The sequence below is a fragment of the Pseudomonas cavernicola genome (genome assembly GCF_003596405.1).
GTDB classification, from domain to species: domain Bacteria; phylum Pseudomonadota; class Gammaproteobacteria; order Pseudomonadales; family Pseudomonadaceae; genus Aquipseudomonas; species Aquipseudomonas cavernicola.
Genome location: NZ_QYUR01000008.1, coordinates 570,366 through 628,036, shown reverse-complemented (window position 1 = coordinate 628,036; position 57,671 = coordinate 570,366). Strand labels below are relative to the sequence as shown.

37 protein-coding genes and 5 pseudogenes (1 of these 42 only partly in view) are annotated in these 57,671 nt (G+C 55.3%); 17 read left to right on the top strand and 25 right to left on the bottom strand.

What is annotated here, in order from left to right:
• Positions 1-402: 402 nt before the first annotated feature.
• Positions 403-1,194 (top strand): sulfite exporter TauE/SafE family protein, encoded by a 792-nt coding sequence (locus tag D3879_RS24865; protein WP_119956842.1) that lies wholly within the window; start codon positions 403-405, stop codon positions 1,192-1,194.
• A 420-nt stretch (positions 1,195-1,614) separates the two neighbouring features.
• Here the strand turns inward: D3879_RS24865 and D3879_RS24855 are convergent, their stop codons facing one another.
• The gene (locus tag D3879_RS24855) at positions 1,615-2,628 is read right to left on the bottom strand and encodes an FAD:protein FMN transferase (protein WP_119956840.1); all 1,014 of its coding nucleotides are present in this window, start codon (positions 2,626-2,628) and stop codon (positions 1,615-1,617) included.
• A gap of 365 nt (positions 2,629-2,993) precedes the next feature.
• Here D3879_RS24855 and rsxC point away from each other — a divergent pair, with 365 nt between their 5' ends.
• The 8 genes and pseudogenes from rsxC to D3879_RS24815 all read left to right on the top strand — a co-directional run bounded on the left by rsxC (position 2,994) and on the right by D3879_RS24815 (position 15,229).
• Positions 2,994-4,394: an electron transport complex subunit RsxC gene (gene rsxC, locus D3879_RS24850; protein WP_119956839.1), complete on the top strand. Its 1,401-nt coding sequence runs from the start codon at positions 2,994-2,996 to the stop codon at positions 4,392-4,394.
• Positions 4,391-5,344, top strand: a complete 954-nt coding sequence (locus tag D3879_RS24845) for an RnfABCDGE type electron transport complex subunit D (protein WP_119956838.1) — start codon at positions 4,391-4,393, stop codon at positions 5,342-5,344. Before rsxC ends, D3879_RS24845 begins: the two co-directional genes overlap by 4 nt.
• A gap of 58 nt (positions 5,345-5,402) precedes the next feature.
• A pseudogene (locus D3879_RS24840) lies at positions 5,403-5,582 on the top strand (tyrosine-type recombinase/integrase); the annotation flags it as partial.
• Between the two features lie 418 nt (positions 5,583-6,000).
• Positions 6,001-7,134 (top strand): nucleoid-associated protein, encoded by a 1,134-nt coding sequence (locus D3879_RS24835; RefSeq protein WP_119956837.1) that lies wholly within the window; start codon positions 6,001-6,003, stop codon positions 7,132-7,134.
• A 10-nt stretch (positions 7,135-7,144) separates the two neighbouring features.
• Entirely contained in the window at positions 7,145-8,272 is a 1,128-nt protein-coding gene (locus tag D3879_RS24830; protein WP_119956836.1) for a hypothetical protein, read from the top strand.
• 375 nt (positions 8,273-8,647) lie between these two features.
• Positions 8,648-9,814, top strand: coding sequence for a hypothetical protein (locus D3879_RS24825; RefSeq protein WP_119956835.1), 1,167 nt, complete (start codon positions 8,648-8,650; stop codon positions 9,812-9,814).
• Between the two features lie 307 nt (positions 9,815-10,121).
• A complete protein-coding gene (locus D3879_RS24820) occupies positions 10,122-10,550 on the top strand; it encodes a HEPN/Toprim-associated domain-containing protein (RefSeq protein WP_119956834.1) in 429 nt (142 codons plus the stop codon).
• A gap of 143 nt (positions 10,551-10,693) precedes the next feature.
• A complete protein-coding gene (locus tag D3879_RS24815; protein ID WP_119956833.1) occupies positions 10,694-15,229 on the top strand; it encodes a tetratricopeptide repeat protein in 4,536 nt (1,511 codons plus the stop codon).
• A 423-nt stretch (positions 15,230-15,652) separates the two neighbouring features.
• On the opposite strand, the gene D3879_RS26750 is transcribed toward D3879_RS24815, so the two are convergent.
• The 7 genes and pseudogenes from D3879_RS26750 to D3879_RS24785 form a co-directional block, all read right to left on the bottom strand.
• Entirely contained in the window at positions 15,653-15,823 is a 171-nt protein-coding gene (locus tag D3879_RS26750) for a hypothetical protein (protein ID WP_177412488.1), read from the bottom strand.
• A 362-nt stretch (positions 15,824-16,185) separates the two neighbouring features.
• Positions 16,186-17,802 carry a hypothetical protein gene (locus D3879_RS24810; RefSeq protein ID WP_147411236.1) on the bottom strand — a complete coding sequence of 539 codons (1,617 nt, stop codon included), beginning with the start codon at positions 17,800-17,802 and terminating at the stop codon, positions 16,186-16,188.
• 514 nt (positions 17,803-18,316) lie between these two features.
• Positions 18,317-19,333, bottom strand: a pseudogene (locus D3879_RS24805) (IS110 family RNA-guided transposase).
• A 236-nt stretch (positions 19,334-19,569) separates the two neighbouring features.
• Positions 19,570-21,381, bottom strand: coding sequence for a hypothetical protein (locus tag D3879_RS24800; protein WP_119956831.1), 1,812 nt, complete (start codon positions 21,379-21,381; stop codon positions 19,570-19,572).
• Positions 21,368-22,402, bottom strand: coding sequence for a caspase family protein (locus tag D3879_RS24795; RefSeq protein ID WP_119956830.1), 1,035 nt, complete (start codon positions 22,400-22,402; stop codon positions 21,368-21,370). Before D3879_RS24795 ends, D3879_RS24800 begins: the two co-directional genes overlap by 14 nt.
• Positions 22,403-22,405: 3 nt before the next feature.
• Positions 22,406-23,824, bottom strand: a complete 1,419-nt coding sequence (locus D3879_RS24790) for a hypothetical protein (protein WP_119956829.1) — start codon at positions 23,822-23,824, stop codon at positions 22,406-22,408.
• 2,390 nt (positions 23,825-26,214) lie between these two features.
• Positions 26,215-27,270, bottom strand: coding sequence for a hypothetical protein (locus D3879_RS24785; protein ID WP_119956828.1), 1,056 nt, complete (start codon positions 27,268-27,270; stop codon positions 26,215-26,217).
• 467 nt (positions 27,271-27,737) lie between these two features.
• On the opposite strand from D3879_RS24785, the pseudogene D3879_RS24780 reads away from it, so the two are divergent.
• A pseudogene (locus tag D3879_RS24780) lies at positions 27,738-28,442 on the top strand (tyrosine-type recombinase/integrase); the annotation flags it as partial.
• A gap of 97 nt (positions 28,443-28,539) precedes the next feature.
• Here the strand turns inward: D3879_RS24780 and acs are convergent.
• The 7 genes and pseudogenes from acs to D3879_RS24745 all read right to left on the bottom strand — a co-directional run bounded on the left by acs (position 28,540) and on the right by D3879_RS24745 (position 38,000).
• On the bottom strand, positions 28,540-30,477 hold the full coding sequence (gene acs, locus D3879_RS24775; RefSeq protein ID WP_119956827.1) for an acetate--CoA ligase: 1,938 nt from the start codon (positions 30,475-30,477) through the stop codon (positions 28,540-28,542).
• Positions 30,478-30,604: 127 nt separating this feature from the next.
• Positions 30,605-30,817 (bottom strand): annotated as a pseudogene (locus tag D3879_RS24770) (ethanolamine permease); the annotation flags it as partial.
• 229 nt (positions 30,818-31,046) lie between these two features.
• The gene (locus tag D3879_RS24765; protein WP_119956826.1) at positions 31,047-32,120 is read right to left on the bottom strand and encodes a glutaminase; all 1,074 of its coding nucleotides are present in this window, start codon (positions 32,118-32,120) and stop codon (positions 31,047-31,049) included.
• A 259-nt stretch (positions 32,121-32,379) separates the two neighbouring features.
• Positions 32,380-33,636, bottom strand: coding sequence for a YlbE family protein (locus D3879_RS24760; protein ID WP_119956825.1), 1,257 nt, complete (start codon positions 33,634-33,636; stop codon positions 32,380-32,382).
• A gap of 230 nt (positions 33,637-33,866) precedes the next feature.
• Entirely contained in the window at positions 33,867-35,324 is a 1,458-nt protein-coding gene (locus tag D3879_RS24755; protein WP_119956824.1) for an APC family permease, read from the bottom strand.
• Between the two features lie 459 nt (positions 35,325-35,783).
• Positions 35,784-36,548, bottom strand: coding sequence for an SDR family NAD(P)-dependent oxidoreductase (locus D3879_RS24750; protein WP_119957085.1), 765 nt, complete (start codon positions 36,546-36,548; stop codon positions 35,784-35,786).
• A gap of 78 nt (positions 36,549-36,626) precedes the next feature.
• Positions 36,627-38,000 (bottom strand): glutamine synthetase family protein, encoded by a 1,374-nt coding sequence (locus D3879_RS24745; RefSeq protein ID WP_119956823.1) that lies wholly within the window; start codon positions 37,998-38,000, stop codon positions 36,627-36,629.
• Positions 38,001-38,868: 868 nt separating this feature from the next.
• Here D3879_RS24745 and D3879_RS24735 point away from each other — a divergent pair.
• Genes D3879_RS24735 through D3879_RS24725 form a run of 3 tightly spaced genes read left to right on the top strand, consistent with a single transcriptional unit; the run spans position 38,869 to position 39,997 of the window.
• Positions 38,869-39,168 carry a transposase gene (locus D3879_RS24735; protein ID WP_238474321.1) on the top strand — a complete coding sequence of 100 codons (300 nt, stop codon included), beginning with the start codon at positions 38,869-38,871 and terminating at the stop codon, positions 39,166-39,168.
• A gap of 19 nt (positions 39,169-39,187) precedes the next feature.
• Positions 39,188-39,580, top strand: coding sequence for a DUF6957 family protein (locus D3879_RS24730; RefSeq protein WP_238474320.1), 393 nt, complete (start codon positions 39,188-39,190; stop codon positions 39,578-39,580).
• A gap of 60 nt (positions 39,581-39,640) precedes the next feature.
• Positions 39,641-39,997 carry a hypothetical protein gene (locus D3879_RS24725; RefSeq protein ID WP_119956822.1) on the top strand — a complete coding sequence of 119 codons (357 nt, stop codon included), beginning with the start codon at positions 39,641-39,643 and terminating at the stop codon, positions 39,995-39,997.
• A 432-nt stretch (positions 39,998-40,429) separates the two neighbouring features.
• Here the strand turns inward: D3879_RS24725 and D3879_RS24720 are convergent, their stop codons facing one another.
• Positions 40,430-41,251, bottom strand: coding sequence for a carbon-nitrogen hydrolase family protein (locus tag D3879_RS24720; protein ID WP_119956821.1), 822 nt, complete (start codon positions 41,249-41,251; stop codon positions 40,430-40,432).
• A gap of 585 nt (positions 41,252-41,836) precedes the next feature.
• Here D3879_RS24720 and D3879_RS26625 point away from each other — a divergent pair.
• On the top strand, positions 41,837-41,992 hold the full coding sequence (locus tag D3879_RS26625) for a hypothetical protein (protein ID WP_158592120.1): 156 nt from the start codon (positions 41,837-41,839) through the stop codon (positions 41,990-41,992).
• Positions 41,993-42,282: 290 nt separating this feature from the next.
• Here the strand turns inward: D3879_RS26625 and D3879_RS24715 are convergent, their stop codons facing one another.
• The 9 genes and pseudogenes from D3879_RS24715 to D3879_RS24675 all read right to left on the bottom strand — a co-directional run bounded on the left by D3879_RS24715 (position 42,283) and on the right by D3879_RS24675 (position 54,324).
• Positions 42,283-44,424 carry a methyl-accepting chemotaxis protein gene (locus D3879_RS24715; RefSeq protein ID WP_119956820.1) on the bottom strand — a complete coding sequence of 714 codons (2,142 nt, stop codon included), beginning with the start codon at positions 44,422-44,424 and terminating at the stop codon, positions 42,283-42,285.
• 546 nt (positions 44,425-44,970) lie between these two features.
• Entirely contained in the window at positions 44,971-46,407 is a 1,437-nt protein-coding gene (locus D3879_RS24710) for an NAD(P)(+) transhydrogenase (Re/Si-specific) subunit beta (RefSeq protein WP_119956819.1), read from the bottom strand.
• Positions 46,404-46,760: an NAD(P) transhydrogenase subunit alpha part 2 gene (locus D3879_RS24705; RefSeq protein WP_119956818.1), complete on the bottom strand. Its 357-nt coding sequence runs from the start codon at positions 46,758-46,760 to the stop codon at positions 46,404-46,406. The genes D3879_RS24710 and D3879_RS24705 overlap by 4 nt, the downstream gene beginning before the upstream one ends.
• Positions 46,761-46,771: 11 nt before the next feature.
• A complete protein-coding gene (locus tag D3879_RS24700; RefSeq protein ID WP_119956817.1) occupies positions 46,772-47,893 on the bottom strand; it encodes a Re/Si-specific NAD(P)(+) transhydrogenase subunit alpha in 1,122 nt (373 codons plus the stop codon).
• Positions 47,894-48,378: 485 nt separating this feature from the next.
• Positions 48,379-48,495: pseudogene (locus tag D3879_RS24695) on the bottom strand (IS5/IS1182 family transposase); the annotation flags it as partial.
• 108 nt (positions 48,496-48,603) lie between these two features.
• On the bottom strand, positions 48,604-49,959 hold the full coding sequence (locus D3879_RS24690) for a glutamine synthetase family protein (RefSeq protein ID WP_147411234.1): 1,356 nt from the start codon (positions 49,957-49,959) through the stop codon (positions 48,604-48,606).
• A 77-nt stretch (positions 49,960-50,036) separates the two neighbouring features.
• Entirely contained in the window at positions 50,037-51,131 is a 1,095-nt protein-coding gene (locus D3879_RS24685; protein ID WP_119956815.1) for a hypothetical protein, read from the bottom strand.
• 704 nt (positions 51,132-51,835) lie between these two features.
• Positions 51,836-52,690, bottom strand: a complete 855-nt coding sequence (locus D3879_RS24680; RefSeq protein ID WP_218567868.1) for an SDR family NAD(P)-dependent oxidoreductase — start codon at positions 52,688-52,690, stop codon at positions 51,836-51,838.
• Positions 52,691-52,707: 17 nt separating this feature from the next.
• Positions 52,708-54,324, bottom strand: a complete 1,617-nt coding sequence (locus tag D3879_RS24675) for a flavin-containing monooxygenase (RefSeq protein WP_119956813.1) — start codon at positions 54,322-54,324, stop codon at positions 52,708-52,710.
• Between the two features lie 1,033 nt (positions 54,325-55,357).
• Between D3879_RS24675 and fabG the strand changes: the two genes are divergently transcribed.
• From fabG to D3879_RS26845, 3 genes are all read left to right on the top strand, one after another.
• Positions 55,358-56,137 carry a 3-oxoacyl-ACP reductase FabG gene (fabG, locus tag D3879_RS24670; protein WP_119956812.1) on the top strand — a complete coding sequence of 260 codons (780 nt, stop codon included), beginning with the start codon at positions 55,358-55,360 and terminating at the stop codon, positions 56,135-56,137.
• A gap of 47 nt (positions 56,138-56,184) precedes the next feature.
• A complete protein-coding gene (locus D3879_RS24665; protein WP_158592119.1) occupies positions 56,185-56,946 on the top strand; it encodes an SDR family NAD(P)-dependent oxidoreductase in 762 nt (253 codons plus the stop codon).
• 323 nt (positions 56,947-57,269) lie between these two features.
• A protein-coding gene (locus D3879_RS26845) for an FAD-dependent oxidoreductase (RefSeq protein ID WP_218567867.1) crosses the window boundary here: on the top strand, positions 57,270-57,671 show its 5' portion. The gene runs 84 nt beyond the window's last position; only the first 402 of its 486 coding nucleotides appear in the window; the start codon lies at positions 57,270-57,272; the stop codon falls past the right edge of the window.

The following is a 57,671-nucleotide window of genomic DNA, read 5'->3' as shown; positions in this document are numbered from 1 at the left end:
AGTGACTGGCGAGTGAGGATCCGTCACTTTTGCCGCTTTGGATACGCCGTTGAAGACTATGATGGGAACATCGTTCGGCACGTCGAGTCCGAGTACGACTCAAGACGCTGTCGTTGCGGCGGCTCCTCCAGTCTGATGACTCGCCTGGCAAGGGAAATGGCCTCGATAAAATGAACTCGATTCGGAAGGTCCTATTTCGGCCAGTAGCAGGCATTCCGCAAACCATATTCTCTTCTCGATGGTCTGCACCTATACAACGCTTTTCGTTACCGTCCTGGAGTCATCGCACAAGGCTGGACGATGGCATACAAGAATGCGAATAATCGCCGCCTCCATGCCGACCAAAAAGTCAGCTTTTGATTATGCATACGGAGCCCTGAATGTGAGCACCCACGAAGCGAGTTGAAGCGGGCGGAAAGCCCTCCGTTGGTGTCTGGCGCGGGAGCGGCTATCGGGACCTTGGGCGGGTTAATAGGACTGGGTGGTGCGGAGTTCCGGCTACCTTTGCTGATCAGTCTGTTCGGTTTCGGCGCGCTTGAGGCGGTGATCCTGAACAAAGCTATGAGCCTGATCGTCGTGGCTTCGGCGCTGCCGTTCCGAGCGGCGAGCGTGCCTTTCGCGAGCGTTTTCGGCCATTGGGACATCATTCTGACCCTGCTAGGCGGAAGCCTGGCGGGAGCCTGGTTCGGTGCAGGCGGGGCGACCCGCCTGAAAAGCAGGACGTTGTATCGCATCCTGGCGGTACTGCTGGTGCTCATCGCCGGAGCGCTGCTGTTTGGTCACGACGTTGCCTCATCGGGGCGGCCGTTGTTCGATGGAGCGCTGCTGGTCGTAGCCGGGGTAGTGGCTGGGTTCGGGATTGGCGTTGTCGCTTCGCTGATGGGGGTGGCAGGCGGAGAGCTGCTGATTCCAACCATCGCGCTGCTCTTCGGGGCCGATCTGAAACTGGTGGGGAGCCTGTCTCTCGCGGTCAGCCTGCCGACCATGATTGTCGGCTTCACTCGCTACAGTCGTGACCAGAGCTTCAAGGTGATTCGCGAGCAACGTCGCTTCATTTTGCTGATGGCGCTGGGGTCGATATGCGGCACGTTCATTGGTGGACAGTTGCTTGGCCTGATCCCGACGGCTGTGCTGCTACCGCTCCTGGCCATGATCCTGCTGATCTCCTCGGTAAAGGTCTGGCGGCATAGCTGACCTCCACGCTAGGCGAGGCTCTGAATGAGCTTCGCCCATGCCCTATCCACCACCGCTTCGCCGTTGGTTAGTCCTGGTGTAGAAGAGCTCCAGGGACAGCAGTGCAATGCTGTTCGGGTTGAGGATCGACGTTGTGGCAGCTTTGCGTCGGATAGCGCCCGTTCACCGAGACAGTCCCATCCTTGTCCTCCCTCAACATGGAGGACAAGCCATGCACACCATAGCCACCAGTAGCCATCAGCCTTGGAACAAGGGAAAGCTTGTCGGGCAGAAAGCCCGTAACCGTCCGGGCATCCCGTCTGGATTAACCCCGCCACGCTAAGAGATGGTGTCCGCCTATTTAAGTGGACACCATCCTAGTCGCTCCGCGAAGCGCTGCACATTAGCGCTTGGTCGACCGGTAGGCGAGTTTTCCTTCAACTACCGCATCGTCTTGCCCTGCCCGGGAAACAGCGACTCGAATCGCGGCGTCGCCCGGGCAACGAAATCCGACCCCTGGCGCATGATGAAATAGGCGGCGAGGTCATGCCGCTCGGCGAAGGCATAACCCTCCTCCGGGCCGAGTACCATCAACAGCGTAGACAAGCCATCGGCATGCAGCGCCGAAGGGTCGACCACCGTCACTGCCGCCAGCGCGTGCTTCACCGGCCTGCCGACACGTGGATCGAAGGTGTGCGAATAGCGCTGGCCACCTTCCTCGAAATAGTTGCGGTAATCGCCGGAGGTGGAAACGCCGTAGCCATCCAGTGCAATGGCGCGCTCCACGTGCTGCTCGCGCCCGCCGCTCGGCACCTCGAGGGCGATGCGCCAGGGCGAGCCATCCGGCTTGCGGCCGACCCCCTTGAGTTCGCCGGTGATCTCGACCAGATAGGCCTGGATACCCAGAGCCGAAAGCCTATCGCCGACCCGATCCACCGCATAGCCGGCGACCATGCTGTCGAAATCCAGTTGCGCCGCCACATCCTTGCACAGCTTTTCGCCATCCAGGCGCAAGTGCTGCTGCCCTACCCGTGCCCGCTCCCGTGCCAGCGCGCTCGCATCCGGCACCTGCTCCCCCCGTGACTGCGGACCGAAGCCCCAGAGGTTCATCAATGGCTGCACCGTCAGGTCGAAAGCCCCGCCACTCTCGCGGAACAGGAACTCCCCGTACGCCAGCAAGCGGCGCATATCTTCCGGCAACGCCTGGCAGGCGCCGGCCGGCAGATCGTTGAAGCGGGAAACCACGGAGTCGCCGCGCCAGGTAGAGAACTGCTGGTCGAGCGCCCCGAGTATCGCCTCGACTTCGGCCTTTACTCGTTGCGAGTCAGGCGTCTGCGTGGTGGGTACGTACTGGATCGAGTAAGTGCTCCCCATGGTCGACCCGGAAAAGCGCTCAATCCGTTCGCCGCAGCCATACAGCAACGTCAACAGCATCACCAGTAGGCTTGCGCGCATCAATCGACACCTCGCTGATCCCGGCCGCCCCTTCGCGGCGCGCGGTATTTTACCCGAACTGCAGGCACCAACTGTTTACCGGAGGGTAAAGCTGCATTGCCGGAAATGGCACCCAGCACGCCCCACAAGTTGGCGCAACCCGCCCCAATCACGGCCTAACATCGTTCCCACGCTCCCGCGTGGGATGGCCTACCGTTCATCAGCAAACCCGATCAAAAACTGAACAAATCACCCATTCGGCGCTCTGAGTCCCGGGAGTGATCGAGTGTCCCCCCTCCCTTTTCGCTCAACGTCCCGGAAGCAAAAAACCATTATGTGCATTAGCGCATAGGGGTGTTTTATACCCAAAAATTGGAGGACAGAACATGTCTAGCCATTCGTTGCAGAGCGTCGAGCGCATGCAGAACCACGTCCGCGCCCAGCGTCAGCCGCAACAGAAACCCTTCTGGCGCCGCCTGCTGGCCATCGCCTCACCCTCACAGCGCAGCTGGCACGGAGGGCTCAAGCTCAAAGGCTACAAGCAATTATCCAACGCCAAGCCGATTGCCCCGGTCGCAGTCGGAAACATACAGCTGGCGATCCCGCTTGAGCGGGGTCGCCGATGTGTCGAGCCTTGCGTGCAGCCGGGACAGCATGTGCGCAAGGGCGAGGTGATCGGTATCGGCGATGACAACACCCCTTGGGTGCATGCCAGCACCTCCGGCATCGTGGAACAGATTGGTCTCGCCTTCGCGGCCGACTCGGCCGAGCCGGTCATGGCCGTCATTCTGAACGCAGATGGTTTGGATGAGTGGATCGAACGCCCGGTGCTGGGGCTACCGCAAACGCCCGAGGCGCTGGTCGAACGGGCATTGCAGATGGGTATAGTTGGCCTGGGTGGGGCGGGTTTCCCGACGGCCCTCAAGCTGGCCGGCGCCCAGCACCCCGACCTGCTGCTGATCAACGGTGCCGAATGCGAACCCTTCCTGACCTGCGATGACCGTCTCATGCGCGAACGCGCCGAGGCGCTGATCGAGGCCGCCGACTATCTCGCCGATCTGCTGGGAATAACGCTGACCCGCTTCGGTATCGAAACCAACAAACCCGAGGCGATGGCCTCGTTACGTGCCGCCTCTCGCCAGGCGCGCACCCGGGTCGAGATATGTCCGCTACCGGAGCGTTATCCGGCAGGGGGACAGCCGTTGATGATCAAGAGCCTTAGTGGCCGCAACCTGGCGCCAGGGGCCCGGCCCGCCGATATCGGCGTACTGGCGCTGAATGTCGCGACGCTCTACGCACTGGGACAGGCCATCTTCCACGCCGAACCACTGATATCACGCGTGCTGACGCTGACCGGGGCCTGCGAGCGCCCCGGGAATGTCGAGGTGCCGGTGGGCTACCCGGTCAGCGCACTGCGCGCGATTGCTGGCGCGGCCCCCGAAGGCCAGTTGACCCAGGTCGGCGGCCCGATGATGGGACAGCCGCTACCGGACCCCACTGCCGTCATCAGCAAGACCAGTAGTTGCCTGATATTCGGCGCCGAGCGCTACCTGCCGGCAACCCAACCCGCAGGCAGTTGCATTCGCTGTACGCGCTGCGTGGATGTCTGCCCGATGGCGCTCAGACCGCTGGATCTCTACGCTGCCGCCGAACGCTATGACAAGGCCAGCCTCCAGGAGCTGCGATTGGATGCCTGTATCGAATGCGGCAGCTGCAGCAGCACCTGTCCGAGCAATCTGCCGCTGCGCGAACGCTTCCGCCAGAGCAAGACGGAGCTACGTCCATGAGCCTGATACGCCGTCCTACCCCGCACCGACTCCGCACGGTGATGCTGCTGGTCAGCTTGTGTCTCCTGCCGGGCACCGCCCTGTACGCCTGGCAGTTTGGCAGCGTGGTCTGGTTGCAGACCTTCTGGTGTGTGCTGCTCGCCTTGGGCTTCGAAGCCGGCCTGCTGCGCCTGCGCGGACGTAATGTACGCGAGGGTTTGAGCGACCTGAGCTGGCTGGTGCTAGGCCTGATACTGGCTCGGGCATTGCCGCTGCTGGTGCCGCTGTGGATGATCGCCCTGGCCAGTTTTGCCGCTCTCGCACTGTGTAAACACGGCAGTGGAGGCCTTGGTCGCAACCGTCTCAACCCCGCCATGGTTGGCCTGGGGATCATCGCCATCTGCTTCTACCAGCAGTTGTACCCCGCGCCATCGAACTATGCCCCCTGGACCCTCACCCTGGACGCTAAGGCGGTTCTTTTACAACAGCTACAGCTGGCGCCACGCCTTAACCTCGATGCGTTCGCCGGCGCCACTCAGTTGGCTCAGAACCAGTTCACACTGATCACCCCCAATCTGTCGGGGTACGGCTATATTGCCGGCGGTTTAATACTGGCTGTCCTACGGGTGATCCGAATCGAGATTCCGCTGGCGATGCTCGCTAGCACGGTATTGCTGTGCCTGGCAGCCGGCCATAGCCCACTGGAAAGCCTGTACAGCCTCAGTCTCGGCGGCTTTCTCTTTACCGCCTTTTTCATTGCCACCGATCCGGTCACCAGTCCCGATACACGCGCCGGTCGCATCCTCTTCGGCGTGGCCATTGGCGCGCTGACTGAATTGATTCGCGAATTCGGGCTTTATGCCGATGGTCTCTGCTTCGCCGTGCTAGCCGCCAACCTGCTGGTGCCGCAGATCGACCGGTTGGTGCTGCGCATACAGCGCCCCTGGTACACAGCGAACACCTGGCACTGAGAGCGTGCGCAGCACCGTAGGCGGGCGCGAAGGGTGAGCGCAGCGAGTAGCCCGCGTCCCGGCGATGTACGGCACTCATACGCTACGCCGCACCAAGGCCTCGTTGATCTATCGCCGGACGAAGAACCTAAGAGCGGTGCAGCTCCTGCTCGGTCATACGAAGCTTGAAAGCACCGTCAGATACCTGGGGATCGAGGTCGATGATGCCCTGGAACTGGCAGAGCAGACAGAGGTGTAACTAACTATAGCGACGGTCGCATCTAGACCGTCGCTATCCGGCCAGAAGCAGCCACTCACCGCCATCGAAACCTGACCGACCACTTTGGGGAAGCACTCGCATGCTAGTACCCCGACCTCGCTGCTTGTGGCCTAAGTCGCAGTTCTGTCGAGGATCCAGTTCTGCAAGAGAACCGCGCTGTATTCAAGTCCTCGCTGCGCGGAATGGGGCTAGGGCTCGTTGCTGCTCTTGAAGCTCAGTCGCGTGCTCAGCTAGATCAAAAGCGTGGCCGTTTGCATTATTGTCTACTTGACCCACACTCCGATTGCTCGCGGGCAAGGTGACGTGTGTGTGAGATCAAGGTGCTATCATCGAACACACACAAACTCATGGCTCTCTCACCCCGGCATTTCCGGTGGGTTTCACGGATGGATTTGGCATGGATGATCTGAACAAAAACGTAGCTGGTGCTGAAGCGGCCAGTGAAGAAGTAGAGAAAAAATCACTCGTGGTGGTGAGTGCCTGCGCTGCGAGGTTTTTCAAAACCTCCCTCGGAGGGCTCACTTTCTATGACAGTAAGAAAGGCAAGGATTGGAATCTGAAATCCAGCGTTTGCGTGGATTTCGTCAATTTGATCGGTAAGAAATTTTCACGCAGCGGTCGAATTTACGGTTATGTCGATCCAGGCATCGTTTCGGCGGCTGAAAACTTCTCTAATTACTGCACCAACGCCGATTTTAATGCTTTCGTCACCGGAGTAATGGATAGGCTTTGCCATGAAGCGAACGATCCTGCGCGCCGTTCCCTCAGTGAGGGCTATGTCGTGTTTGCCCACTATCAGGACTTCCAAGAGCGTGATCATGTCCTGGTTGTAATGTTGGGTAAGAAGGGTGGCTATGATTTTGACGACAACGACAATCTCACCCCTAAAGGCACGGAAAGCTTAAACCTCCAGGACTTCAGGCAGGCTGCATGCATGGATCTGACCGCCTTTGCGTCTAGCTTTCCCGAAAATAAAGGGGAGGCATATCTCTACTTCATCAAGGGAAATTCCAAGAGCGAGTTTTTCAACGCTGCCCTAGGCTGCTCCGACTCCATCCCAGGCAAGGTATGCGTCGACAACCTAAAGAGCGCGCTGGCAGCATATTTTGTTGAGGAGGCGAAAGACCTATCGGCAGCCGATAGGCGAAAAATCCACACCCGCGTGGTCAATTACATTGAAAACAGAGCGGGGGAAAGGGTGCACCTTTCGGAAATTCAGCGTGAAATCGATAAGTGCTTGCCATCGAAATCCCCACACCATGGCGGGCTCACCAAGTTTATTTCTGAAAACTCAGAGCGTTTCAAGGTCAGTGAAGAATTCCAGCCCTCCAGTGTGACCGCGAAAAATATGGGCTTCGTCGACGTCAAACTGCCGTCTGGAGATTTTGACGGGCGCATCAAGCTTGATGCTGTGGCCATTGGTGACAAGGGCGCTGACTTGAGCGTTGATAAGGATTTCGTTTATCTGACGATAAAGCTGCCAAGCGATGTCTCGGAAAAGCTAAAAGGCATAGGTGCAGAGAACATTTGAGGGTGCACGGATGCTAGACCGGATCTCACTGGATGACGATCAACTGGTGCTCAATGCTGAGTCGCTGGACGACGCAGAAATCAATGATTTTCTGACTCGACACGGTTGCGAAAGCCCTCAAAGTCTGGAGCGCATTGGCAATCATATTTACCTTTTGACGAGCGCTGCGTGGACTGACCGCTATATCCCTTTCTTCGCTGATGCCGAGGCTCTATGGCATGCGGTACGGACTAAGGCGACAAAGCCCGAGCACCACTATGTGATCGGGATGGATGCACAAGGGATGGCGTCATTCAACCTCCGGCTGGGTGTGTATTTCTCATTGCGTTCAATGCTCAAGTCCCTTTGTCATCACGAAGGTGATGAGGCCCAGCCGATGAAATACGTGTTTTTCAGCTCTAAGGAATCGTTCCTCACGAAGCTGGAAGTCCGGTACGCAATGAGCTACAGCGAACTGATGTCGATTGATGTCGACGAGGCTTGGGCTAAGCGCGCCAAGACGTTAGAGTCGGCTGTCGGCGAGGAAGATGATGTCCACTGCGATGAGCGGCGGCACGTCATGCGAGAAGCTTTGATCGACTTCTTCAAGGAAGAAGACAGCCGAAACATCAAATTCTTGATGTCCTCGCTGGGCAAGTTTTATCAAGGCTACACCGAGCGCTACAAGGTTTATGTAAGCAAGTTTTCGGTGAACAAAATCTTGGCCGGGATTGAGAGTGAACGCGTTGGATTTTTATGCAAGGTCCAAGACGCGATCATGGCTCAGCAGACCAAGGCATTTGCGATACCAGGAGGAGTGGTTGCCGTAGGCGCGATACTGAAGTCTACGACTACCGGCTGGGATTTTTTTGTGGTCTTTGTTGGCCTGTTGATTTCGACATGGATGATCGCGTCCCTCAACAGCAACGTTATTGGTCATATCGATTTGCTGGGCGAAGAGTTTGAGCAGTCAGTATCCAAATACGATGACGTGGTCGTGGGCATTGACGAGATCAAGGAAGAGATAAATCGCTCCAGATCCAAGCTTTCAGGTTCATCATCTGCGGCGAAATCCAGGTTGCGCACATTGACCCGAATATCTTGGCTGATTCTAGTGTTGGTGAGCCTCGTGCTATTTGAACGCGCCAATCTGGTTTGATGTCGGAATCGAAGCTCAGGTTTGTAACGTACCGCGTTGTTACTAGGCTTAGAAAATATTCAGTGGATCCATCCTTGGCATTGATGAGAGCGAGATCACGACGCTCATGTTCACTGAGTCGCTACCTGGTTTCGTAGGAGTCACGACCGACTGCTGTGGGTCGATCCGTGCCGGTCGTGACCGGCGCAGCCCGGCCAGAAGCGGACAGTTACCAAGGTTAAGATGGTGACGGTTGATAGCAGGTATCTTGGCACTACTCTCCGCCAAGCCAAAACACTACGCAGCAGGGGACCTGCAGAAGAGGCAACCCTGCGCTTAACCGGACCGACGAGAAAATCCGCACCGGCCGATTAGCTCCACGTAAGCAGTCAGAGCATGCTATTCACCAACTATCAGCGCAACGACTCAAGTGCGAAAACAAATCGAGAGAGTGAATTCGGCTTTTTGGATCGCTCGGCTCGGCCAGAAATTGAACGAGTCCGCCAGTTCTTGGAAACACTCGCGATGGGTTATCCGGAAGAGGAACTTGCGGAGTTAGTCACTCGGGTTCGAAGCGGAAATGACACGCACTTCAAGTCGTCGATATTTGAACTTGTGCTCCACGCATTTCTTGTCCGGCTTGGCTACACCTTGCGTCCGCACCCCGAGCTCCCGAACGGTTCGAAAGCGCGCCCAGACTTTCATGTGATAGCTCCGAGTGGCGAAGAATTCTATCTCGAAGCCGTTCTGGCTTCTGCTGATGACGATACTGATCCAGCAGCAGAGGCAAGGATTGGCTCAACGCTCGATGCCTTGGCTAAGGCAAGTCACGCCAATTTCATGGTTGCTGTTGAGCACGAAGGCGTGCCCGACACTCAGCCAAGTGGTAAGCGACTGCTCACTGCCGCGCTAAGGTGGCTAGATTCGCTCGACCCTGATGAAGTTCAAGCCGAAATCGATCGTGATGGATTGTATTCCGCCCCCACATTCAGCTGGGGGCATGAAGAGTGGCAAGTCCTCCTCCGTGCCATTCCGCTGAAGCCCGAGAGACGCGGCAACGCGCGTACATTGATTGGACTACTTGATGGCGGTGCAGGACTCATCGACGAGTGGACCCCGATTCGGGACGCCATCAAGTTCAAAGGCTCAAAGTACGGCCATCTAGACAAGCCACTCTTGGTGGCTGTGAACTTCGGCTCGTTTCATCTCGACAGAATTGACGAGCTTCAAGCACTTTTCGGGCAGGAACAGTACGTGTTGGCCGTTGGAAAACCGGAGAAGGAGCCTAGGCTTAAACGTGCACCAAATGGAGCTTGGTTTGGTAAGTCGGGCCCCCAAGCGAGGTGTGTTAGTGGTGCATGGCTATTTAACGATCTCACGGCATACTCGCTCGCTTCGCGCCGTCACACGATTTACTTCAATCCGTGGGCTACAAACCCGCTCCCTGAAGCACTGAAAACGATGCCACACGCGGTCGCTAACGAACGAGAGATGCAATGGCATCCAGGCTCGACACTAAGCGACGTGCTGGGGCTACCTGGGGACTGGCCCGAGGACGGCTAACACCTCCATCGAGTGGGAGTCTCAAAGGCTGAGCCTTGGGGCGCCGCTCATATCGAACGTTAGTGTCCATTTTGACTCGCCAGCCGCCGGCCACGGATGGCTGCAACTGAAGAGCAATGGTTAGTCGACCCTAAGCTGCCAGTCAGGAGCAACTGATTAGAGTAGGAAAAGTAAATCCGTCCCCTTTTACTCGGGGGCTGAAGTCGACCAGAAATACATGACTTCTTCAGACTATCCTTAGAAATAACTGCCCACGGCTCTTCCCTCGCGCTCTTGAGCCCTCCCTGATCGCACAAAAGGATTTGAAATGTCTAGTTGGACTGATATTCGATTGGGCGGCATGAGCCTCATCGAGACGCAGAACCACTTCAACATCTGGTACTTCCGAAAATCGGAACGGGTCCTTGAGAAGGAACCGGTCACGGGTGATCTCATCTACAAATATGTGATGTCGGGTGCAACTCTACGGCGCCGCTTGGAGCTGGATGGCCACAACATGGCGAGTCTTCAGAAAGAGTTTGACAGACAGCTTGCTCAGATGAAGAGGGATTGCCTGGACATGATTGCCATTGAGCCGAATGGCAAGCGCATCGGCCTTACGGTGGGCAAGGCATTGGGGACGACGCCGCACGGCCATCGCCACATCAAGGCCAAGAGCGAGGTGCAACTGGCCGGCTATTCCGAGCCAATGACCGGCCTTGCCGGTTCAAGTCAACCACTTCTTGCTAGCGGGTAGGGGTGCCCATTTTCCCTGCAGATTGGTCACTGCACCGCCGCCAGAATCTGTACCATGCTAGCGCCGCAACATAGGCTGGCCAACGCATGCGCGGGTAGTGCCTTGCTAAGATAATGTGCTTAATTTTCTAAAAACTGATGAGTATGCCCAAGGACCAGCCCCCAAAAATTAAAGGCCAGCGAGGCGCGAAGGATAACCAGGCGAAGCAGCTGGCCGAGAAGAAGCGCGGGCTCCAGAAGAAAGTCTCCAGCCCCAAAGCCACTGGTGCCCGCGGCGTCTCTTTTGAGCATCGAGTACAAGCCGTCAGGCTCCTGGCCATGTGTGCGGAGATGCCCTGCGTGGGCGTTCCGGACAACTTCACCATCGTCAAGCTCACCTTCCAGGGCCGAGTTCATGAGCACAATACGGACGACCTAGTCCTGACCATCGCGGCTCCCAACGGGGATACCGGGACGCTGCGGATGCAAATGAAGCGGGCCCTGACGCCTACCACCAAGAACGGCACCTTCGAAGAAGCCATCGGGTTGGCGTGGCTCGACTTCAAGCAACCGACGTTCCGTAGGGGCCTGGACACTAACCTCATCGTGTACCAGAGTGCCAGCGCCAAGTCGATGGACCCGGCGGTAGAGGTCTCCAGTATGGCCAGCTCGTCCAGTGATGCCGCATCTTGGGAGAAAAAGGTTCACGCCGAAGGCTTTAGCAACGAACGCAACCGGGAAGCGTACGCTGCCATCAAGGCAGCCGCCGAGCTGTTCAATAAAGCACCAGTAACGCTCGAGGAGCTGCACCAGTTCGTCGTGCACCTAAAGTTCGTCCATCACGACCTGGACTCAGACTCGACTAACGAAGTCGCCCTCCAGAAGCAAATCCTGGCGCTGGCCAACGTGCCAAACTCGGACACCGGCCACGTATGGGCTCACCTGGTACAGGCCTGCGCCGAGCTCAATGGCCTCGGCGGCGACGTGGACCTGGCCACCGTTGGCCGCCATATCGGAGTTCAACTGAGCACGCAGTTCCACACTTTCCGGGTGATGCGTAAGCATCAACAGTCGGTGCAGCTCGGTCTTGCGGTGCACAGTACCGAAGGTCAGGGATTGGCCACGCCTGCGGTTGGCCCCTTCCTGGTGCCCGGTGCTGCCGCACGTCATCAGGAGCCGAGCTATCCGGATGCAGTGCCAGCGGCTCGCCCCAGCTCACTCAACAAGCTCGTCTCGCGCCATCTGGACAGCATCAACGACCTGCTGAAGGTATACCGCTACAGTGATGCAATGGCCCAACTGAAGATGCTGGGTCAGGACATGAAGGACTTCGACGACTACCAGCGGGCGCTGTGGTACTTGCTGCGCGGCATGTGCCGGTGGCATATGGATGACGACGCAACGGGCGCCGCAGATGACTTCATCAAGTCAGCGACCCTATGTGACGATGAAGATAAGCTTGCGGCTGCACGCATTCGCGGCCACATGCTCAAGAACGAAGTCGCGGAGGCTGTTGCAGCCGGCAAGGAAGCGTTGGACCGCTTCCCTGACTCGCTGGTGGTTTGGGTGTCCGCCACCAACGCACGGATTCTCAACGGCGACAAGCTCACCCAGGCGGACATTCCAAAGGAGCACGCCCATCAAGCCCTCGCCTGGCAGGTGGTGGCAACCTCACAAGAGCGCGCAGGTGACCTCGCCGGCGCCTTCGAAACCGCCAAGGTGGCGCTGACAATGGAAGAAGCCTCGTTCTTCACCAAAGAAGCCTTCCTGCGGTATGCCCTGCAGCTTGCCATGCAGAACAACCTGAACATTGGCTTTCGGATGCTGCCTCCGGAGCAGCGCGCCGTGCTCCACGAAGCGACCGCGGCGTTTGCCGACCGTTCGAAATCCTTGTGGCCCGTTCAGAACCTGCGAGTAGCGGCCGCGGCGCTGACACACCTGGGCTACGCCTACTTGCTAACAGAGCGACCGCAAGAAGCCCTGGCGCTCATTGAGGAAGCCAGAGCACTTGGTGCGGCTTCTGACGAATCACTCTTTCGGGTCGAAATCGAGGCTTTGTGCGACTTGGATCGCCCGCAAGAAGCTCTGATTCGGGTGGAGGCGTCGCTGCCGCAGCTTCCGGATGACGGACTGTTGGCATATGCGCAGGCTGCCGTGTTAGCGAGGAACCTCGAAAAGCTCGATGCAGCCTGGGCAGAGGGGCAGCGGAGGACAGCCTCTCCGGACGCAGAGCGACTGAACCGAACGCTTCGCGTCATGCGCTGGGACCTGCTGTTGAGGGATGGCCGCTCCGAGGAGCTTCGAGTAGAAGTGACAGTGGCCGGAGTCACACCTGCCAGCACGTCCATCACTGACCTTGTTTTCGCGGCGCGTGCCCACCGCGTGCCTGGTGGTGACAAGAAGCTGGCCAAGCAATACATCGACCGAGTGGCCGAGCTGTCCATAGACAGCCCCGAACAGGGTGAAACGTACCTTGGTGCTCAGCTGTTGTTTCACAGTGAGCGCTATGCCGAGGCGGCGGCGCTCTACGCCCGGATTCTTCCGGCGAACTCGTTCTCTGAGCTGCACACTGACCTGCTCTTTTGCTACTTGCGCACAGGGCAACGTGCCAAGGCCCGTGAACTGCTCCGAACGATGGAGCCGGCCTGGAAGCTATCACAGGACGCCCGTCACATGGCGCTCGAGCTCAGCCAGGTCGCCGGGGATTGGTCGATGGTGGCCACCCTCGCCGAGGATGAAATGACGGCGGATCCGAAGCGAGCAACTGCCTGGCTTCTGCGCATCCTGGCTGCGGCGAGCACCGAGCAGTCCAACCTCGACACTGTAATTGGCGAAGCTCCGGAAGAGTTGTTGGGTTCGGTTCGAGAAATGGCTCAGCTAGCCTCTGCCGAAATCCGGCATGGCCATGTCATGAAGGGCTTGAGGCGCCTCTACAAGGCAAAGCGCACTCATATGGGGGACACAGAAGCGGCGGCGCTGCACCTCACATCTGTCCTACTCACGGATCTCCCGCTCAAGGAACTTGAAGATGTGCCAGAGGTGGTTGGACCTGGTACCTCCGTAGTTCTGACCGACGCCCAGGGGGGCCAACGTCGTCTGACCATCGACCCTGACGGCATCGAAGGACTTCCTGCCACCGAAGAATTCGTTTCCCCGGATGCTCCCGAGGCCAAGCGATTGTTTGGGCTACACCTGAACGACTCCATTAAGGTGGAAGACCACTTCGGTGAGACCAAAACGTACAGGGTGGCGCAGCTATACTCCTCGCATCGCCGTCTGATTGAGGCTTCCCACAACAGCATCAACACGGCACTCAGCCCGACCAAGTACATGACGGCTTTGTCCCTGCCCACTGCAGAGGACGGTGCGCCGGACCTGACCCTCATCCGGCGTCAGCTAGAGAAGCGGGTGGAGTTTGCCACCCAGACCCTGGACCTCTACAAACAACATCCGGCGCCTTTGGGCATCATCGCGCAGCGGCTGGGTTGCGACGTCATCGACCTCGTGCGAGGCTGGTCGAGCAACGGGCCCAAACTCGAGGTCGGAACCGGGTGGAGCCAGAATCATGATGCCCTGCAAGAGCTGTTGAAGACGGAGGCCGTATGGGTAGTTGACCTCACGATGCTGACCGAGCTCGCAACCCTGGGTCACCTGGAGGTGCTCAAACACCTTCCGAAGGTACTAGTCAGCTCGGCGACGCGTGATGCAGTTGCGCGCAAGCTCGAGGAATCCTCCATGTTCAGAGAATCTGGAACCATGTTCTCGCATGAGGGGCATCTCGGGTTCCGTGAAAACACTAAGGAAGACTGGCACCGCGAGCGAGAGTTCCTGCAGACGATTAGCAAGGCCACCCAGGACCACTGCATCATCATGCCGGCCTATGGGCCGGAAGTCGTGGAGCCCAATCTGTTTCGGATGAACAAGGTGCTGAGTACGGAGGAGTACTCGACCCTGCTGCTTTGCTTGGAGCAAAAGGCCAGCCTGCTGACGCTAGATGATCGTTTTCAGAAGGTCGCGTTCCTGTTCGGCGTGAGGTCGGTCTGGCCTCAGGAGCTGCTGTTCTACATGGCGGCTAACGAGAAGATTCGTCCTCTCGACTATTCGCTCTCCGTCCTCAAGATGCTCTTCTGGCGGCGAACCTTCGTGTCGCTCAGCGTGCAAGAGCTGACGGCCATGATGGACCAGGGGAACTCCTGGCTTACCATCGGCGTCAACAGCTTGCGTGACTACCTATGTGACCCTACGGTCCAATTCGGCTCGGCGGCCCTTGTTGTCCTGAACTTCATCGGTTGGCTCTACAGACGGGGCAACTGCGAACTGGGGGTGGTTCTTGAGCTTGTCGAGTACCTCGTCGAGCCGTTGCTTCGTCACAATAGTTGCCCGGCCGAATGGATATACTCTTCCACCGTTTACCTCTGTTGGGCTCTCGGGTTCACTCGGGAGGATGCGGCAGAGTGCCGTTATGTGGCGCAATTTGTGCTTCGCGCGGCAGCACGGACCAAGCATCCAATGAAGTCCGTTGCCGTGAAAGCCACCGTACTGTATGGCACGGTGATACCGTGGTTTGTTGCTGGCGTGCTCGAAGATGAGGATCCTGCTCCGAAGGAGGCGGTTCAAGACGACAAGCGTAGGAGCAAGCCCGAGGACACCCCAGCTACTTTCGCGACGGAAGAGCCGATCCCAGGACCGCCCGAACTCTAGAACTTGCGTTAAGTTCGGCGATTACTCAGCTGCCGCCTTATGCTGTCTCACGAACTCTTTCTCGGACGAGCCCAAATAGCACGATCAGCGCGGTGCTCCCAGAGGCGGAGGAGCATCGTCACTACGGCTTGTGCTGCTCAAGCCGCATGCAAGCGGTGGTCAATACGAATGCAATTGCCTGATCAGCCTCGGTCGTCAGCTGTCGCTTGACCTCTATTTATGTCGGCAGAGGGAAGTTCGAAAAAAAGGGCCAATTAAGAATTGGCCCTTTCGAGTTTGTATGTATTTCGATGTATTTATACATACATGTGTCGTTGTCTATCTAAGCCTTTCTTTGGTAACCCATTGGCCGGCTTACATCTTAACTATGGACGATTAGGGTATAAGTCGCGGAGGCGTTTTTTTTGGATGGGCCAGAAAGAGTTATGCACGTGCGCCGGATAAAACATCGACTGGCTCTAGCTCTTTCCCGAGCTCAGCAGCAACCTTAAAAAATCGACGCTGGTTACTCGAAACGGAGCCGCCCCGTCGAATCGCTTCAACACTGAACTTCGCAATCAGAGCGGATTTTGGATTCTGTTGTTTGCTTCTCATAGACACCTCTTGTGCCTTGAAATATAGATGTGCCATCTTAGTCTTGCACAATTGAAATTGCGTAAGGGCATTGCACTAGACCACTCATTTGCATTGCCACTGACCAGTCATTTGCATTCGTGCTGACAACCGTTTGCATTCGACTTGACCAGCACACGCCGTAGGGACGCCGGCAGAGAACGGCCAAAAGCGGACTGTCAAGGCCGTATAGAAGGCGTCTGGCGTACCAAGGTGAGTCGATCTGCTCGGCTCGCCCTCACAGAAAGCCAGGGGAAGGTAGTAGATCGATAGCCACGCCACTCCCAATTTTATAAGTTAAACCCCTTACGATTCGATGTTAATCCATCACCTTCCATTTCTCATCAGCCAAAGATGAAGCTATTAGACTCTTCCAGCGCATTTACGATTACTTTTAGCTTATCTCTTTCGTCCAAAGGGCAATAAATAAGTGACTCGGTTGGCCTGACATCCGTGACTACCCTTGGGGCTTTGACTATCTGCCCAAACAGATTGAACTCCAAACCTTCATGTTCAGTATATTTTAATTCACTAACTTTGCTCTGAGGGTCAAAGTCTTCATGGGAATAATCATCGTAAAAATCAAATTCCCCTTCACAAATCAACCCCGGCTTCCTTGTGCCGAAAACATTACCGTCCATCAATGCGGCGTATTTATTGATAATGCGTTGTAAATCTGCGCTTAAGTCGAATTCTTTTAAAATTATCGGCTTATCGAGCTTCTCAGCAATGGATCGGGCTTTTTGCATCACCGAGACTAGCCAAGTATAATGATCTACGAAATCATCTATTGACGGATTATTTTTAGCATTAAATCTAATCACTTCATTGCCAAACTCATACTCGACAATGAAGTTGCCACCATTGAGATAAGGAATTGATTTAACTAGGCGCGCAAAATATGGCAGCTTAAGAATGTCTTTGCCTTTCCAGCCGCTCAAGCCACAAGTTAAATCAAGCTTATTCAAAGTCGTATCAAATTCCAAACAATAATTGATCCGAAAGAAGCCACCCAAGCCTTTTCCTTCTGCGATTAAACGTTTCTGACCATGCGTGGAATGAGACTCAAAAGAATCTATAAAGAATTCATGACCTTCATTATCTACCACATAGATATTTGTTTTTATCAATCGTTTGTTACCGCCAAGCGTAATTTTCCCAGATTCGAGGTTGTCGTGGATCGACTCAAATAGCTGTGAGCCTTTGAAAGAGAAATTAGGGCTGTGAATTGTGAACTCACGGCCCTCTTCGAAAAAAGCATTCGCAGACTCTACAAAACCCTCAATTTCATGGATATTGCTAAACACCAGATTGAATTTTGCGTCTGCGCTCGCAGCGGTGATTTCGTGTGAAATGGCCTTGCCGTTTGCCATAACCTTCACATTGAATCGAGGGTCCAGGCTGGATAGGCTTTGCTCATAACCACTCATAATGTCTCCGACCGGCGTCTGGACAGGGTTCAGGTCGCGTCTGATAAAGCGCTCCAGCGACAGACCCGATTCCTTGCGGATCTCGTCTCTAAGCTCCGCCTCGGTGATGGACTTCTGGCCAACCATAGCGTTTGAACGTTGTTCAGCCTTGGCTTTCCATTTTTTCAAAAGCTCAACAGGAAATGGAACAGGGTCTACATCGATTTGACGTGCATGGTTCTGACAAAGCCAGATTCCATTGCTCACGGCCCGTCGTTCCTCCTTCGTGAGAGTCCCGTCGTAGCGAGGTCCGCCGGGCGCAGCAGCCGTGATGTGGGCCGCAATGCCAATGCTCATGGGACCATCGTTCAGTTCCTTCGACCCTGCCGTAAACACGAGACAGTCAGGTTTGGAACAGATGTTCCCCGCTGCGTCTTTTAGTGCGCGAATAGTGGTAGGAGTAAAATCGTCACGCTTCGGTTGGGGCTTGCCCTGCGTGGTATTTTTCTTCTGCTTGGCTGGCTTGGCGGCCGGCTCCTTCGTGCTACCCATCAATTCCATTCCGTCGAATCATCGTTTCAGGATAATGCTAGGAATTGGGTTATTTGGGTAGCCGAACAGTGAGCGGGTGGGCATTGAAGATGAAGCGCTCTAGCTCTGCCATCAGCGAGCATCCAGTGGATTTAACCTCATCACCTAAGCGGTATGCCTTAGGCTCAAGAGGGCATTCCTCGCAATTCTGCTGCGTGGCGAGGCCGCGGGAGACATAAAGCAGATGTCAGCCAATCCTGCCCTTTCCGACAGTCCGTATATGGACTCCTCCTCATTGCAAGCCCCCTTCGCTTTGGCGCCCGTGCCGGCTGCACACGTATATTCGGCCTCTGATTGCTGCATCGTATTGATGCTGGGCCATGATGGGCTATTCGCGCGCCGGCTCCCATTCGCTTCTACGTGCTTTTCGCACCTGGACATTTGAGGGTTTTGCCGACGCCGGTTCGACCGGTTTGCCATCGTTCAGGTTGCTTCGCAATCGTGGTGAAGGGGTGTTTCTCCTAAGGTGAGTGGATCAGGCCGCTGCCCGTCCCGGTTGGTAATCAGTGTCATGACGCAGCATCGCCCAAGCCATGCGAGCAGTTTTGTTGGCCAGTGCTATAGCGGCCACATTGGGATGAGATCGCTCAGCTAAACGGACGACCCACTGGCTGAGTCGATCGTCTTTGGACTTGGCCGTACGCAGCGCCGACCATGAACCATCAGTGTTCGCAGATAGGCATCGCCGCGTTTGCTGATGCCAAGCAGCCGATCCTTGCCGCCGGAGCTGTGTTGCCTCGGCGTCAATCCTAGCGAGGCGGCCAGTTGTCGGCCGTTGGCAAACTGACGGGCATCACCGATGGCAGCAACGAGCGCGGTGGCGATCATGGGGCCGACGCCACGCAGCTGCTGCAAACGGACGGCAGTTGGCTCACTTGCCGCGATCGCCGATATTTCGCCGTCGAGTTCGCCCACGCGCTTATCCAGTGCGCAAAGATCGCCCCACAAGCCATCCAGCAAACGCCGGAAGCGTACCGTCAAACCGTTAGTGGCCTCTTCCAACCAGCGCGGTATCGCACGACGTAGCATTAGTAATTCTTTTGGGGCGATAAGGCCGTACTCGGCGACCAGCCCACGAATCTGATTGGCCTTGGCTGTCCGTTGCTCGATTAAGCCGGCTCGGATGCGATGCGTCGCCTGGATATCCTGTTGTTCGATGGTCTAGATGGCGACGAAGCGCATGCTGGGGCGGCTCACAGATCGCCTCGGCATCGTTGGCGTCGTTCTTGTTGCTCTTGACGTAGGGTTTGACGAACTGAGGCGCGATCAGCTTCACCCGAAATCCGCGAGCCTCCAGCTGCCGTGCCCAATGGTGCGCACCGCCGCAACTTTCCATGCCGATCTCACAGCCGGGCTCGATCTTCTCCAGTACCGTTTGAAGCCAGCGATCGCGAGGCAGGCGCTGCCGCCAGACCGGCTTCTCATGGCAATCCACGCCGTGGATCTGAAACACGTTCTTGGCCAAGTTGACCCCAATGCGCATAAGCTTCATGTGTGGACTCCTTCTCACTGTTGACTGTGGTTCGCACCTTCAGTCTGGCACTCAAGATGCCGAGGTGAGGAGGAGTCCATCCCATTGCTTTTGGCCGTTATGGAGAGCTCTCCGTAAGGGTCGTTATGCAAAGTCCTCAATTATGGAAAGTTGCTGTCGTGATGGACGTTAAGGGGCAGGCAGCAAGCGATTCACTGCTCAGTTCCCAGTCAGAGAAAAGTCCACGCATCAACTGCTCATTCGCTAAGCTTTCGAGCCATCAGATGAGCTAAATCACGAACCGATTCTGTAGCGTCTAGCTCTTCGTTGGAGAGCGCGATGTTGTGCTCGCTAAACTGACGGGCAAGCCGTTTGCTGAACAAGGTACGACCCAACGCGTCGTCCGGCCTGATGATCTCCGTCAGCACGGAGTCAGCAGAGATCTTGCCTGCTTGTTTGGCCGCGACCTCGGACAGAGCTTTCTTTAATCGAGAGTACACCTGCTGGATGCTCGGTGTCATGGTCGCGCTTTCGACGGAGGAAGGGCCGCTCGCGATCTGCGCCAGCAGGCTCTCGTCGACCCTCAAACCGAGCGTGTCCGCAAGCGTACGCGCGACCTTGCCTCCGAGCAGACGAATATCCTGCGGCGCCACGTCGGGCAGCAATCGTTGGGTCGCGGCGCGCGTGATGAGGCGATCCATCGCATTACGCACGGCATGCGGCGATACTCCGATCCGGCGGACGAGATCGTCCGCTGTGAAATCTTCGCCGCGATGCTCGGCCACCGATACGGCGTCAACCACTGCCTGCTCCACCCAGTTCGTCTCGTGCATCGCGCCCGCACCGGGAAGATTGGCCGCGACATACATGCCGAGCGGCAACGCCACCGGCTTCCAGGTCGTCCACACCGTATCGCCGTAGAGTCTGTCCGACACCGTATCCAGCAGCGAGCCTTCAGGCAGCAGCGCGGGATCGGAGGCCGCGGCCTGCAAAAGCGCTTCGGCGCCGCAGCGGAACAGCGGCACGCGCTCGACCGGCGCCAGCGCCGGCTTGCCGAGCCAGGGCTCCGCCATCAGCCTCAGCGCCGCCACGTCTGCGGATTCGGGCAGCAGTGCATGCAGGTTGTCGAGCACCATGCGGATGCGCCCAGTGTCAGCGTGATAGTCAGGTTTTTTCGCTTCGCGCCGCTCGTGCAACAGCATCAGATACGCGCCGAGGAGGCCGAGGATCGGGTTCTGGAACTTCGAGCCGAGAAATGCGTCAATCAGTTGCGGCGCCACCGACGGCGTGTTGTTCTGTAATGCGAGCAAGCCGGCGTCCATGTCTTGCGACGGCTGAATATCGTCCGGCTGCAGGTCGTAGGGGCTGCGGTACTTGCGTGAATCGATCACGTCGGCGTGCAGCGTGGCCAGACGCATGTCTTCCCAGAGCAGGCGCTTGTGATGCATCACGAACACCTGCGTCTGCCAGCCGGGCATCAACGGCACCGGGATCTGGCGCGGACGTTCGCCGAGGTCTTCGAGGATAAGCAGCCCGTGCGGAAGCCGCGTGCTGTAGGCCGCCCAACCTTTGTCCGAGTCGCGCTGCGCATCGTCCCTAAACTCGGACAAGCTGCGACCGTTGAGCATGCGCAGCGATAGCGAGGCCAGTTGGTCTTCGCCAGCATAGGCACCCTGGTGCGCCGCGCGCACGAACAGCAACAGGCGCGCGTCCGCCGGCTCGTCCCAGGCCAGCAGAGGTGCGGTCGGTGTCTGGCTGGCGGCCCAGGCCGGCCAGGTGTAGTACTCGTGTGTGGTCGCGGCGCCGGGAATCGTGGCTGCGGAAAACACCGGTGGCGGCGCGGCCTTCACCAATTGCGGGCCGTCGAGGCGGACCACAGTTTCGGCGAAGGCGCCACTACGGCTGCTCCGCACGGTGTACAACCCGCGCGGCAGGTCCAAATCCAGCCGAGACTTATCGTCCGCGCACCGGCCGACGACGTTGCCTTCGGCGTCGATCACTATCACCCCGAGCCCGGGCTCTGGCGCTTCGAGGGTCAGACGATAGACAGGGCGGTCAGAGCTCGACATGGAGATCCTCCGTTTCGTTGCCCTGGACGCGGATTGTCTTCTCGGCACCGGTCGGCAGATAGCGCAACAGCAGCATCGTGCGGCCGCTCACCGGGATGCGCCACGGCCCGGTGGAGACGTCGCCGCGCTTGAGCTCACGCAACTGGCCGTCTTCGACCACCGCCTCGCCTTTCGCGACGGACCTGAAGACGAGATTGACCGCGAAGCCGGGCGCCTGCGCTGGCGGCTTGGCATGGCCGAACAGCGGATCGGCAGTCGTGTCCAGGCCGTTCACCACTTCCGAATTCTGGATATGGTTGCTGGCCTTGGCAATCAGCGGCGTGTTGACTTCAAGGTATTCCTTGAGCTTCGAAGCGCGGACGCCGCCGGTCGGTTCCGCCGCCGCACCTTTGAGCGCGTTCATCAGCGCCTGGGTGAAATGCCCTCGCACGTCGCTTTCGCCGTCGGCCTGTCCAATCTCGGCTTCGTAGGCGGCGTTCATGAATTCGGTGGCGTAACCGACGAAGCTGCGGCAGGTGGGTGCGCCGTCGCCAGGCGTCGGCAGTTCGATCGTCGGCGGCAGTGCGGTGGAGCCTACCTCGCGCACGCGGCAGCAGTCGAGCAGAAAGACCACTTCGCGGAAATAGCCGCAGCCCATCACCAGTTTCCGATAGCCTTCCGAATCCAGCGCCATCGCCCGTCGCTGCTTCGACCACGACGCTAGGCACAGATCGGCGCCGACGTTGGTGCGGCCGAGACCGTGGCCGCTGAAATAAACGTAGAGGCGCTTGTCGCCCGCAACATTGCGAGCCGCGGCGAGGATCCTCTCCAACGCGTCGTCGATGTCGTCATGGATCGGCCGCACTGGATCCTCCCTCGACAGCACCAGTTCCACGTTCGCCGCCAGCACACCACCGCCTTCCGGATCGGTCAGCCAGGCGTGGAAGTCTTCGGCGTCCTTGCGCGCGCCCTTCAGCGAGCGGAAGCGCGGGTAATGGTCGATGCCGACGACCAGAGCGTAGTGGCCTGCGTACTCGGGCATGCTTCAGACCCGCAGCAACTCGGTCAGGCTTTCGCGGGTCGGCCCGTCATCGTCGAAACCGCCGTGCGAACGCGACGACGTCCTTCGACCGGCGACCGCGCTCGGATCGATTACCGTGTTGTCGGACAGCACCAACCGCTGTTGCGCGGTCATGAACGCAGCCCAGTCCGCGGCGGGGCCGTTTCTGAATGGACCTTGGCCACTAGCGTGGCGCATCATCCCCATGATTGGTGCATCGACCTCGTCCGGCTCGAGAACACCGGAAATGAAATACAGCAGCGATCGCGTGTAGACCTTGGGCACCAGTTGGTCTTCGCGTTCGTAGTCGTCGTCCATGGTGTAGCAGCGGAATTGTTTGAAACGATCCGGATGCCGGACGAGTTCCGCGACACCGAGTTCCGAGCGCCCGGCTGGGGCAAGGAATGTAATGGTGTTCACGCGGACAGCGAGGTCGCGCGCGGCGGCTGCGCGCAACATCTCACAGATCGCGATGCTGCCGGCGCTGTGGCCGACCAAGTCCACGCGGAAATCCGGCCGCGTCGTCTGTAACGCCGCGATCTTTTCCAGCACATAGCTGCCGACGCGACGCTCGTCGCCACTCAGGCCGTCGTTCGGCAGCCACATCGCAGTGGCCTTGTCCTTCATCCGTCCCCACACCCAGGCCCCGAGGTCGGCGAGATAAAGTTCGCGCAACAGCTCTTCGACCACGGTCGGGTAGAAGCCATGATCGCGGCCGCGAATGTGGCGGCGGATCACGCGATAGGCGATCGCCGCCAGCATCTTCGCGGTTTTGAGGCCTTCGATCAGGCCGCGGGCCCCGGCATCGGGGCTGCGCCCGGCCAGTGCGTCGACCTCCGCGATCACGGTGTAGTCGCCGTCGATGTCTGCCTGGAATTCGGCCTGCAGCTCCTGCTTGAGCACGTCGAGATCAGCCTCCGTCACCGCGACGCCACCGCGCGCCGCCGCCCCCTTGCCGGTCGCGAGGTCGTCGTAGCTCGCAAACGGTCTCGGCTTCGCCAACTCGTCCTCAATCTTCGACATCGGGATTGCCACGCCAGCGCCGCGGCCCTCGAAACCGCCGAAGCGCTGGGCGGCGCGGCGCAGCTGCCACTTCAGCAGTTTCTGGAACAGCGCCGTGTCGTGGATATTCTGCAGATTGTCGCGAAAAGTCTCGATCAGCCCTGTTTCCCAGACGAAGGTAAGCGGAACTGCGCCAGCGGCCTCATACACTGGTACCATCTTTTGCGCGATCTCGATCCCTGCGCCTTCCGACACTAAGCCACCGTGGAAATGCACCACCAGTGACTTTTCGCCCGCTGAGCTTAGGTGCTGAAACAGGGCGTCGATCTCGGCCGCTTCTGTGGCGTGATCGCCACTGGCCTCGAAGGTACCACCCGGACCCACATTTACGAAGTTGATCATGACGGTCCTCCGATTTCTCGTCACATAGAATTGGTGCCATCAAGTGCCGCCTGATGTGCCGAACGATTAAGCTAACCGGCGAGAAAAAGCGTAGCTTTTACGAGCCCAGTGAGCGAATTATTAGATGGCACCTGCACAGGTTAGGCCTCGCCTCTGCAGTTGGTGCAACCATTAGTAAAGCAAACGCGCCAAGCCCTACCGTTAAGTGGCAAAGCGTCGGGTGGCCGCAATGCGGGCAAGCTGAGACTGCGAAAGCGGCAACAACGAAAAACAATAGTGATATGGGCAAGGCAATTAGAGCTATTGCTGGTGTGCCAACGAGCATCGGAGAAAAGGGGACGAATTTATTTTTAAATTGGCTCAGCCTAACCAATAAATCCACCTCCACCTCCACCTCCACCTCCACCTCCACCTTCACCTCCATCTCCATAGACCATCAGAACAATAAGGGACACGCCACGATTAATTAGAGTCGCCGCTCAAAGCAAAAACCGTAGTCTGCCCCCCTATTGTCTTCTGTCTTTCAGGGGGCTCGTTAACAACGATAGGGGGTAGCCCAGTGTGGACCTATGCACCTTTTACACATGAAGTGGCCGCCGAGGCATATATTTTCTCCAGGCCCTGGTGTACCCGTGCACCATTTATGAATACTCTCAGGAGCTACTGGGCGTCCCCCAAGATCGCAGTCTGCTGCCGGGGAGGGTCGCAAAAAACTTTGGTCCGGATTATTTTTTGTACTAGAGCATGCGGTTAGGGCCAAAATTACGACGCACAACAAGATTGAGAATCGCATAATCGTTCCCTTTGCTCTGTATTCACAATAGCCTGCGTCGTCTGCGTTCTTGTGACCACAGCTCGTATAAAAGAGAGGCATGAAACTCTCCAATGAAGCGAGACAGCACAACCGGGCCAGCGGGCGTTTTGGATAACTACTTCAGCTTGCGGCTGAAGATAAAAAAGCACAACACGCCTACAAAGATTGCCATGCCTGAAACTGGTGCTGACTCACGGCACTGGTCTCGATTCTGTGGAAGTTTGCGCCACAGCTTTAAATAGATTTCTATTGTTGGGCTTGCGAAGTACAACAATCGCCCAGATGCCGATTGCCACGATTGGCAGAGCCAGTGGCCCCGCTAGCATTATACTTCCAAGTATTTGCGGAGACAGCACCTAAAACGCACATGACGAATAGGTTCTTTCTGAGCATTAGAACCCCGCCATAAATGGCAGTCGCACCGAGCGGAAAAGGAACTATCGCGAGCATCAATGCACCAGCTCTTAGCAGCGAATATTTCATCGCTGCATCTCCTGCGCCAAATGGCGTTGGTGGAAAACTGCTTAGCGCGAAAAAACTCATGAAGAGCTAACCGATCACAAGAATAATACCTGCAATGATCAAGGCTATAGCCGGTTTTTGCAGTGGGTTCGATTCCATTTGTTTTTCCATCATGTTGCATTTAGAGCAGACTAAGCAACGAGCGATGACGTTCGGTCACTTGAGTCAGGTCAAGTCAAGTCAAGTTCATCCAATACGTCCACGACACACAGCGCCATTCGCCCTTCTGGAGGACACACAGATACCGATTGAAGCAGCAATTATTTATGAAGCAACTCATCGGCTGTCTTGTACTAAGAGCGCGGCGAGACATTACTATGACCTTAGTAGCGCTGCTGGCTATGTGCCAATCCTCGAAAAACGATTTCGCGATATTGATAATACAGGGCTAGTTCGGAATAGACTTTAGCTCCGAGTGATCCCCATGAATTTTCTTGAAAAATCAATCGGATAGGTATTGAAGAAGCCTGCATGGGCGGGCGCGTTGGTTGTTGCCAAACAAAGCCAAACCCATTTAGGGATGCCGACCTGGGCGGTTTTGAGGAAATGCCCGAACTTCCCAGCCTAAACTGAGCGTCAGGGCAGTGGAGGGTAATCCAGGTGGAGTCCGATGTTGAAGCATTCGTAGCGAAAAGCTGTAGCCCAATGCGACCACCATCATGCTCGGTATTTGAAAACTAGCATCTGTGTGCTGAGGTCGTGGGGCGGTGATCTGAAAAGCTCCACCAACGCCAGCAATGGTGTATTCGACAGCTAGTCCCTGGGTTACTTGGCGAGTGACAGAATTCGCCCGATTCTGTTGAAAAAGTCGGTCTGCCCAGACTGCCTGATCAGTCACTGGGGAAAACGCCTTTTTTGCATGCTGCTACGTGAAATCCGAGTCCGAAAGCCTCTGCCAAATGCAAAGATCTTAATCTTGGACGCGTACATTTTTGATGCGCAACCTACGGTCGACTTTTTCAGCAAAATCGCCCCAAAGCAGCCTCGCGTTTGCCTACCAGGTTTGGAGGTTTGCTTTCATCGAGCTTTTCTAAACATCGTAGAAGCACTGAGTTTAACGCCTAGGTTTCGGACGTGCCTGCCAAGCCGCCTCGACAATTTCGGGGTGATTGTGCTCCTGCAAAATACGCAACGCGTTATCTGAGAAGCGCGCGTGTTTTTGACTGCCAAACTCAAAAATCATTATGTTGGCTTGGTCGTTGTCGAGGCCCAGCATCTCCCGTAACGCTTTGCATTTGTTCGGGGTGAGCCCTAACCGTTCAGAAAGTGCAGTGGGGCTGAGGTGGTACTTTTTCTGCAAATCCACTTCCCGAATTGCACCTGCGGCTTCGGGATCATCGCCTGAAACATACCGAACAGGTGCGCCTTCCCTTTTGCTGAAGTGGACGCGAAGAGTAGGGCCCTCACCAGTGATGTTGCTCGCTAAGGCAATCAACCTTGGGAAGACCTGATCTACTTGAGTGCCTACCTTGATCGCCCTCTCGATTCGATCAATGTCCCTTTCTGACACCTCAACGGTTTCGATTACATGAGCTTCCATTGCCAGGAGGGTTCGTATGCGTCCTCTTGCCTCGTCTCGGGCGCGCTTATTGGGTGCGAGAAGTTCGGCGATATGCCGAAACTCTCGATCCACTAGAACATCGAAGCTGGGTAGCGCGGTGGTAGAGAGTGGCATGACGCGAAGGGGAAGATTGTCTGCCAGCGAGTCCTCAAAAGGTTCGACCAATACTTCATCCAACGTTGTCAGCAGCGCTCTCGCATTTACAAACAACGCGTCTTCTGGCACAACAATCATCCAATGCTGAGCAGCATCTCGCATGGTATCGAGGGCACGGATAGAGCCTGCCTGTGCAGCTGTCAAGTACCCTCTGGCGGTAGCTACATTCAGTGCCCGATCAAGTCCAATGGCAATCCCCTTCTGCTTATCGAAGACCGCCTTTGATTTTTGCACGAGGAGTGCCTTGGTCAGCATCTCACTGCTGTGCTGGAAATGAAGCAGAACTGATTCTGTGCGGCCATGATCGTCGTGACCGTTGAAGACCTCCAACCCGCGCCGTAATGAGGCGATAGCCTTGTTCTTCGGGGTTTTAGCTTCCCGCTTGAGCTTCATCAGGAGACATCCACATAACTGATGGGTGAGTCAAAATGATAGGGTTTGTTCCCCGCCCCACATGCTTTTCGTCCCAAGTACCCGACTCATAGAATGAACCTAGCTCCTTTCTCTTCGCCCCGCAGCTGGTATTGCTCAATTATCGAGCGTCGTTGGCGAAGCTACCGTCCCCGGCGCTGCGCACAAGGCATTCGATAGTCCTGAAGGTTTCCAAACGTGGCACTATAAACTTTTGGTTTACATAGCCTATTGAAACTACTACCTACCGTCCCTTCAGTGGTCATTAGAAAATAAAATGAAGTCATTAAATTTTAAATCGGGCGAGCATTCCCCCCCCCACGAGAGAACCTCGGAAAGACAAGTCGTTTATGGCAACTTTAAGGGAAGGTAGGGCTTAATTAGATGTCGCTGCAAATCGGCTGCATGGATCGCCAGGGAATGGGGAGCAGCCGACTTACTGGAGTGGCATTTTTTCAGACTGTGCGTGTTCGCGTTGGTCGCCGCACCGCCGAGGGGCGAAATCGAGGAGGCGCACTTGTAACCGCGCCGAAGCAGAGCAGTACCTGATTCACAAGCTGGAGCAACTTCGCCAGCAGAAGGTGTACGGAGTGCGCCGGGTCAGAACATGGCGGGAGGCGGCGACTCGCTTCCTGCTCGAAGTGAAGGATCAAGCCTCCATTCACATCTCTGCCACTTACATGGAGCAGCTCGACCCATTCATTGGGGATATGCCGCTCACACACATCGACGACGACGCGCTCGCCCCCTACATCCAGTCGAAGCTTCACCCGGCTGAGGGCAGGCCCGTCACAAATCGTACTGTGAACATCGCGCTGCAAAGGGTGATTCGAGTGTTGAACCTTTGTGCGCGGAAGTAGCGGGATGAAGAGCGCCGGCCATTACTCGATGTTGTGCCGATGATCTCTCTGCTGGACGAGAAAACGAACAGCCGGAAGCTCTACCCGCTTTCATGGGAAGAGCAGTCGATTCTGTTCGCCGAACTCCCGGCGCACCTGCAAACCATGGCCTTGTTCAAAGTCAATACGGGATGCAGGGAGCAGGAAGTTTGCAAGCTTCAGTGGAATTGGGAGATTGCGGTACCGGAACTGGGAACGAGCGTGTTCTTGATCCCTGCAGGGTTTGGGCGCTGGGCCGACGGATCATCAACCCGTGCCAGGGAACTTTAGCTTTCGAAAAAGCTGTGTCTGCCACAATTTCAGAGAGCCCTTCTGAATCGGGCTCTCTGCGTTGCTGGATTTAAAGGATCGCTTATCGATTCAAACGTTTGCCGATCAACTCATCCACCACTGCAGGGTCGGCCAAGGTACTGATGTCTCCAAGTGTGTCCAACTCATTACAAGCAATCTTGCGCAAGATCCGGCGCATGATTTTTCCTGAGCGAGTCTTCGGTAATGCAGGCGCCCATTGCACCAGCTCGGGTTTGGCAAAACTGCCGATTTCCTTGCTGACCATCGCCACAAGCTCGCGCTTCAGCTCATCGGTCGGCTCCACGTTTCGCATTGTGGTCACAAAGGCATAGATGCCCTCCCCCTTTACATCATGGGGATAACCGACCACGGCGGCTTCGGCCACAGACTCATGAAGCACCAACGAGCTTTCAACCTCGGCTGTGCCGATCCGGTGGCCGGAAACGTTGATCACGTCATCCACGCGACCTGTGATCCAATAATAGCCGTCCGCGTCACGACGGGCGCCGTCGCCGGTGAAGTAATAGCCTGGGTAGGGTTTGAAATAGGTTTCTACGTGCCGGGAATGATCGCCGTGAATCGTGCGAGTCTGGGCTGGCCAGCTGGCTTTGATTGCAAGAACTCCGGAGCCAGGACCGTGAACCTCCTGGCCACTGTCATCCAACAATGCCGGTTGTACGCCAAAGAATGGACGGGTTGCCGATCCTGGCTTGAGCGGAGTCGCACCTGGCAGCGGTGCAATCATGATGGCGCCTGTTTCGGTCTGCCACCAGGTGTCGAGGATTGGGCAACGCCGTTCACCGACTACATTGTAAAACCACTCCCAGGCCTCCGGATTGATCGGCTCACCAGCAGTGGCCAGCATGCGCAGGCTTTTCCTGCTGGTGGCCCGCACGGGATCGTCACCTTCGCGCATCAGCGCGCGGATAGCCGTCGGGGCTGTATAGAAGATATTCACCTGATGCTTATCCACAACCTGCCAAAACCGCGATGCATCAGGATAAGTCGGCACACCTTCAAAAATCAGTGTTGTAGCGCCGTTTGCCAGTGGGCCGTAGACCACATAGCTGTGTCCCGTGATCCACCCAATGTCGGCGGTGCACCAATGGATATCGCCGCCGTGATAGTCGAACACATACTTGTGCGTCATACAGGCCTGAAGCAGGTACCCGCCCGTGGTATGCACAACCCCTTTAGGTTTACCCGTGGAGCCGGACGTGTAGAGGATGAATAATGGCGCTTCGGCGTCCATTGGCTCGGCCTCACAGACGTCATCGGCAACGCTTATAGCTTCGTGGTACCAGAGATCTCGACCGGCCACCCAAGCGCATTGGCTTTCAGTACGCTGCACGACCAATACGGTAGAAACCTGTGGGCAACTGACCAGGGCCAGATCGATATTGGCCTTGAGAGGAACGCGTTTGCCGCCACGAACACCCTCATTGGAGGTAATCACCGTGGTGCAGTTCGCATCGTTGATGCGGTCACGTAGAGCGTCCGGGGAGAATCCACCGAACACTACGGTATGGACTGCTCCTATCCGCGTGCATGCCAGCATGGCATAGGCTGCTTCCAGAACCATCGGCATGTAAATACAGACCCGGTCGCCTTTCTTCACGCCGCGACTCTTCAACACGTTGGCCAAGCGGCAGACTTGACGGTGCAATTCGTTGTAGGTGATGTTCGCCGACTCTGAAGGGCTATCACCCTCCCAAATGATGGCGACCTGTTCGCCACGCTCGCTCAGGTGGCGGTCGATGCAGTTATACGAGACATTCAGTTGCCCGCCCCGGAACCACTGGGTTGCACCACTGCTCATGTCGGAGTGATGTACCTGATCCCAAGGTTTGAACCAACTGAGAAGGCGTGACGCCTGCTCCCCCCAAAACAGCTCAGGGTTTTCGATAGACTGCTGATACAGCTGCAGATATTGATCGTTATCCAGATACGCACGTTCTCGCACTGAGTCGGGGATGGGGTATGTGGCTGTCTCGAACATAACGGTTCCTTTTTTATTGGGCATAGGTTTCTACCGTACGTGTAGCGGGTTACTTGAGCCCCGATGCTCGGCTTGTCCAGGCTGATATCGAAAGCCTGGCCGGGCCTGAGCCGGCCGAGAGTACCGCTTAGACGCCGGTCAGCATGCTATCGAGTGGCGCACTGGCGCGTTGGTGCTTAGTCAGTTGGAAGTAGATGGACCCTGCGGCCATAAAGCCGAGGAAGATCAACCCGACCAGCGTGTTGAACCAGGCCATGGCGATCAGGCAGACCACTGCCAGCAGCAGCGCAATGACCGGCACGATTGGATATCCCGGCGCGCGGAAGCTTCGCTCCAGAATTGATATCTTGGCTGATGGCGGCGAGTCGTCTTTGATAAGGCGTGTTTCGTCAATCATCACGCCGATTTCGAAAGCTCCAATTACGTTATGCATGTTCTAATTCCTCGTATTGGTATTCTTGTACTGAGCTGAAAGCTTTTTGGCGACACGCTCCACACTTCTGTTGCAGGATTATAAAAAGAGCACCTATCATCATGACACCGTCGAAATACCAAATCGCTAGTGTCGACTAAAATATGGACCATCCAACGCGACCACTTAAAATCTCCAGCGCTTCGACTCCAAGTTTCGAATTTCCCTGGGCATTGAGACCTGGAGACCAAACAGCAATTGAAGCTATACCAGGCACTATGGCAAGAACTCCTCCGCCCACTCCGCTTTTCGAAGGCAAACCTACTCTAAATGCGTAGTCACCCGAGCCATCATAGAGGCCGCAGGTCAACATAAGAGAGTTTATACGACGTGCACGTTCAGGAGAAACAACAGAAAGCCCTGTCACCGGATTAACTCCACCCGAAGCTAGAAATCCGCCAGCCACAGCCAACTGTTTGCACGACATAGCAATTGCGCAATGATGGTAATATACGCCGAGAACATGTGCGGGAGCATTCTTTATATTCCCGAATGACTTCATATAGTTAGCCAGTGCTTCATTACGAAAACCTGTCTCTTTTTCAGCAACTGCCACAACAGGATCAATCGCAATGCTCTCATCATTAGCCAAAAAACGAACAAAACGCACAATTTCACCAATCGTTTCTTTCGGCTGGTGACTGGAAAGCAGCACGTCAGCAACTGTGATTGCACCAGAGTTTATGAAGGGGTTACGCGGAATACCACGTTCATACTCTAGTTGAACGATCGAATTAAAAGCATTACCCGACGACTCGCGCCCCACTCTTTTCCAGAGGGCATCGCCAGCCTTGCCAAGAGCCAATGTAAGCGAGAAAACCTTAGAGACACTTTGAATGGAAAAGCACTCTTCCGCATCCCCGGCTGAGTAGTGCATATTGTTTACAAGCGTCACGGCAATCCCGAATTTAGCAGGATCCACATTGGCCAGCGGCTTTATGTAATCTGCCACTTTTCCTCTGGATGCCCGCCTCGACATTATATCTGCGATGTCAGCCAATATTTCTGGCAATCGAGGCGCCAAATCGAAGCGTGAATTGAATTGCGAGTCTTGATCACAGTTCTCCGCCGCTCTAGCATAAACCCGAGAATGGGTGGAGCGGAAATTATCTGGCGACGCCGAGCAGTCCGCTTGCCTCAACAGCGCCTCTCGAGCCGAACCATCTTTCATAAACCCCTCTCCTGGCCACTTCCAGCGATTAACACACTAAACGGCACCCGCGATAATAAATTGTGGCGCAGCGCTCTTAGCGATCCGACCAATACGCAATAGATGATGAAACGCAGCACTCTGTAAAAAAAGTACATAACTGGAAAGAAAAATTGGCTATATCCCTACGAAGCCAATAGGATGCATCCTCGACCGATCCTGTATATAAAAAATGGTGAAGTCTCCTTCATTACCGCAGGAAACTTCACCCTCCACAAAATTACTGCGGATAGAGCTCTTTATAGAGCGCAGCAGCTTTCTGGAAGCACTCAACGGGTGCACTAACAATACCAGCCCCGATTTGACCACCGCCTTTGCCTGCGATGCCAATATCCATTACCGGAAGCACGCGCTCCTCGAGAACGCGGAAAACGTCAATGCCAGTGGGCGTGCCGCGATAGGCAAATACAGCAAGTTTAAAGTCGGGGTTCTCTCCATGTGTAATACGATAGAGAGACTCGTTCCGTTCCATCATTGCCGCATACGAGCCCCCCTGATAAGCCTGCAATGTCGGTGCTCCGGCTTGAGCGAACCCTCCAAGGCCTATGGTCTCGGTAATGGGGCTTTCGCCGCCCATCCAGGTGATTTCTGATTCATCATGGCCATCAAAAAGCTTGGCCTCTACAGCCGCATGCGGGCCACGAATCCAGCCGTCGATACCAGATACGCGAATCGCAAATTCCTTGCAGTTGAACGCCATTGCAGTCACCAGGCTAGAGCCCTCCACGCCGTGAGCCAAGTCCGCCGCCACTTTAGACGACGCCATCGAGAGGCGAAGGAAGAAATAGTTGTCCTCCGTGAGCAATTCAATGGTCTTCTGGACAGCTTCACCCAGCTCTCCGTAAAGACGGAGGAATGAAGGGAACAGCTCTCGTGCAAAGAGCAGCGACGCTGCCGTGTTTCGGCTATGGAGTTCATCCCCCATGTTCAGCGAGCGGATCATGATAGGTTTAAGCGGTACACCGCCCATCTCACGAACTGCAGCTGCAATGGTAGGAGCAAGTACGTATTCAACAAGCTTAAGCTGGTCGCGAACTACGTCATCATAAATACCGTAATTCAACCGCTTGCGTGACTTACCTTCATACATGTTGCAGAAGGCGCGCTGTCCGGACGCTCGATCTTCCACCACAAAGACCGGCATAGAAGGCGTGTAGATGCCAGCCAGAGAACCGACGCAAGAATGGTCTTGACATGCTCCTACAGCGACCTCACCACTATCTAGCAGCGCAACCGCCTCGTCGGCGTTGGAAGCCCAACCTTCATAAATTACACCACCAATTATCCCCTGGCGCTGCCCACCCTCATATTCACGCCAAGCGAGGGCTGGGCCAGAGGTTAGAACGATGCGTTTATTCATCCCCGGTACTACTTCTCTTGCCGGCAGAATATCAACCAGCACCGGATCAGCCGAAGTCATACGGCGAAACGCTTCTTCGTTCGCAATGTCGAGGTTAGACGGTTTTCTATCACTCATGGGATAACCCTTCAGTTCTATCGAGTTGTATCTTTTACTCCGAAATTCGGACAAAAGAATCCACGCACGTCCCTTGGACGAACCTAAGTTAATTTGATATTGAAACGCTTAGATCTTTGGAATGTGCCGCACTCCAAAACGATTTATACACCTATACATCAGCACTAAGGCCAGTATCCGCTAGATCGCTCACGATCTGAGCCATTTCTGAGGCGGCACTCGCGGCACAATCAGGCCAGTTCTCGCAGCTTTTCATAACGAGATGGAAATTTCGTCTTCATAGTCATGGCGACAACAATTCCTACCAAGAACGCAATCGACATGACGGCACTAATATAAATTGCGATAGCGCTAGCCGCATCGCCGCCAATCAGCGAAGGCAGGTTCGATATAGCAATCCACAGGCAGAACAGAAGACCTACAAGACCGCCAAGTGGAGCAATCTTTGTATTCCACATACGCGCACTCTTACTTCCCCAGAAGAAGGCTATGACCGACGCGCAAGTCAGAGACAAGATTGCCATATACCCTAGCGTGCCGGCGGTTGCGCCCCAAGCGTATATCTGCGTTACGGGATCAAGACCGATGACAAACAAAACAAACAACAGAGCGAGCGACGTAATCGTTTGTACGATGGACGAAACATGCGGGGAACCATGCTCTTCATGGACAATAGACAGACACTTGTGAAACACACCAAAGCGTCCAAGTACATACTGATAACGCACAACAATATTGTGTACAGAGAGAACACAAGCGAAAAGACTGGTTACGAGCAGCACTTGAATAACATCGTACCCAACCTTACCCAAGTACTGTTGAGTAAGAATGAGGTACAAATCGGCTGGATGCTCAGCGGCTACTTTAGCAACATTATCAACCCCAAAACCGATTACCTCAAACCACATCGAAAGCACATAGAATGCTCCAACGATGAGCACGGCTGCGTAGGTTGCTCGCGGGATGGTGCGTTCCGGGTCACGCGCTTCTTCTCGGTAAACTACTGTTGCTTCAAAGCCGATAAAGCAGTAAATCGCAAACATAATCCCCAGGCCGGGCGATCCCGAAGTGATTACTGGAAGCGTAAACGGCGTGACATCCATGCCGGCGACGCCATGATCGAAGAAAATTAGAGCATTGACGGCAAGTACGATCAAAATTTCCAAGATCAAAGCGAGGCCCAAGAATTTAGAACTCAACTCGATATCTCTATAACCCAGAATCCCAACAATGACCACAACCGCAACTGAAATAGCCTGCCAAGGAATGCTGATGCCAGTCTGATTTTTAACGAGCTCTCCGATCGCAAAACCCATATAGGCTTCTATCGCCACCAAGATGAGGAAATATGACAGTAAGGCCAACGTCGCCGATCCCAATCCGACGATTCGCCCCATGCCTTTCTGAATATAGGCATAGAACGCTCCGGCGTTCGTAATATGGCTAGACATTGAAACGAAACCAATCGTAAACAGAAGCATAATAGCGGTAGCCACCAATGCATCAAAAGGTGCCGCCGCGCCGTTACCCATTGATATAATTAGCGGCGTGTTGGCCACCATGACCGTCAATGGTGCAGCTGTAGCAACCACCATAAGTACGATAGAACTAACTCCGAGAGAGCCGCGCAATTTTGACTTGCCTGACACCTTGCTCTCAGAAGCGCTAAGCGTGGATGTATTACTCATTGAAAACCTCCGACTTTCTATAATGGCAATTAACCAAACTGTTATTTTCTCGAAGGCAAGTCAGGCGAAATTTTACCCTGATGCTTTGGCTCACTTTTTGCTGCTAATTGCCGCAATCGGTAGTCCCACGTATCAACCAGACCAACTCGCTGCGCCAACCAACTGTATTGACACGCATGAATTGATAGCATTCCTTAGTAACGGCTTTTAGCGCAGAGAGGGAGTAAATTGCCTACGCACGTGGCTTTCGTTAATTTACTTTGTTATGCCCACCTCCCATTTCCTCTCACGATCAGCTTCTATAAGCGATTTATTGATGCGCCACTCCTGCAGAAGCCTGAGCTTCCACCACTTCCTTTTCCATTCACTCCCTAACGCCAACACTGCAGGTTTTTTTCCAACTTACTATATCGCTCGCTAAAGCCGTGCACTCCTTCTGAGAGCACGACCCCATAACTGTTAGAGCTTCGCTAAAATTCCGCCATCCACAGGAAGATCTATTCCTGTGATAAAGGATGCGCTATCCGAAAGAAGGAAAGCCACTGCAGCAGCAACATCTTCAGGTCGACCAATTCTCCCAAGCGGTGTCCGCGCCTTCATATCTTCAATACGAGCAGACTGCGCATAAATCTCTTCGGTCATTGGTGTAGCAATTGCACCAGGGCAAACTGTGTTTGAGCGAATGTTCTCACCCGCGAGTTGCATCGCCAGCGATCGGGAAAGGGACACTACAGCAGCCTTAGAAAGTTGATAGGCATCGGAAGGCCCGCCCGCGAGGATGTTCTCCATATTGCGCAGCCCAACGACACTAGCAATATGTACCATTGATCCACCCCGAGCCTTTCGCATGAAGGGGATAACAGCCCGCACCATACGGAGGGTGCCATGGAGGTTCACGTCGAAGGTGAACTCGAATACACTGGGGTCATTCTCGAGCGCTGAACCATCTCGTCCAAATAGGCACACACCTGCGCAGTTAACCAAGCTGTCGATGCGTCGATGACGTCTCCCAATCTCAGCCACAACTTCAGCCACCGTACTCTCGTCACGAAGATCGATCTTCGTGAAATTTATATTGCCGTATTGTAATTCTCCTGCAGGAGCCTTTATATCGAGCGCTTCGACAGTGGCTCCAAGGCGGGCGAGCTCATTGGCCACAGCAAGACCAATACCGCCACCCGCCCCTGTTACAACAACAATTTTCTTCTCGAACGATTCACTCATGACCAGCCCTACCTTAAAAAGCGCCAGAGTCATTCTCCGACCTGGAACTATCGCCAAAAAACCGCATGCGAAACTCAGTTAGACACGCTCGAAATAACGCATCACTTCCCAGTCAGTGACAGTTTCCTGTTCGAAAGCATCAAGTTCGTTTTCGGCGAAATTGAGGAGGTGCTCTTGCACGGTCGCCGATAGGGCGTCACGTACTTTCGCACTCTTCGCAAAGGCAGCGATTGCTGCGCGCATCGTGTACGGAACGCGCGGAAGATCTGGATCCTCATAAGCATTCGAGGTGTAGACCTCCGGGGTCGGCAGATTGGCATCTACACCATCAAGACCGCTCGAAATCACGGCAGCCAGAGCCAGGTAAGGATTCGTATCCGCGCCAGGGATCCGAGACTCCACACGGAAACTCTTATCGTGTCCCACCAGTCTGAATCCGCAGGTACGATTGTCCTTGCCGACAACAAAATGCACCGGCGCGAAGGATGCTTTGCGATAGCGCTTGTAGGAGTTTACGGAAGGGGCCTGCATCCAAGTGTAGTCGGCACCACCGTCGATCATGCCAGCAACGAACGAGCCGAACTGCTTGGACATATTGCTTTCGGTATAGGGGTCGTAGCTGATCGCCTCCCCTGTTGCCTTGTCCCACATGCTGATATGGATGTGGCAAGAAGATCCAACCTCGTCGATGAAAGGCTTAGCCATGAAGGTCGCCGACATCCCACGACCACTCATTAGCTCCTTGACCCATGTCTTATACATGACATGGCGATCGGCCATCTCCAGCACGTCGGTATAACGCAAAGCAATTTCTTGCTGACCAAGCCCCCATTCGGTCTTGGCGTTCTCAACCTCGATACCGGCATCCGTCATAGCATCCCGGATCTTGGCGATGGTTTCCTCGTCGCGAGTCGACTGCAGGATGTGGTAGTCCGCGCGGTAGTGCGAAGTTGGGACAAGGCCGCGATAGCGCTTCGCCCAAGCCTCCTCATAGGTGTCGCGATAGGTAAAGAATTCGAGTTCTGTCGCACACTTGAACTCGAGGTTTTGGCGTTGAGCTCGCTCGATCTGTCGTTTGAGAATCGCCCTGGGGGAGATTGCAAGGAGCTCGCCAGTGCTCTCATCGATGGCATCACACAGGACAAACGCGGTCTGCGGCATCCAGCTTACAACGCGAAGAGTGCCAAGATCAGGTTTCATGGCACAATCTTGAAAGCCTTGCTCCCATCCGGTCAGCTTATAACCTGGGCGCGGCTCCATTTCCATGTCCGCACAGAAGAGATAACTGGATGCATGAAGCCCCTCCGCACCTGATGCGCATTGCAGGAATGATTTAGCGGTCAGGCGCTTCCCAACGAGTCGCCCCCAAAGGTCAGGCATCGCGCAAACGACGGTCTTGATACTTCCGTCCCGCACCATTTCCTCAAGCTTTTCGATAGAAATAACGCTCATGTCATGCACCTCAGTAGAAGGGCCTACCAGCAAGCGAGGTCTAGCGCTAACGCCACATGGACAGAATGTCCATTCGACCTACCTGCTGCCAGGCGGCAAACCGTCACCGCCAATGGCGGTGTCGATTAGTTCTTGTTGTTAATGGGATACTATGTAGACCTTTGGGCCATTGTCAACACTCTTATCAAGAGCCAACACAATTTCGTGGCTCACGCCTTCAGTAATGCCGTTTTTGGCTTAAGAGATTGGGGCGCTGAGTGCTAATTGCGATAAGCCAGGCATCCTGATCCACTTGATACGCAAGCTCGTTCGGGCCTACCGGGCAGCGCACTCAAGAAGGGATGTCGGAGCAGGCCTTGCGGGTAAAAAAATTTGAGCGACGCTGCCTGCTGCCATGGAAAAGCCTGGATGAGCCCACTATTCGCCAGCAGCGGCGAGATCACTGCGCCTTACGGCTTTTGGCCTTTCCTACCCCGCCCGGTGCTTGCGCACCGGGCACCGCTGAGATCTCCCAGTTTCTGTGCGAAGGACTTCCCGACGTGCACAGGGTCTCCGACCGCGCGGGATCAGAGCATGACTGGCGTATAACGCCATGCTCCGTATTGCCTTCTGCTTCGCTTAACAGCATCGGCATCCCGGATTCCTGATTACGCGGCTCAATGGCTGGCCCATCGGTTTCCCCTGTCAACGCTTCACCCTGCACCTCGCGGTGCAACATGCATGACTCGGGGTCTGGTTGATTCGCCATTTCTTACCAGTATCGAACTTTCATCGACTATCCTCCGCCAGCTTTAACTGGCGCTCTAAGCGTCCGGCCAACACACCTTTCTGATCCCAACGCTTAGGGCGATGGTGGACACCTATTTAAGTGGACACCATTTTTAGCCTTATTAAGCGGATCGCCATGCGCCAACGACACTCTTACCCCAAACCTTTCAAAGCCCAAGTCGTTCAGGAATGTCTGCACGCTGGTGCGTCCATCGCAAGCGTCGCGCTGAGCCACGGGATCAATGCCAATCTCGTGCGTAAATGGATTCCGCTTTATCGCGACGCGGATAGTAAAAACCTGCCCGCTTTTATCCGCAACCGTTCGGCCATGACCCTCAGCGAGCGGAATTCCGGCGCGTATAGGCGTCGGCGCCCCGCTATTGGTGCCAGTTTCACCTAAATCGAATTCGAGAAATTACATGGTTACATTAGAAGAGATCTCGCAGCTGCTTTACGGCGCAGGCGAGGAGATGCTCGGCTGGCAAGGAACCCAGGATGAGCTGATTGAATTGGCAGCAAAGATGTTCCCAGGAAAAGCATTCTGCATCGTTCGGCAGTGGATCCTGATCAACCTTACTGTGACATCTGCTGAGAAAGACAAGCTGACGACGCTCGGTCTCCTTCCCGCAACGCTTTTTGCTCACGAAATCGTTCTAGACAGCAAAGGTCGTTTTCAGCCCAGCATGTGGGTACGCAGCAATTTTGGCGTGTCTTTTAGCCAGGGTTGCATGTTTGAAACCAAGAGTACGGTCTACCTCCTCTTAGGGGCAGGACGAGAAAAGAGGCTAGCATTGGCACTGCTTTTTCGATGAAAGCAGGGTGAGCGATACTCGCCGGCAATTTATTTAAAGTCGTTTTGGAGCTTGGGTTGGATGCCTGAAGTAATTGAGCTGGATTTCCACAGTAAGGATTTTAGTGACTTTCAACTGAGTCGCTTGGTGCGAGCAAGCCTTCGCAAATACACGATGCCGATCAGAGCTTTCGTTAGCGACGCTCTCATCGCGGATGACACATGCCTGGGTGATTCCTTCGACCATTCTGAGCGTGACGATGCGTACCACCGGGCGGATGGTTCTATTCTTCGCACAGGTAAAATTCAGTCAGCGAGGAAAGAAGGGCGGTTTTGGCTGCTCGAAACCCAAGATGGTAATTACGTCATCGCTAGCTTTAAGCGAGACCTCGGCAGAGCGAGCTTTCTCAAGCTTCTCGAATCCGCCGACCGTTTCTAAATGATGGTGAGAAATCCACCTTTTGATTTCGAGATAGGGCCTGGCACATGGCAGATGAACGATGGTCAGTTGCTCGGGCAATGAGCCATTTTGACGATTTGCTCGATCAGGTGATCACGACTCGCAAACCGATTTTCGTTGAGGGAGAACGCAGGACTGCTGTGCTCATTTCTGTGGAAGGGTGCAAGCGGCTCCGCAGGCTGGGAGCCCTTTGATCGCGGTACCGGAAATCTGGCTGGAAATCCCCCCCTCACTACCTTTTCTCTATCCATGTGCCTGTCTGGTGCATGCTGGGCACGCGCCCGAAAAACGCTCATACCAAGACGCCTTCGCAAGTTCATGCCTTGCGAAGGGTCGATCGATTTTTCAGACACAAGTGCAAAGCGCTACCGACAGGGTTCGGTAGCCGCTTTTTAGTGTGCTCGGGATGCGTTACAGAAGGGCGTCCTTGTAGACCTCGGGTTTACGGTTGGCTAACGAAGGAAGGCTGTTCCTGACGTCTTCAATCCGACCCATAGGTAGATCCACAACGGTTGTATTGACCCCGTCAGGAGCACAGGCGATAACGGTGCCCCATGGGTCGACAACTAGGCTACGGCCGTAGGAAGTGATACCAGGTGCATGCGTTCCCCATTGCCCGGTTGCAACCACGAAACATTGGTTTTCAATCGCGCGTGCTCTCAGCAGAACCTCCCAGTGATCTTTCCCTGTAAACATAGTGAAGGCTGCAGGAAGGAACAGGATCTTTGCTCCCATAAGCGCTTGTGCGCGGAAAAGCTCCGGGAAGCGAAGGTCGTAACAAATGGATATGCCCACAGGAATATCATCGATGGCGCTGAAGCCTACTGATGATCCTGGTTTGACTACCGCAGACTCAAGAAAATCTACTTGGCCTTTTATTTTTACATCAAACATGTGAACTTTGTTGTAAAAGCTGGCTATTTTTCCCTCTGGGGTTATCAAGTAAGCGGTGTTTGAACACCTTGCGTCGATCCCATCGGTTGTCCGGAGCGTGCCCGCGAGCACCCACATCTGGTGCTCTTTTGCTTTTGCCGCGAATGCTTCAACCGAGGGGCCATTGAAGGGTTCGGAGTTTTCCTTAACACCTTCGATGGGGCCCATGTAGTCAATGCACTCTGGAAGCATGGCGAGCCTTGCGCCCTTGGCACCTGCTTCGTCCAGGCCTTTGAGGGCCGCAGCGATATTAGCCTGTCTATCCTGACCTGAATTGAGTTGACAAAGAGCTATTTTCATTTTGACCTCATTATAAAGATACGTTAACTGGAAACGAAGGGGGGGCGCCAAACCCCAAAATATCTTAAGTCGATTTTGGTAAATCCCTTGGCGGCATGTGGCGGGCTAATAGATACAATTTCTGTTCCGTTGAATATATGTCTGTGGGATTGTGGATTTGCAATGATTTGCACGTCATTGGTGGGGGTTGTCAGTTTTTTTGTGCGTTGGGATGAATGGCGATATGAATTTCGTCACGGAATGAGTGCTCGAGGTGTGGTTTTGGTGGGTAGTTCAGTAACGTGTGGAGGCTGTCGACGAGTTGGAGATAGTGCTCGATGCGGGGGCTAAGGAAGCTCTTTAGGGAAATCCTTATATGGACGCCTCCCGGAGCTCAATAGGTAGCCATGCTGGCGCATAGGTAGGAGCAGTCTTATATCCGGCCTGTTGTGCAGGAAGAAAAACCTGCTGGCCCTGATGGAATCCGCTGACGAGGCCCTCATCTGAAAATCGAGCTGAAGGCTGCGCCCGTGGCTCATATTCCCTACCAGGTTTACCCCGTCTGTTGGCGCTGATACGATTTTTAACCCAGGCTACCGGAATTCAATGACCCACCTGAATACTCAGCAAACGATGGCCTTGCACGGGATTTCAGAGGCTGCATATGGGGCAGTCAAAATCAGCAACCTGGCTCAAAATCGTATCAGCGCCAACAACCACCCGTTTGCATTCGACCTGACCGGCCATTTGCATTCGTTCTGACCAACCATTGCATCGGATTTGACCAGCACGCTTTGTCACCATGATCGGCAGAGAATGGCCAGGAACGGCCCGTGGACACCCTAATGGCGAAACAGTAGCTTATGCAGCCAGCGGGCGAGAAATACTCGACAGCGGATCATCCCGCTCATGCCGCGCTTGACTTTGGACGATGTCGAGAAATGGGGCCGAAAACTGAAGATCGGAAAATTAGCTTTTCAACTGCAACCCAAACATTGCGAAGCAAAAAAAAAGAGCCTGCATGAGTTACCTCACACAAGCCCTGTACCAAATCAGACTCGAAATTGCTGCATCAGCCCCTGCTGATGGTTGGCCAGGCGGTTCAGCGCCTGGCTCACCTGGGCCGATTCTTCCGCCTGCCCCGAAAGGGATTCGGTGACATCGCGGATCGTTGCCACGTTGGTATTGATCTCCTCGGCAACGGCGCTCTGCTCCTCCGCGGCGCTGGCGATCTGCAGGTTCATGTCGGTGATGACTGAAACCGATTTGCCGATTCGACGCAAGGCGGCGACCGCCTGTTCGACGTGTTCGACGCTGCCTTGTGCTTGCTGGTAGCTGCTGCTCATCGAGCTGACTACCACACGGGTACCCATCTGCAGACCTTCGATGACCTGACGGATTTCCTCCACCGAGTCCTGCGTGCGCTTGGCCAGGTTGCGCACCTCGTCGGCAACCACAGCAAAGCCGCGCCCGGCTTCGCCGGCACGCGCGGCTTCGATAGCGGCATTGAGGGCGAGTAAGTTGGTCTGCTCGGCGATGCTGCGGATCACCTCCAGCACCGAACCAATCTGTTCGCTGCTGGCCGCCAGCCCTTCGACCTGCGCCATGGCACCGCTCATGTCACGAGCCAAAGCATCGATGACGCTGGTGGTGCGGCCAATGACGCCGAGGCCTTCGCGGGTGGCAAGGTCGGCACCACGCGCAGCTTCAGCGGCCTGTGCCGCACTGCGGGCGACATCTTGGGCGGTGGCGCTCATCTCGTTGGAGGCCGTGGCCACTTGGTCCACTTCGCGGTATTGCTGCTGCATGCCGGAGCTGGTCTGACTGGCGATCGCGGCAGACTGGTCTGCGGTGCTGCGGGCGTCCTGCACCGAGCGCTTCACGTCGGCAATCACCGGTTGAAGCTTGTCGAGGAAGCGATTGAACCAACCAACTAGCTCGCCTAGCTCGTCCTTGCGCGCGTAGTCGAGGCGACGGGTCAAGTCGCCTTCACCGCTGGCGATATCTTTGAGCATGCTGGCGACCCCAAGGATCGGTCGGGTCACGCCGCGCGCGGTCAACCACACCAAAAGCAGACCGGCGATGGCGGCGGCTACCCCAAGCAGCAGCTCCAGCCACGTGCCCTGGCCATTGCGCACGTCCAGATCCTTCTGCAAGGCCATGGCCGGAGCCAGCAAGGTTGTCATGGGCACGTCCAACAGTACGGCCCAGGGTTTGGCGTCTGGAATAGGTTGCAGCGGTGCCAGCACTTGCTGGTGGTCGTTCACCTGCCGCTCATGCCCCTGACCCTGGCGTTGCAAGTCCAGCAACTCGGCCGCATCGCTCGGGTAGACCTTGGACAGGCTTTGGCCGAGTAGGCCGGCATCCACGCTGTGGCCGGCCAGCAGGCCGGACGGGCTGAGGATGCTGATGGCGCCTTGGCCCTGATAAAGGCCTTGGCTGCCTGCCGTTGCCAACTGCTGGAGATTGCTCAGGCTGATGTCCATGCCAACCACCGCAATCACATGGCCGTTCTCGATTATCGGAAAGGCCAAGGTGGTGATCAGCGTTCTCTGCCCCGAAGTGTCATCGAAGTATGGACTCAACAAGCAAGGCTTAAGGCTTTGCTTGGGGCAGTTGTACCAGGTATTCAAAGGGCTGCCGTCGAGCATGGGCGTGGCGTCGCTGATCATATCCTCAGTCACCGCAAGCGTGCTCAGGCTTTCACCGCGTTGTGCCCAGTAAGTAGCGAAACGGCCTTTTTCGTTGCTGCCCGTTTCGGCACGGCCGGCAAAGGCAGAATCGTCGTCGCCCAGCCCATCAGGTTCGAATATCAGGTAGAGGCTGAGCAGTTGCGGGCTGGCCAGCAGCGTCTCTTTGATCTGCTGGTTCAATTCTTCACGCAAAGTCTGGCCACCCAGATTCAGCTTCTGTGCCTGGCGCCGCTGGCGCAATACCTCGCGGGATAAGTTCAGGCCGTCCTGGTAGGCCGACATGAAATAGCGCTGAATGGTCAACGCCTGCACCTTGCCCTCCCCTTGCATGCGTTCGCGGGCCGAGGCCTCCAGCATCTGCGCACTGCTCGCCTTGACCAGCGTGGTACCGGCCCCCATACGGTAGAGCGAGATGCCGATAAGCAGGGCAACGATGGCCAGCAGACAGAGGCCGGTAAGCAAGGTGATCTTCCACTGGATTGACAGTCGGTTGAGGAGCATTTAAGCAGTCCTTGTGCGGAGATAGCTGTAGAAGGTCCGACGATGCCCGGATTTCCGGGAGGACGATGGAATCCGGCGGCAACGTGAATCGGGTTAGCTCAGCAAGTGGTACTGGCCCCCTGAGTGTTGGCGCTGATACGATTTTGAGCCAGGTTGCTGATTTTGACTGCCCCATATGCAGCCTCTGAAATCCCGTGCAAGGCCATCGTTTGCTGAGTATTCAGGTGGGTCATTGAATTCCGGTAGCCTGGGTCAAAATCGTATCAGCGCCAACAGATTGCCGTCAGAACCCAAAAAACTGCGCGCGCTGTGCAGCTGGTCATGGACGAAATCCGTGCGCTACGACAGGTTGACACGCGTCGGTTCCGGAACCGACGCGCGATGCAGGCTGATCCGCTTACATCGCTTGTCGCGCATACTTCAAAGAGTATTCACTTCTTTGACGCTTATCAGCCTCCGCTCGCCATGTGCTCAGCAGCAGTTAACAAAACATCGCCAACAAGCACCAGGCATAAATGGGACGTTTATTTTGTGACGGACAAGCCGTTATTCCACCGCCTTGACCATATCCTCGATGACTTTCTTGGCGTCAGCGAAGACCATCATGGTCTTGTCCAGGTAGAACAGTTCGTTGTCCAGACCGGCATAGCCGCTGGCCATCGAACGCTTGTTGACGATGATGGTCTTGGCTTTGTAGGCCTCGAGAATCGGCATGCCGGCGATTGGCGAGTTGGGATCGGTCTTCGCCGCCGGGTTGACCACGTCGTTGGCGCCGAGCACCAGCACCACGTCGGTCTGCCCGAATTCGGAGTTGATGTCTTCCATCTCGAACACTTGCTCGTACGGCACTTCGGCTTCGGCCAGCAGCACGTTCATGTGCCCCGGCATACGGCCGGCAACCGGGTGGATCGCGAACTTCACGGTCACGCCACGATGGGTCAGCTTCTCGGCCAGTTCCATCAACGAGTGCTGGGCGCGGGCTACCGCCAGGCCGTAGCCCGGAACGATGATCACGGTGTCGGCGTTGGTCAGCAGGAACGCGGCGTCGTCGGACGAGCCGGATTTGACCGGGCGCGCTTCCTTGGAACCGGCCGGGCCGGCTACGTCGGCTGCACCGCCGAAACCACCGAGGATCACGTTGAAGAACGAACGGTTCATCGCCTTGCACATGATGTACGAGAGGATCGCACCGCTCGAACCCACCAGCGAACCGGCAATGATCAGCATCGAGTTGTTCAGCGAGAAGCCGATACCGGCTGCTGCCCAGCCCGAGTAGCTGTTGAGCATCGACACCACCACCGGCATATCGGCACCGCCGATCGGGATGATGATCAGCACGCCGATGACGAAGGCCAAAGCCAACAGCACGGCGAAGGCGGTCAGGTTGCCAGTGAGGGTGAAGTACAGGCCCAGGCCGAGGATGGCCAAGCCAACCAGCAGGTTGAGCTTGTGCTGACCGGCGAACTGTACCGGTGCGCCCTGGAACAGGCGGAACTTGTACTTGCCCGAGAGCTTGCCGAAGGCGATCACCGAACCGGAGAAGGTGATGGCACCGATGGCTGCGCCGAGGAACAGTTCCAGGCGGTTGCCGGCCGGAATCGCGTCACCCAGTTGCTTGACGATGCCCAGCGACTGCGGCTCGACCACGGCGGCCACGGCAATGAACACCGCTGCCAGGCCGATCATGCTGTGCATGAAGGCGACCAACTCAGGCATCTTGGTCATTTCGACGCGCTTGGCCATGATCGAACCGGCGGTGCCGCCGATCAACAGGCCGACGATCACGTAGACGATACCGTCGTGGGCCAGTTCAGCGCCCAGCTTGTAGATCAAACCGACCGTGGTAAGGATCGCCAAGCCCATGCCGAGCATACCGAACAGGTTACCGCGACGGGACGTGGTCGGGTGCGAGAGGCCCTTGAGCGCCTGGATGAAGCAAACCGAGGCGATCAAATACAGGGAAGTAACCAGGTTCATGCTCATGCTTTTTGCACCTCAGCCTTGATTGCTGGCGCCTTGGTTGCTGCGGCTTTGGCAGGTGCCGCTTTCTTCTTGAACATTTCCAGCATGCGCCGAGTGACCAGGAAACCACCGAACACGTTAACCGCAGCCAAGGCTACGGCCAGGGTGCCCATGATCTTGCCCAGCGGGGTCACGGTCAGGGCGGCGGCGAGCATGGCGCCGACGATGACGATGGCCGAGATGGCGTTGGTTACGGCCATCAGTGGGGTGTGCAGTGCAGGCGTCACGTTCCAGACCACGTGGTAACCGACATAAATTGCCAGCACGAAGATGATCAGGTTGTAGATACCGTGAGAGATCAGCATGTCTTCCATTTTTTTTATCCTCAGCCGTTCTTGCGCACGATCTGGCCGTCGCGGCACATCAGGCACGCGGCGACGATGTCGTCTTCGAGGTTGATCACCAACTGCCCTTCTTTATCGAACAGCAGCTTCATGAAGTCCAGCAGGTTGCGGGCATAGAGTGCCGAGGCATCGGCTGCGACCGCGGCGGCCAGATTGGTCAGGCCAACGATGGTCACGCCATGCTTGACCACGACCTGATCGGCCTCGGTCAGCGGGCAGTTGCCGCCTTGGGCCGCTGCAAGGTCTATCACCACAGAGCCGGGTTTCATCTGGGCGACGGTTTCGGCGCTGAGCAGTACCGGCGCCTTGCGGCCCGGGATCAGTGCCGTAGTAATGACGATGTCGGCCTGTTTGGCGCGCTCATGCACAGCCACCGCCTGACGCTGCATCCAGCTGGCCGGCATCGGTCGCGCATAACCGCCGACGCCAACGGCGCAGTCGCGCTCTTCATCGGTCTCGTAGGGCACATCGACAAACTTGGCCCCCAGGGATTCGATCTGTTCCTTCACCGCAGGACGCACGTCCGAGGCTTCGATCACCGCGCCCAGGCGTTTGGCCGTGGCGATGGCCTGCAGGCCGGCCACGCCGGCGCCGAGAATCAGCACGCGAGCGGCTTTGACGGTACCGGCAGCGGTCATCAGCATCGGCATGAAGCGCGGATAGTAATGAGCGGCCAGCAGCACGGACTTGTAGCCGGCGATGTTGGCTTGCGAGGACAGCACGTCCAGGCTCTGTGCGCGGGAAGTACGAGGCGCGGCTTCGAGGGCGAAGGCGGTAATGCCGCATTCAGCCATTTTGGCGATGGTCTCGTTATTGAAAGGATTGAGCATGCCCACCAGAACGCTACCGTTCTTGATCTGGGCCAGTTCGCTGTCGCTGGGCGCCACAACCTTGAGGATCAGTTGCGCACCGAAGGTATCGGCGGCGCTTCCAATTGTGGCACCGGCTGCTTCATAAGCACTGTCGGTGACGCTGGCACTGATGCCGGCACCGCTCTGTACAGTGACTTTATGACCCTGGCCAACCAATTTCTTGATGGTTTCCGGGGTGGCTGCAACCCTAGTCTCGCCTGTCTGCGTTTCGAGAGGAACACCAATGTGCACTTGAAGCCTCCAGTGAATAACTTCTTTAAGCAGGTACCATCCTGAGGATGCGTGAGCAGCATCTGTCAGGTAGGTTGGCAATAGTGACGACGAGGCGCCAGCAGAGTCCCTCAGCGAGCCTTTTCCAGCTCAGATGCCATAGATCTCATGGGACACCTCCTCATCGAATTAATTTGCATAGTCTTCCCGAGCAAGGGGATGCCGTGCGTAAAAGGGGGAATCACAGCGCTTTGGCGCCATTTGCTACCCATTGGCAATTGAGCAACTCGGCTCGGACCCGCAAACTGTGTGCTCAGTAGCCTGCCTGCTGTTTGACCAAGCAGAAGCCACCGATGGACTGGCCGCTGCCAATATCCTTCAGGGAAGCTCCGATCAACTTGCCGCAACCACGCGGCAAGTTGAAAACTCTGTGGCGTTCAGCGCTATCTACTGCGAAACGTCCCGTACGCACCGCCTTGTCGGGCTTTTCAGCCCATTTCTCCGTGTTACCTGCGCAACTCACCCATACCCATCAGCTGTTTTCGCACCATCCACAGGTTTGACAGGGCGAACAGAGTGATCAACTGAGCGGTGTTTTTCATCAGACCACGAAAGCGCACTTTCGCTTGCCAGCGTACTCGGCGTCAGAGAGGGTCATCTGCGAAAACTCGTCCGATGGGGGCCGCGTATCTCACCAGAAACGGGAAGTCTTCTTCAGGGTTTCCTTAGAGTTAAAGAGTACTGAAGTATCTGTTTAGCTCGAACGACGTAACCTGTTCGGCTTGCCAATCGAGCCAATGCTGCCACTCGTTCTCTCGCGACGCTGCATAGTGCTCTACGAAGAGCTCACCGAAATAGTCCTTAGCAATATCCGACTCCCTGAATAGTCGATTTGCTTCAAGAAGTGATTTCGGTAGATTGGCGAAATCCGTGTTAAGGGCAGCGTTTCCTTCTGCAAACGCTGGGGCGGAAAGTTCGTGTGTCAGCCCGTAGTGCCCCCCGGCCAACATAGCCGCAAGCGAAAGATACAAGTTCGTGTCGGCACCTGGTACACGATGTTCAAAACGATAAGCGTTGCGACCTTGACTTCCAAGGATGCGCAGAGCGGCACTGCGATTGTCTTTACCCCAAGAAGCGTTTTCTGGAGACCACGACTTGTGGCTGAACCGACGATATGAATTTACGTTTGGCCTGAAAATGACAGAGAAGTCAGGCATCGTCTTTAGCAAACCAGCGCCGTAGGAAAGTGAAGCGCTTGAGAAAGCACCATTTTCGCCGTAAAAGGCATTCTCGCCATTTTGCCAAATACTTTGATGGACGTGGCCGCCGGAGCCAGACTCCCCGACTTTCCACTTCGCCATAAACGTGGCCGCCAGACCTCTTTCCGCGCATAGCTGCCGAAAATAAGTTTTGGCCCGTGTCGCATTGTCGGCTGCCCGCACGGGGTCTGCTGGGGAGAGTGCAAACTCTACTGCGCCATAGCCGAGTTCAGTGTGAAATACCTCAACCGGGATGCCGGCTTCGCGCATACGAGTGATGAAAGCGGCAGCCAGGTCGCGCACATCAGCAGCCTCGTTGAGCCTGTAGGCATTACGCATCTGACCAAACGGTTTCATTTCATGGTGGCGCCCGGCTGCCATTAAGTCCTCATCCCGATGCATGACAAATGCTTCGAACTCAATGCCAAACACGGGTTGGTAACCGGTTTCCGCGAACCTTGTCGCAACACGCTTCAATACCGATCGTGGAGCAAGAGGGTGCGGCGAGCCATCTTTCTGCTGCATGTCAAAAATGACTGCTCCAATTTCCGGTTTCCACGACCACTGGATGGCAGTTTCAACATCTGGCACTGCAATCATGTCAGGAAAGCCGTTCTCGAACGAACTGTGCTGCGTCATCCAAATATCGTCGCTGGGTGTTAATTGGTAGACAACCGAACAAAATCCACCGAGTGCATCCGGCTTGACTTTAGAGGCAGGCAAAAACTTCCCACGCAGCACACCGTCCAGGTCCACAGTCTCCATCTGAACGATATTAATGCCTGCCTCTTGCAGAGTATTGAGATCTACAGTTTTTATTCTTTCCACCAGACCCACCTCGTATTTATATTTATTTGCGAGTTTTTGAAACACTGCTATTTGGAAGATTTTCCTATAACCAATTCTTAATTGTCAGAGCCACCGCTATCGCTTGCGATAATTTTGGCCGCTCCGCCAATACGCTGCGGCTTTGTGAAGCCGACACGACGATAAATCTCTTCAGGGATAAGGCTGGGATCTTTGTATATGTACCAGGTGCATTTCCCGCCATTTTTCGCATCCGGCCAAGTCGGGGGCTCAATAACCCGCGTCGGGTAACCGAATTTACTCATCGGCATTCGCTCATTAAGCGCACAGCAATGGACGCAATAGAGGCAAATACCTTTTTTGTTCCACGCCCAGTCATGCTCCTCCGTAGTTACAGCCAGATTAAACGGTGGCTCCATCAGCGGCGTATGGTTTCCTGCGTTCGGTAGATAGGTTCTGCCACCGGAACCACAGGGAGCAAATCTCATACCCCATCGATCTTCTTCCTCGAAAACCTCGATATCACCGCGCCGCCCAGGGCCACTGAGGTGTCCGCGCAGGCCTTCCAGCGCAAAGTGCATGAGCAGGTCGAGGGAGCGCGGCCAGGGATTATTGTCTACATCGTAGCGCACGTAATAGGCATACATGGGTGCCAGGAGAGCATCCCAGAGTTCTCCTATACACTCCTCTCCAAGGTGCCTGCTCGCGACATCCAAGAGCGCATATACCCAGTCGCATTTTCGATCATGGGTACCTAGCCAGATCTCACGGGCATTGTTCAGAAGATCAAGCGCTTCCATCGAGTTCTCTGCGGCGCAGGCCACTGCAAAACTCTCGATTTCTGATTTATAACTTTCCCATCCTGCCTCAGCATCGAAATCCTCTCCGTTATCGTGCTTGAGAAGATCTTTGATGCGAGCCTCCTCTTCACTCAAGGTCCCTTCTGACACCCCACGGTCAAGCACATATTTTTTTATCTCTACAATCCAATCACGATAAAGTTCGTGTGCCTCAACGGACTCTCTAATCGTATACCTACCAAGTTGCTCAGCATCGGAAAAGCGTCGTGCCTTTAAAGCCTCTTCGGCTAATGTGTATGTAGACGTCGAATGTTCCAGGTAATCTCCCCGGCGTATTTCGTATCCTATCGCGTCGTGCCATCTCAGTGGGCCAGAAGCACTCTCAGCTTTCATTTTTCTTCCTTCACCATGCTAATCAATATGGTATGTAACTTGGCTCGGTATCTGATCCAGTCAATTCTGCACGACACAACTGCGAGAGGAGTCTTCTTAACGGCACTTAGCGCAGCCCTGCTTGAATACTTCTGAACAAGGTACGACCGAAGTTGGCCATGCCTTCACGCATACCCAACTCAACTCCAAAAGCCCAATGGTCTATGCTTCAGACCATAATCACTGACAGAGGAGCTGTCAAGATGCTGGCATGGGATCGTGGTAGTTTTCGCTAGCTTGCTCTGACCGATGGCGCCCTCCTACGACCACCTACACATGACTCATGACATGGCGCACGAGCTTCGTAATCGCTAGAGAACCAGCTAGCAGCTCTGCGCTTTCAGGGCGCAATTCTGCTCAATTGGGTAAGCCGCTGAAGGTCTGCCCTATGAAACCGCCACTCCTGCAGATCGACCAGGGCTGTTTAGTAGCCACCGCTCGAGGACAGCGTCCATCAGGTATGCACACGGCACTTAGACTCGTTTTGCATAGGCCTCCCAGGCAGAAATTACACGACGAGCGATAGCCAAGCAGCCAGGCCAAAGTGCTCGACATCAATAGAAGCCACGTCGAAAGCAGAGTGCGGGATCCTCGCCACTGCCGAGCCCCCCCACCCAGTCGAATCGATCTTCGACTGGGCAGAGAGAATCTACTTTAGCCATTTCTCAGCCGTTGTCGGGGGGTGTCAGATACGCTCCAGTCATCCCGCCGTCGACCGAAAGTGCCTGCCCCGTGATGTATGCAGAGTCATCAGAGGCGAGAAACGCCACAGTGGAAGCAATCTCCTTCGGCTGCCCCATACGCCCCATGGGGATGTGAAGTCGACGCAGCTGATACGCATCATCGTCCTCTACCAATTGCGCCGCAAGAGCAGTAGCTGTAAGACCAGGACAGATTGCGTTCACTCGAATTTTACGTCGAGCGAGTACCACTGCCAGCTCTCGCGTAAGCGAAATTACACCGCCTTTGCTTGCTGTGTAAGCGACTTGGGAGGGGCAAGATCCCATGAGCGCAACGATTGATGCGATATTGATGATGGAACCCCCGCCACTACGCTCCATGGCCGGGATCGCAAACTTCGAGCAAAGAAATACACTCTTTAGGTTAATCGAGAGTGTCAAATCCCAGACACTTTCAGGCGTCGATTCTGCATCAGTGTCGTCTCGATGGACGATGCCAGCATTGTTCACCAAGATGTCGATGCCACCAAATGCTTCAACAGCATACGCAACCATTTCTTCTACTGATTTACTGGAAGAAACATCTACTTCCATAGGTAATGCGGTGTAGCCAGAATTGCGCAGCCTGTCTGCTGTCGCCTGCGCACCGACAAAATTCTTGTCAGCGATGAGAACACTGGCACCATCCTCAGCAAGCCGCTCCGCAATGGCTTCTCCAATACCACCAGCACTACCTGTGACTATAGCGCGCTTTCCAACGAGCTTCATATTTCTAGCTCTCCTATTATTATTATACATATACCCAAAGACGATGATACGCACCTTCACGGTACGTATCATAGAAGGCCTTGGTTTGATCAGCTCAATTCGAATCCAGAATAACCGGCATTGGCCGAATCACGACATGCTTTAACATAATTAGGATAATCCATGTGAGACATGAACATTCTCGGTTTGCCGGGCACATTGGATCCCACATACCAAGAATTAGCCAGAGGATAAATTGATGCTTCTGACATAGCGTTTATGATCTTAGCCCATTCGAACTGTGCCTCCGCTGTCGGTTCAATCGCCTTGACCTGCTGCTTCTTCATATGATCCAGGCACGACATAATCCAACTTACGTTCTCTTCTGCAAGCGCAACCATATTCGCCAAGCCAGCCGGACTCCCTGGGCCATTGACCATAAAGAGATTCGGAAACCCCTGAACAGCGAGTCCAAGGTAAGTCATCGGGCCATCCGACCAAGCTTGCTTCAGCGAAATCCCATCGCGACCTTGGATATCCATGTTCAAAAGTGAGCCAGTTATTGCATCGAATCCGGTTGCATAAACAATGACATCAATGGGAATTTCACCGTCCTCAAGAACAATACCCGTCTCGTTGAGTTCTTTGATGGGATTTTCGCTGATGTCGATGAGCTGGACATTATCTCGATTGAACATTTCGAAATATCCATTGTCAACACACAGGCGCTTGCAACCAATCAGACTGTCAGGCAATAGCTTGCGAGCAGTCTCAGGATCAGCAACAATTCCTTTTATTTTTTGCCGAACAAACTCTGCAGCCGTATTGTTAGCATTTACGTCAGAGTAGATATCATTGAATGCTGCCGAGAATCCCAATCCACCTTCGTTCCAGCGCGCCTGATAGATTGCTTCTCTTTCAGCGGCGCCGACCTCGAGCGCACTCTGATTACCTACGTCAACACCCAGGCACGAGCGATTACGCCTTGCCTTCTGCCGAATAGCGGCATAGTTAGCTTTAAGGGAAGTGACTTCTTCCTCTGTCAAAGCTCTATTTTGCGAGGGCACACTGTAAGCAGGTGAGCGTTGAAGCATATATAGCTTTCCTGCTGCCTTTGCGAGCTCTGGCGCGATTTGAGCTCCCGACGAACCAGTGCCAATGACAGCTACACGCTTACCCGTTACGTCAACGCCTTCTGTAGCCCAGCGACCGGTGTGTACACTCTCCCCCTTGAACCTATCCATCCCGATTAGTTTTGGGTAGACCGGCACTGAAAGCGGCCCGGTTGCCATGATGAGACTGCGAGTAACTACAGATTTGCCGCCCTCTGTCTCGACCGTCCAAACCATCGCTTTAGAATCGTAGACAGCCGAGGTCACCCAGGTGTTGAACTCGATGGAACTCCTCAGATCGTAACGCTCCACCACGTGATGGATATAGCTCAGCAACTCAGGCTGCGCAGAGTAACGCTCGCTCCAACGCCACTCTTGTTCCAATTCAGAATCAAAGCTAAAGGAATACTCGAAACTAGGCACATCCACACGGGCCCCGGGATAGTTATTCCAGTACCACGTTCCGCCCACGTCTCCACCAGCCTCAAATAGCTGCACGTTCAAACCAAGCCTACGCGCCCGGTGAAGGGCATATAGTCCGCCCACACCCGCGCCCACTACGATTACGTCGAAATGCTTGGCCTCAGCTTTCACTACCCCAGACACGGTGCTCATGGTTAACCCCTCGGCATTTGGTTGCTTGCATAACTGATGAATAGCCTATGAATAGGGCTAATGGTATTTATGCTAGACCTTTAAACCTAACGACGCAAGCTCTACTTTTTGCGACACTGGGATCGCCATCGAAGCGGCCAGAATTATTGACTTGGCGGAGTGACTAGAGCCTTCGCCTGAGTTAGCGCCACTCGGAGCTGCCCCCTCCCCCTCTTCTATAGGCATGCAGATGCTTAAGACAGCCCGGTACCCAGCGATCGCCACCGAGACCTGAATTGCCTCGGTTTGACCCACTCGGTGCAAGATGGTTGATTTATCGCGATGGTGAAGCCGGCAATTGCTTTGAGTGTCGGGGTACACAGTGCAAACATCCCTCTCAAGCCTGTTAAGCCAGCCGCGGCCGTGTATCGACGAGGATTGGAACCAAGGCAGGCATCACCCACCGCCAGGCAGCCAAATTAGGCTGATCCAGCACAGCCGCTGGATCGCACCGCACTTGTCTCCTACTCCTCATGCCCGCTAGTAACCAGCACTTCGGCTTCGTTATTCCCGTTGCTCAACCCGCTGAATCAAGGCCCGACTCATCCAGTCACTCAGTAGGAATCTGCCACGTGCCCTTAAAGAAGGTTGCCACGCAGCAACTCCCTGCACGGACGAAGAGATCGAAGAGATCAACGCCACCGCAGTCACCGGTAAGGCCCAGGGAAGCAACTCCACGCTCGGTTGATTGACGAAGACCAATGGATTGCCGGGCCGCCGACTCCGGACAAGCGGCAGCTCACCTCGCTCACGGGATTCGTGATGGGCGTCCGGGCGCTTGCCCCAGGAAGCAATAGCAGCGCGCTCGGTCACGCCCTGGTGAGACCTTTGAGCGGGCACGCATTGACTGACATCAAACATATTGACATTGGGCCATTGGTCTATTTAGCATCCCTTTAGACAAAAAGACCCGACACCCTTTTGACATGGAGCCGGATGCGCCTTTGAATAGCTCCTCGTCGACGACTAACCCATCACACCGAAGGATGTAGCTATGTTTACCGCACTTGACGGCAAAAGCATCATTGTAACGGGCGCCTCTAAAGGTATTGGCCGAGGGATTGCGAAGAAATTTGCATCCAAGGGCGGCAAAGTCATGGTCGCTGCCCGCAGCGAAAGAGAATTGCATGATCTTGTAGAGGAAATAACCCGAGCAGGGGGCATCGCTAAGGCAACCGTGTGCGATGTATCTGATTGGGGTTCCGTGCAATACCTCGTTGAAGAAACGATTAAGGCCTTCGGTGGCGTAGACGTGCTCTGTGCCAACGCCGGTATTTATCCGCAAGCGCACATTGCTGAACTTCAACCTGAGGATTGGGATCACGTCATGTCGACGAATCTTAAGAGTACATTCCTCTGTGTCAAAGCTTGTCTACCGCAGTTTGAGCAACGGGCAGGCGGTCGCGTAGTAATTACGTCCTCTATAACCGGCCCTATCACAGGCTTTCCCGGTTTGTCACATTACAGTGCCTCGAAAGCCGGACAACTGGGCTTTATGCGTTCCGCCGCGATTGAACTCGCTCGCCATAACGCGACGATTAACGCGGTAATGCCTGGGACTATAAACACCGAAGGATTTGCGGAACTCGGTCAGGAATACGCCGATTCTGCAACTGCTGGGATCCCACTACAACGCATAGGTTCTGTCGACGATATAGCCAATGCCGCCTTGTTCTTTGCAAGTTCAGAAGCGTCTTACATCACTGGACAGACCATTGTAGTTGACGGTGGCCAGATCCTACCTGAAGCAGCGGGCTTAATAACCGCAGCCTAACCACCTCAGTTAACTTCTGCTGCAGGTGTTCAATGGAGAGGAAAGAAATGTCAAAGCAAAAGAATATCGCCATCGTAACCGGTGGCACAGGTGGCATCGGTCGAGAAATTAATGCTCGCTTGGTCGAAGCAGGTTATATCGTTGTAGCTGGCGATATGATGGTTCCTCGCGAAGAGTCCCGCAAGCCTGCCGCTGATCAACCTGAAGGGGTTATCACGTATTCCGTTGATATTCGAGACACCGAAAGTGTCGAGGAGTATGTCGCCTATGCGGCATCGCTCGGACAGTTGAAAGTGGTTGTCAACAATGCGGGTCTGCTGCGCCACGGGCTTATCGAAAATATCACCGATGATGCGCTGAACACTGTCTGGGACGTGAACATCGCTGGCGCCGCCCGAGTTTCCCGCGCTGCCAGAAAGCACCTGAAGGAAGGCGCCTCGATCATAAACATTTCCAGTATTACTGCAAAAATGGGTCGTATGCGCGGCGGCGCTATGTATGGCTCGTCGAAAGCGGCTCTTGAAGCTTTCACTCGCTACCTTGCAGTCGAACTGGCTCCCAGCGGAATCCGGGTAAACGCAGTAGCACCGGGCTTTATCACCGTACTGCCGATGAGTCCATCCATGCGCTTTATCGCCCACGGCGATAATGATGAGGAAGCACTCGCCTGGTGCACCCAGCAAACTCCTATGGGTCGACCTGGTCGTTCTGATGAAATCGCCGGCCCGGTGCTATTCCTCGCATCCGAGGATGCATCTTACATCACTGGCCATGTCTTGACGGTCGATGGCGGCGTCACCGCAGCTTAAAAAGCTGAAAGCGCCAGGGTAAAAAGCCTGGCACGGCAGCGGAATGTTGTTCTTGGAGCCATCAAGCAGTTTAACCACGCTAAAAACTGCGCTGATGGCTTTGAGATTCAATGCCATATGAAAGCGAACGTCTTGCGCGGGTTATACCTTGAAGATAACAACCACCGAAAGCTAGACATATTTAAACTTTGTAGAATACTAATTTATCTTTAGCCACATAACCTCGATTAAATTTAGTTGCATCGGCGCCTGCCGCATGTCTCGGCACTTGATACGTTGAAATTTAAAACAAGACAATGAGCATCAACTTTTTGGAGAATACAATGGGAATGTTCAATTCCGTTAATAGCGAAGGCCGGGTCGCCATTATTGGCGCCGGTTTCAGTGGCATCGCCGCAGCAATCGAATTGAAGCGCAAGGGATTGAACAATTTCATCATCCTGGAACAGGAAGCCGGGCTTGGCGGCACATGGTGGAATAACCGCTACCCGGGCGCCGAGGTTGATCTCGAGTCCCATATATATTCGTTCTCGTTTGAGTACTATGACTGGACACGTACACATGCAAGCTGGCGCGAGCTTCTGGGTTACATTCAGCATGTTGCTAGAAAGTGGAACCTCGAAAGCCACATCCATCTGAATGAACGAGTAGAATCTGTTACTTGGTCGGATGAGCGAAAGGAATACCGAATCGAAACAACCAGTTCGCAAGAAAAGATTGGGGGG

Coding starts and splice junctions, on each gene's coding strand:
- acs (WP_119956827.1), bottom strand. CDS start 30,477: ATGTTCGAGACAGCCACATACCCCATCCCCGACTCAGTGCGAGAACGT.
- D3879_RS24790 (WP_119956829.1), bottom strand. CDS start 23,824: ATGATCAACTTCGTAAATGTGGGTCCGGGTGGTACCTTCGAGGCCAGT.
- D3879_RS24675 (WP_119956813.1), bottom strand. CDS start 54,324: ATGAGCACCGTGTCTGGGGTAGTGAAAGCTGAGGCCAAGCATTTCGAC.
- D3879_RS24795 (WP_119956830.1), bottom strand. CDS start 22,402: ATGCCCGAGTACGCAGGCCACTACGCTCTGGTCGTCGGCATCGACCAT.
- D3879_RS24760 (WP_119956825.1), bottom strand. CDS start 33,636: ATGAGTGATAGAAAACCGTCTAACCTCGACATTGCGAACGAAGAAGCG.
- D3879_RS24830 (WP_119956836.1), top strand. CDS start 7,145: ATGCTAGACCGGATCTCACTGGATGACGATCAACTGGTGCTCAATGCT.
- D3879_RS24845 (WP_119956838.1), top strand. CDS start 4,391: ATGAGCCTGATACGCCGTCCTACCCCGCACCGACTCCGCACGGTGATG.
- D3879_RS24785 (WP_119956828.1), bottom strand. CDS start 27,270: ATGAAGCTCAAGCGGGAAGCTAAAACCCCGAAGAACAAGGCTATCGCC.
- D3879_RS24755 (WP_119956824.1), bottom strand. CDS start 35,324: ATGAGTAATACATCCACGCTTAGCGCTTCTGAGAGCAAGGTGTCAGGC.
- D3879_RS24800 (WP_119956831.1), bottom strand. CDS start 21,381: ATGTCGAGCTCTGACCGCCCTGTCTATCGTCTGACCCTCGAAGCGCCA.
- D3879_RS24815 (WP_119956833.1), top strand. CDS start 10,694: ATGCCCAAGGACCAGCCCCCAAAAATTAAAGGCCAGCGAGGCGCGAAG.
- D3879_RS24705 (WP_119956818.1), bottom strand. CDS start 46,760: ATGGAAGACATGCTGATCTCTCACGGTATCTACAACCTGATCATCTTC.
- D3879_RS24710 (WP_119956819.1), bottom strand. CDS start 46,407: ATGAGCATGAACCTGGTTACTTCCCTGTATTTGATCGCCTCGGTTTGC.
- D3879_RS24685 (WP_119956815.1), bottom strand. CDS start 51,131: ATGAAAGCTGAGAGTGCTTCTGGCCCACTGAGATGGCACGACGCGATA.
- D3879_RS24665 (WP_158592119.1), top strand. CDS start 56,185: ATGTCAAAGCAAAAGAATATCGCCATCGTAACCGGTGGCACAGGTGGC.
- D3879_RS24750 (WP_119957085.1), bottom strand. CDS start 36,548: ATGAGTGAATCGTTCGAGAAGAAAATTGTTGTTGTAACAGGGGCGGGT.
- D3879_RS24810 (WP_147411236.1), bottom strand. CDS start 17,802: ATGGGTAGCACGAAGGAGCCGGCCGCCAAGCCAGCCAAGCAGAAGAAA.
- D3879_RS24835 (WP_119956837.1), top strand. CDS start 6,001: ATGGATGATCTGAACAAAAACGTAGCTGGTGCTGAAGCGGCCAGTGAA.
- D3879_RS24825 (WP_119956835.1), top strand. CDS start 8,648: ATGCTATTCACCAACTATCAGCGCAACGACTCAAGTGCGAAAACAAAT.
- D3879_RS24820 (WP_119956834.1), top strand. CDS start 10,122: ATGTCTAGTTGGACTGATATTCGATTGGGCGGCATGAGCCTCATCGAG.
- D3879_RS24680 (WP_218567868.1), bottom strand. CDS start 52,690: ATGATACGTACCGTGAAGGTGCGTATCATCGTCTTTGGGTATATGTAT.
- D3879_RS24730 (WP_238474320.1), top strand. CDS start 39,188: ATGGTTACATTAGAAGAGATCTCGCAGCTGCTTTACGGCGCAGGCGAG.
- D3879_RS26750 (WP_177412488.1), bottom strand. CDS start 15,823: ATGAGAAGCAAACAACAGAATCCAAAATCCGCTCTGATTGCGAAGTTC.
- D3879_RS24745 (WP_119956823.1), bottom strand. CDS start 38,000: ATGAGCGTTATTTCTATCGAAAAGCTTGAGGAAATGGTGCGGGACGGA.
- D3879_RS24715 (WP_119956820.1), bottom strand. CDS start 44,424: ATGCTCCTCAACCGACTGTCAATCCAGTGGAAGATCACCTTGCTTACC.
- D3879_RS24855 (WP_119956840.1), bottom strand. CDS start 2,628: ATGCGCGCAAGCCTACTGGTGATGCTGTTGACGTTGCTGTATGGCTGC.
- D3879_RS26625 (WP_158592120.1), top strand. CDS start 41,837: ATGACCCACCTGAATACTCAGCAAACGATGGCCTTGCACGGGATTTCA.
- D3879_RS24765 (WP_119956826.1), bottom strand. CDS start 32,120: ATGAAAGATGGTTCGGCTCGAGAGGCGCTGTTGAGGCAAGCGGACTGC.
- D3879_RS24720 (WP_119956821.1), bottom strand. CDS start 41,251: ATGAAAATAGCTCTTTGTCAACTCAATTCAGGTCAGGATAGACAGGCT.
- fabG (WP_119956812.1), top strand. CDS start 55,358: ATGTTTACCGCACTTGACGGCAAAAGCATCATTGTAACGGGCGCCTCT.
- rsxC (WP_119956839.1), top strand. CDS start 2,994: ATGTCTAGCCATTCGTTGCAGAGCGTCGAGCGCATGCAGAACCACGTC.
- D3879_RS24725 (WP_119956822.1), top strand. CDS start 39,641: ATGCCTGAAGTAATTGAGCTGGATTTCCACAGTAAGGATTTTAGTGAC.